Origin of the sequence: Pedobacter miscanthi, from assembly GCF_032678605.1 — a bacterium.
Lineage (GTDB): Bacteria > Bacteroidota > Bacteroidia > Sphingobacteriales > Sphingobacteriaceae > Pedobacter > Pedobacter miscanthi_A.
The window spans coordinates 1-57,671 of record NZ_JAVTSU010000020.1 but is presented as its reverse complement, the minus strand read 5'-3'; the positions used below and the strand labels follow the sequence as shown (position 1 = coordinate 57,671).

Below are 57,671 nucleotides of genomic sequence, written 5' to 3'. Positions count from 1 at the left end.
CTAAGATAACGAAATGGTTAGTTACTATCAAGAGGGTGAGATTGAAAAGTATTTGGCGATTTTTAACGGCAAAGGGCGCAAGGTAAAGAGGTAGTCCAAAGTCGGAAAGACCGGGGACCGAGGTTTGGTGTACTATAGCGAATCGCCCCTCATCGCGCCATTTCGACTTTAAATTTATTGTATAAAAATCGGTATTATTTACAGAACGTGTTTGTTTGATCACTATTTCAGCGCGATACGTCATTCCCAACTTGATTGGGAATCCTAATGCAATAAGCTAATCGCTTTAAGATCCCCGCCTGCGCGAGGATGACGAACTTTTTAATGTAAGTCTGTTGATAGTTATTAATCGCCCAATCCGTCATTGCGAGAAGGCTTTTTCAGCCGACGAAGCAATCTTACTACTATGGGTTATAGCGATCGTTGTAAGATTGCTTCGTCGTGCCTCCTCGCAATGACGACCGTTGTATGTAAGTCGCAAAAAGTAATTAATCCTATTCGTCATTGCGAACCGAAGGGCAGGGGCGGTGAGGTGGAGTGAAGCAATCTTTTTAATTAAGTTTCAATAACTAAATTGTAAGCACAAGTCTGACCGTTGCACGGGCTAAGGCTCGAAGATTTGCGCTAGAGATGGTTTGGCAAATAGATCTTTTATGTCTATTTTGATCGAAAAATAACTCTCATGAAAGGTTCAATATCAGTTAGTGCAATAAACTTTAAAAATGGAATAACGTTAAATCTTCAAGAAGATTCCATCGTATTATTTGTTGGTGCAAATAATTCTGGAAAAAGTTTGACCTTGAGAGAAATCCATACATCACTTACGGGCCCGTCTGACGCACATACTAAAAGTTCATAATCGATTCTAGTTTAACTTCTAAAAACGGCTCGATTAATGAAGTTTTAGACTTTCTTGAACCAAGAAAAACATCACAAGGTCAATATTCTACACATGGTGAAAATAATAACATAGTAACTAGTTTTTCAGCGGAGCAAATAGTTGTTAGTTGGGCCTCTCAATCAGAATCTAAAATGATAGATGGCAGACCTGTCCATCCTGTAAATCTTATTGGCTTATTTTTAAAGAAATTAGAAACTCAAGATCGTTTAAACCTAGTTAATCCATCACCAAATATTTCATTTGGACAAAGGGCAACCACACCGATTCAGCGTCTGAAACAAAATACTGATATCGAATTAAATTTTTCAAGATTATTTAGAAAGGCATTTAAGCATGATTTGATTGTCAATCATGATGGAGGACAGGTAATACCATTACACGTTGGGGATAGGCCAGAGAGTACTAAAGATAATGATAGAGTATCAAAAGAATATTCCGAAAAGATATACAAAATGGGGCAGTTGCAAACCCAGGGTGACGGAATGAAAAGCTTTGCTGGTGTCTTTTTAAGTTTATTTGCTGATAATTACTCAATAAACATTATTGACGAACCTGAAGCATTTCTGCATCCACCACAAGCAATGCTTTTGGGAGAAATGTTAGCGAAGAATCTTAATCAAGACAAACAGCTTTTCATATCTACTCACAGTGAACATTTTCTTAAAGGAATGCTGGCGTATGGTGGAAAAAGACTGATTGTTGTTAGGCTTCTACGCGAAGGAAATGATACGAAAACAACATTGTTAGATAATAAAGCTTTACAGAAAATATGGAAGGAACCAATACTAAAGCACTCTAATATACTTGATGGATTATTTCATGCAAAAGTTGTACTGTGTGAGAGTGAAGGCGACTCTCGTTTTTTTTCTGCTATATCATCTGCTTTAATCGATGACGCAAATATTAGTTCGCCAGATATACATTACGTTCAGTGCGGAGGAAAACATCAATTCCCAACTGCAATAAATGCACTTAAGAAACTGAACGTACCATTGATTGTCATTGGAGACTTTGATTTACTAAATAATCAAAAACCGTTGGAAGATGTTTTTGTTGGGCTTGGTGGGGTCTGGGATGATATTAAAGATGATTGGAAAATTGTAAAGAGTGACATTGACACTCAACGTCCAGAACTTAGTTCTGATGACATGAAAAAAAACATCATCGAAATTCTCGATAAAATTACTAATACTGTTGTGACGGATGACAATATAAAGGAACTTGAATCAACAATTAAGAAGGCATCAGCTTGGGGCGTAGCAAAACGGTTAGGGAAAAAGTGTATTAGGGCAGGCAATGCAACTCAATCGTACAACAGAATAAATGAAGCTTTTAAAAATCTAGGCTTAATTATTCTTGAGGTAGGTGAGATTGAATGTTTCGATCTTACTGTTGGTAATCATGGGCCAAAGTGGGTAAACAAAGTTTTGGAAAAAGATCTTTTGGAAAGCGATGATTTAAAAGAGGCGCGTGAATTTGTTAAAAAATATATATTAGAAGTATAATCGAAAACCTGTAAACCTATTTTAGGACGATACACGGCCTCAAGCGCTAAGACTTGCGCTAAGTTGGTTTTCTAAAGTCGAAAAAACAAATTGGTATCTTGTATTTGTAACCATTTAATATGCATGCATTATATTTATTACCTTTGCGGCTTTCTAACTAGCAGTTTATTCATGGCCAAAAACAGTATCGGCTCTACCATTACCTATTTCTTTTTAGGCGAGTACTTTTCTGATGCCCTGCGCACCACCATTACTGTGGTATTGCCCATTATTTTATTCTTTTATTTAGGTAACCCCGAGGCTGCAAAAGGAATAGGCGTGGGTGCTTTGCTAATCAGCTTAACCGATTTGCCCGATAACCGCCTGAATAAACTCAAAACTGCCTTATCCAGCATTATTGTGTTTTTCTGCGCTACCCTGGTGGTATCATCAGTATTGTACAATCCATACCTTACCGCGGTAATTGTGGTGTTGGCAGCTTTCAGTTGTTCCATGTTTGCCGTGTACGGACAGAAACTGTCGTTAATTGGTACCATGGCTTTAATTGTGTGCACCTTTGTAATGGGGCTACACCCGGCCAGGCCATTGTATTTTAGCAGTTATATATTGGTGGGTGGCGTTTGGTATTATATCATCAGCCTGATTCAGATTTTGATCCGGCCTTACCGGTCCCTGCACCATGCCATTTTTGAATGTTTAATGAGCAGTGCTGTATTTTTAAATGCCAAGGCTAAAAACTATGATGTGGATGTACCGCTCGATTTGCAACAGAAAGAAGCCATTAAACTACACATTAAAGTAAACCAGAAACATGAGCTGATCCGCAATTTGTTGCTTACCGATAAGTACGCCATGAATCCCGATAACCCCAAAGGCCAGCTGTTGCTGGAGCGGGCGAGGTTACTGATCGATTTATACGAACAGTTGAATGCTGTGCATTATGATTATGCTTTAGTACGCAGTACGCTAGCTACAGGTACGAGTTTAAAACTGATTGCCAACCTGATTGAGTTGCTTGCCAAAGAATTAGAAGAACTGGGTAGGCACGTTCGCTCTGCAAAGGCTTATAAGGGCGAGGTGGCCACCAATATAGAATATTACCAGAAACGTTTAATGCTGTTGCAGGAAATGGAATTACTGAACGAAACCCAGCGCAAAATAGTGCTGAAGGTGGTTTCGAACATGAACGATATTGTACGCATTATCGAAATGATCAGGGGGAATGAGCGCACACCAGAAAAACACCTGCAGGAACTGAGTGGTGCAATTTCTTATCCTTTATTTATTACCGGCGACCGTTTCTCGATTAAAGAACACCTTACCTTAAAATCGCCGATCTTCAGGTTTTCGCTGCGACTGGCTATTTGTTTCCTTTTTGGTTTTTTATTAATCTGGCAGTTGGAGCCAAGTAAATACAGTTACTGGTTATTTTTAACACTGGTGATTGTAGCCAGGCCCAAGTTCTCAATCACCTGGAAAAGGAATTTACAGCGTTTAAAAGGGAGCCTCGGTGGGGTTGTAATTGGTTTGGTCATGATTTATTTGGTAAAGAGTCCGGCTGTACTGCTTTCTTTTTCAGCGGTTTTCCTCCTCGGTTTTTATGCTTTTAACCGCCTAAATTATACCGTTAGTGTGCTCTTTATTACGCCTGCGGTAATTTTAACGCTGGGCAGTTACCAGGGGCATTTCGACCATATTGTGCACGACCGGATTTTGTTTACTTTGTTGGGTTGCGTGATTGCTATTTTCGCTACTTATCTTTTCCCAATTTGGGACAGCCGGCAGTTGAAAGAGAAAATTAATAAAGCCACACACAATAGCTTACAGTATTTAAAGGTAGCCATTGAGCGGAAGGAAAACCTGGGTGAAAATATTTCACGCATGGCACGGAAAAATGCTAATCTGAGTTTATCGGCACTGAGCGAAGCTATTGATTCGGCCAGTCAGGAGCCTATGCGCAAACACCTCGATTTTAATGCGTTGTATGGTGTACAATCAACCATTTACCAGATTAATGCGATTATTACGTCTATCTACCTTTCGCTAAACCATAAACCCGGGCAGGCAGATCCTGCAGTAGTAAACCAAATTGTGAACAACCTGAGCAATGAAGCTGTACCACCAGATACTGCCACGTTGAAACTTGATGAAATAGACCAGGAGAATGATCATTCTACCAAACAGAAACTGGTGCACATTGAAGCTTTATCTGTAGCGTTTAGCCATTTTAATGGTGCTTTTAGGAGAAAATCATCTTCATAATTTGCGAAATCAGCAGAAAATAGCCACGCATATTATTCTCCGCACATTTATGGTAATTAATATAGAACTAAAGTAGTTGGCCATATATCCGTAATAAATTTGATTGATTAACCTTAAAAACTGTTGATATTGATATATTGGGCGCTTTAAATCATATCCCTTATTTATATGAAAAAATCATTGTTAAGCCTTTTTCTGCTCTCTTTTTTAATCCTTACCGCTTATGCGCAAAAGAAACCTAATTTCTGGGACGATGTACAGACCATTAAAAAATACGACCAGATGTACAAACCACCCGTTCATCCGGTGCTGTTTGTAGGCAGTTCATCTATCCGTAAATGGGATGATTGTACACAGATTTTTGCTAAATACAATGCCTTAAACCGTGGCATAGGCGGTGCGGTTATTAATGATATTACGTATTATTTAAACGATGTGGTTTTTCCATATCAGCCGAAACAGATTGTACTTTATGTTGGCGAAAATGACTTGCCAAATGATATGGTAACACCCGACACCGTTTTAAATCGCACCATAAAACTATACCAGGCCATTAGGGCAAAGTTGCCAAACATACCTATTGTTTATATTTCGATCAAACCAAGCCCAAGCAGGGGTAAATTTAAGGAGAAAGCAGTGGCTTCTAATGCCCTCATCAAAAAGTTTTTAGCAGGAGAAGCCAACACCACTTTTGTAAATGTTTATTCTTTAATGTTAACCAAAGAAGGTAAACTCAGGCCGGAATTATTTGTAGCAGATATGCTGCACATGAATGCTACAGGTTATGCCATTTGGCGGAAGGCGGTAGAACCACATTTAATGAAGTAATTTTTAATGCAGTAACTATAAGCACTTAGGTGATCTCAGGTGCCTGAGTTGGTTTATAAAAAGCATAGTTATTTTAATCGTTTTACCACCTAAATCACCATAACGCACCTAAATTTTAATTTGCTGCCCAATCAACCATAGCCCCCGATTGAACGGATCCCGGTTTTCATCCTATTGTGTGAACACAAATATTAGATTAGTTTTATTTGCTCCTATGCCGCAAGGCATCAAACTTTTGCGGCATCAAAAGTATGCAAAAATGCTTTGTCAATCCAGCAAGGGGCCTTTTACACAATCCCCATACACATCAAAAAAACAGTGGCAATTGTTTTGTTTGTTAGGGCTGGGCGAAAAGTTTTTGCAAACATGAAACACAAAACCACTGCGTTTTAGGTTTGATAGTGCCATTTGTACTGCTGTACGCCTGTTTTTTTGATTTTCCTGGCCCTGGGGATTGACGGGCCTGCTTCGGTAAGCGCTGTGTTATTTCAAAGCAAGCTAGCATAGTGCCTAAAAGATGTGTCCACACGATAGGGTTTTCATCGGGAGCAGGAAAAGCGGGGCCGGAGCATAGCTAAGAACCACTGGCATTCCGCTCCAAATTAAGGCACTGATTTTTCCATCTTCTTTTCACCACCTAAGCCACCTTAGTAAGCCTTAGCACGTAATGTTTTATATTCAACCATAAATTGCTTACCTCTTTGTGTTGTAAGTAAGGTGGTAAGAATTAAAATTATATATTTATTATTGCGTTCCAATCATCCCTAACCTTATGTACAAATTTCTACTTGTTATTTTATCCCTTCTGATAGGTTACGATGCCTCTGCCCAGGATCTTTTAGGGATTCCGCAGATCGTGAATTACAATAATGAGCAATATAATGGCGGGATACAGAATTGGGAGGTAAAACAAGATAAAAATGGCATCCTGTATTTTGGCAATAACGAAGGCCTGCTCACTTTTAACGGCAGGTACTGGAACCTTTACCGCCTGCCAAATTATACCTCAGTGCGCTCCATCGGTATAGATTCTAAAAACAGGATTTATGTTGGCGGGCAGGATGAATTTGGCTACTATTATCCAAATGAACATGGGTTTTTAAAGTACACTTCCTTATTAAATTTAGTACCCGAAAACTTACGAAAGCTGGCTGATATCTGGGATATTGCCATTGTTCATGATGAGGTGTTCTTCCGATCGGTAAATGCCATTTTGCATTATAAGGATGGCGTAGTAAAAAGTTATAAAATAAATGCCACCTGGCAGTTTATGGGGATGGCCAACAACAAGGTTTTCTCGCAGAACCAAATTGGTGGCCTGATGGTGTTTGACCATGACATGTGGAAACCTTTTTGTACCGATACCATTTTAAAACGTTTTTCTGTTACCGCAGTTTTGCCCTATGGAGGCGATACTTTATTGGTTTCTACCCTAAAACGCGGATTCTTTTTAATCGTTGATCACAAGCTTATTTCATTAAAAACAAAACTTGATCCTGTTTTTTTTAACGACAGGGTTTATTTTGCCAACCAGATTAGCCAGAACCTGTATGGCGTGGGTACAACATCTGGCGGGGTTTACATCATGAATAAACGCGGAGAACTGGTACAGAAATATAATTACAGGGAAGGCCTGCAAAATAATAATGTAAGGAGTATTCTGCTCGACAGGGATAAAAATATGTGGCTGGCTTTAGATGACGGAATAGCCTATGTAGCCATTAACAGTGCCATTAAAAATATTTTTCCCGACCGCAATAAACAGATTACCAGTTATGCTTTCAGGAAGTTTAACCAATCCATCTATATCGGCACATCAAACGGTTTATATACCGCTAAACTAAATGCTGCCACACCTGATTTAAGTTATGCCACAGCAAATTTTGAGGAGGTAAAAAATACTAAAGGGCAGGTTTGGGGCCTGGATGAGTTTAACAGCCAGTTATTAATGGCACATGAGGATGGTACTTACCTGATCCATGAAAATAATGCAAAATTACTTTACAGTTTACCAGGTACCTGGATGTACCAAAGCCTCGATAATGTTTATCCCAGCAGTGAGGTAATTGCCGGTACTTATTGGGGCTTGCAAAAATTGACCTATAATGGCAATACATTTACCAATGGAGGAAAAATTGAAGGTTTAAGGGAAACCCTGCGCTTTATTGTGGCCGATAATAACAATCCCGATCAGATTTGGGCATCGCACCCTTACCACGGGGTATATAAAATTGAGCTAAAACCTGATCACAGGAGCATATTGCGCACCACCATGTTTACCGATAAAAACGGACTGCCGGATAAACTTTATAATTATGTTTACCATGTAAAAAACAGGGTGGTAATTGCTACCGTTGATGGAGTTTACGAGTACAATGCAGCAAAAAACAGGTTTATCCGTTTAAAGTTATTGGGTAATGCCCTTAACGGAGTATCGATTCAGTACTTGAAAGAGGATAATGATGGCAATATATGGTTTGTAACCAATAAAAAAGTTGGTGTAATCGATTTTAAAAAGCCTGCCGGAGGTAATGCCTTTACTATTTTTTACCTGCCTGAGCTTGATGGTAAAGTAGTTGGCGGTTTCGAATCTATTTATGCAATGGATAGCCAGAATATATTTATTGGCGCTAACAAAGGCGCTTATCATGTAAACTATGGTAAATACATTGAAAACATAACCAAACCAAATGTGGTGTTGGGAATGATTAAATTATTTGGGAAAAAGGATAGTGTGGTATTTGGCGGTTATTTTGTTAAAAAGGGTGTAATTGCACATAAACAGGATGAAAACGTTTTTCCCGAATATGCCAATAGCCTAAACTCCATTCATTTCGAATATGCATCAACCTTGTTTGAGCATGATAAAAATATCACATTCAGCTACCAGCTGGTGGGTTTCGATCGCGAATGGTCTGCATGGGGTACTAAAAGTGAAAAAGACTATACCAATTTGCCCGCCGGTAAATACACTTTTAATGTTAAAGCCCGCACCGATGTAGGTAACGAATCTGCACTGGTAGGTTATACTTTTGTTGTTTTGCCTGCCTGGTATAATACCATTTGGATGAAGATATTTTATTTCATGCTGATGATCATCCTGGTCAGGTTAATCATCAGGTGGCAAAAACAAAAACACCTAAAAGAGCAGGAGCGGATGAGTTACCTGCACCAGCTGGAACTAGACCGGAACGAAAAAGAAATAGTACGCTTGCAGAATGAAAAGCTGGAGGCTGATGTAAATTATAAAAATAAAGAGCTTTCTACCATGACGATGCACCTGGTGCAGCGTGGTAAAGTGCTCGCCAAAATTAAGGAAGTAATTTCTACAGTAATCAAAAACCACGATATCAGCGAAAGTTCGCCAAGCTTCAGGCATTTAATCAGGCTGATCAGAGATGTAGAAAAAAAAGACCAGGAACTGGATCATTTAAGCGTACACTTTAACCACGTAAATACCGAATTTTTTAATAAACTTAAAGACCTTTACCCCGATTTAAGTCAGAACGACCTGAAATTTTGTGCCTATTTATCCATGAATCTTTCCTCAAAAGAAATGGCACAGCTGATGAATGTAACCATAAAAGCCATCGAGGTAGGCCGTTACCGCCTGAGAAAGAAACTTCAATTGAAACCAGAAACAAATTTATATGAATTTCTGATCGAAATAGCCCGACAAAAAGCCCCTTAAATCAATGTTTTTGTTACAATTGTGACGAATGATGAGGTAATTGTTTAAGTGTCTGTTTTTCAGTTGTATTGCGGCTGCTGTGTAGGGCTAATGTAGGCCTGTATTTCGTATTTTTTCCTTAAATGAGGTCTTGTGTATGGTTTGTGTAGTAGCGCTAAATTGTGCTATTGTATGGCGCCTCCTATAGATTTGATTTTAATAACGGGCCACCAAAGCCCATGGTCATTAACTAACCAAATATTAACTTAAAACTAAATTCTATGAGAGGAAGATTTACACTCGTATTCTTCATGTTCTGTTTCCTGGTATTTCCGATGGCCCTATTGGCACAGGATATTCCCGTTACAGGAAAAGTAACAGAACAAAATGGTGATCCTTTACCGGGCGCAACAGTAAAGCTTGATGGAACAACCAAAGCCGCATCAACAGATGCCAATGGTGTTTTCGTTATTCAGGCACCGGTAGGTGGAAAATTAACCATCAGTTTAATTGGTATGGCTACCCAAACCGTAACTGTTCCAGCAGGCGGTCGCATTACCATTGCATTAAAAGCCGATTCGAAAGATTTAACCGAAGTGGTTGTGGTAGGTTATGGTACACAAAAGAAAAGTGTGGTAACCGGAGCAATCTCGAGCGTTAAAGCATCCGATCTCGAAAATCAACCGGTAGTACGTATCGAGCAATCGTTACAGGGTAGGACTTCGGGTTTAACCATTGCGGCTACTTCCGGTCAGCCAGGTTCGAGTTCAACTGTACGTTTAAGGGGTTTTACTTCTTTCGGTAACAGTAAAAACGATCCGCTTTGGGTAATCGATGGTGTGGTAATTGATGCCGGTGGTATCGGTTACTTAAATCAGGATGATATCGAATCGATCGAGGTATTAAAAGATGGTGCTTCTGCAGCTATTTATGGTACGCGTGCTGCTGCCGGTGTTATTTTGGTAACTACCAAAAAAGGTAAAGCAGGTACATTGAACATTAATTACAGCGGTTACTATGGTACACAGGCACCTGCTAAAAAACTCGATCTGCTAAATGCTACACAATACGCCACATTGCGTAACCGGGCTTATGATGCAGGTTTTATTCCAGGGCCAGGCAAAGTATATAAACTTCCATTTAGCGATCCATCATCTCTTGGTGAAGGTACAGACTGGCAAGATTTAATCTTTAATAACAGTGCACCAAAACAAAATCATGAGTTTAGTGTGTCTGGAGGAACAGATAAAGTATCTTATTTTACCTCATTTGGTTATACAGATATTACCGGTATCGTTGCTTCACCTGTTTCTAAATTTAACAGGGCAAATGTGCGTATCAATACTTCATTTAAACCGATTAAACAAATCACTTTTGGAGAAAACTTAGGTTATAGCCACGGTGTAAACAGCGGTATTGGAGAAACTAACCGCGAATTCGGTGGTATATTGAGTTCTGCAATCAATTTAGATCCGGTTACTCCTGCCGTTATTACAAACCCTACAGGTCAGACTGATTTTTATCCTGTATCAACCACCTCACCTCAATACATTGCTGCAACAAGAAATTCTGATGGTCAGTTGTTTGGTATTTCTCCTTATGTAGGTCAGGAAATGAAAAACCCACTTGCCCAGATACAGAATAGATTAGGTAATTACGGTTATGATCATAATATTGTAGGTAATGTTTTTGCAGATATTGAGCCGATTCCGGGTTTACACGTACGTTCATCTTTAGGTACAAAAATGGCTTTTTATGGTGCTAATTCTTTTAATCCGATAGCTTACTATAACTCATCAACCCCGATTAATCAATCTTCTTTAACAAGGGAAAATACTTATGTAATTAACTGGAATTTAGAGAATACAATCTCTTATAATAAGGTTATTGATAAGCATAACTTTACCATATTATTGGGTCATGGAGAGTATAAGGATGGTAACCAGCGTAGAGCAACAATTGTTTATAATAACATCCCTGCCAAAACTTTTGATGAAGCCTCTTTTAGGTTTAATTCGTTGCCAATAGACAGACAGAATAGTACCGGAGGTGATGGTACCGATCATAGAATCAACTCATTATTTTCAAGGATCCAGTATAACTACGGAGAGAAATACCTGTTTTCTGCTTTGATCAGACGTGATGGTTCGTCAAGGTTCGGAGGAAACAATAAATTCGGTTATTTCCCATCGGGATCTATCGGTTGGGTACCAACTTTAGAGAATTTCTTCCCTAAAAACGATGTACTTACTTTCCTTAAAATAAGGGCGAGTTATGGAGTAACCGGAAATGATGGTATTGGCGACTTTCCTTATATTCCAATCGTAGGTGCGGGTGCAGACCGTAACTATGTATTCGGTTCTACAAATGAAACAGTATATGTAGGCTATAGCCCCGGTGCGCCAGCCAACCCTGATCTGAAATGGGAAGAGACCAGCCAAGCAGATATAGGTATTGATGCAACCTTGTTCCAAAACTTAACCTTAACTGTTGATATCTACAAGAAGAAAACAACTGGTATCCTTCAAAATCCACCAATTCCTGGTTATGCAGGTTACGGAAGTTTCGCGCAGAACGTTGCCGATTTAGAAAACAAGGGTTTAGAGATTGAATTGGGTTACAGAAAAAAATTAGGACAGGTAGATTTCGGGGTTAATGGAAATATATCTTTCTATAAAAATAAAGCAACCAAGTTATTGCCGGGCAATTTATTTCAGGAAGATAATAGTGCTACTTTCCAGAATTTGGGAGGTATCACCAGAACAGGCTTGAATTTGCCATATCAACAATATTTTGGGTATAAAACCTTGGGAATTTTCCAAAGCCAGGCTGAAGTAGATAGTTATGTAGGTGCTGATGGTGTAACCAAATTACAACCAAATGCAAAGCCAGGCGATCTAAAATTTGCAAATCTAACTAACGATAACCTTATCAACCCTGATGATCGTACTTACTTAGGTAACCCCAACCCAACAGTTAGTTATGGTCTTACCATTAACTTGGGTTACAAAAACTTCGACTTTACTGTTTTCGGTAGTGGTTCTGGAGGTAATAAAATTTTTCAAGGCCTAAGAAGGCTCGATATTACCAATGCCAATTACCAAACTAAATATTTAGATGCTTGGACACCTACCAATACTGGGGCTAAACTTCCTAGAATTGCGGATGGCGATCCAAACAAAAACTATTCAAATTTTACAGATTTATATTTAGAAAGCGGCAACTTTTTTAGGTTAAGAACCATGCAGTTGGGTTACTCTTTACCGAAAGATATGATTAGTAAGTGGGGTATGAAGAGATTAAGAGTGTATGTGTTAGCTGAAAACTTATTTACTATTACAAAATACACCGGCTACGATCCTGAACTGGGCGTAACTGCAGATGCGGGTGGTGGTGCACAGTATGGTATTGATCGTGGTGCATATCCACAGGCAAGGGCATTTTTGTTTGGATTAAATGTTGGATTTTAATAGAAATTAAATCATGATGAAAAGGAATTTTTTATACGGTGCAGCAATTGTATTAACTGTAGCGTTGGGTGCCTGCAAAAAGGATTTGGAGGTTAACCCCCAGGAACGTATTACCCTAGAAAATTATTATAAAACACAGGCTGACGCCTTTACAGGTTTGGTTTCGATCTACGATAGGTTTGCATTCCAATCTGGAGGCTTGTATGATAAATCGGCCGTAATGGATGTTGCCGGTGATGACCAGTTGGCTGGCGGTGGTAGTGCAGGTGATATTAATGATTTGCAGGTAATGCAAAATTATAGCCTCAATGCAAACACTGGCCCTCACGGCTATCTTTGGAGCAGGGGATATAGTGGCATATTTAGAGCAAATGTGTTGTTGTCAAAAATTGATGCAATTCCTATGGATGCCACTTTGAAGGCAAGATATATTGCTGAAACAAAGACCATGCGTGCTGCCTTTTATTTTGATTTGGTTACTTTTTTCAAAAACGTACCATTAATTGAGGGCGTAGTTGATATTAAGGACCTGTATACCATTACGCAGGCGCCACCGGCTTCTATTTATGCTTATGTAGAAAAAGACCTAAACGATGCTATACCTAACTTACCAAATACGGTTCCGGCAGCTACAGAAGGCGGGCGATTAACCAAAGGTGCTGCACAGGCATTGTTAGGAAAAGTATTATTGTACGAGAAAAAATGGCAGGCTGCTGCCGATCAGTTTGCAGTGGTGAATGGTACAGCACCTGGTGTATCTCCTTCTGTTTATGGTTATAAATTATATCCCGTTTTTGGTGATTTATGGAAACCAGCTAATAAATTCAACTCCGAATCAATTATCGAATTTGTTCACAGTAATAAATCAAATGGAAACTGGTCTGCAGCTGGTAATAGTGAGGGTAATTTATTGTCAATTACTACTGGTCCAAGAAGTTATTCTAAAAAAGTATCTACCGCTCCTGATTATTTTAGTGGTTACAGTTTCTTAGTATTTACAAAAGCATTCTTTGATCTGATCCATTACGATCCTAGAAATGCAGCTACAGTTGCAAATTTAGATAGCTTATCTACTAATAATATCGCATCTTACAATCCAGGTTACAACAATACCGGATATTTCTTTGCGAAATATATGGGTTTAACTACCCAGGCGGCTGCAACTATTCCAGAATTAAATTTCGGTATTGATGAGTACGAGATTCGTTTAGCTGATACCTATTTAATGGAAGCTGAGGCATTATTGAATGCAACTCCGGGTGCTGTTGGTACAGGTAGTAGGGCTTATCAATTATTAAATGCTGTTAGGGCAAGGGTAGGGTTAAATCCAGTGGCAGTAACCCAGGCTAATATTGAAAAAGAAAGAAGATTGGAACTGGCAGGCGAAGGTCAGCGTTTCCCTGATTTGGTGCGTTGGGGCAAAGCTGCAGCAACATTGGCTTCTAAAGGCTTTATTGCCGGCCGTCACGAAGTTTTCCCAATTCCTCAAAGCGAATTGAATAACACCAAACTCGAACAGAATAAAGAGTGGGGCGGAACAAAATAAAATGCTCATCATCTAAATACGCTTAAAGTTTAATTGTCAACAGGGAGAAAGCTAAACCTTTCTTCCTGTTTTTTTAATCCGAAACATATTTTTTCTATGCCACCTACAAAAACCTTTCAACTTTTAGCTGCCTGTATGCTTACCTGCGCATCAATTCAGGCCATTGCACAAAACCAGGCTGATGTTTGGTTAACCAAAGCCGATCGTACTGTTTTATTTACCAGACAGGCAACAGGCTTAAAATTTTCAACTGTAAAAAACAATCAACCAACCATTACGATCAATGAAAAGGAAACTTTCCAGAGTATAGATGGATTTGGTTATGCCTTAACTGGTGGCAGTGCACAGCACATTGTTAAAATGTCGGCACCGGCCAGGGCTACATTATTAAAAGAATTGTTTGCAACCGATGGCAATAATATTGGCGTAAGCTATATCCGCCTTAGCATTGGCGCTTCTGATTTAAACGAAAAAGTATTTTCTTATAACGACCTTCCCGAAGGACAAACCGATTTAACACAAGCAAAATTTGATTTGGGCCCCGATAAAACGGATGTGATTCCGGTAATGAAGGAGATCCTTGCGATAAACCCAAAAATAAAAATTATGGGTTCGCCATGGTCTCCTCCCTTATGGATGAAAACCACTTACGATGCGCGTGGAGGAATGTTGAAACCCGAATACTACGAAGTTTATGCAAAGTATCTGGTACGCTATGTACAGGAAATGCAGAAACAGGGTATCGCTATTGATGCGATTACCGTTCAGAACGAGCCTTTACACCCGGGTAATAACCCTAGTTTGCTGATGGTTGCACCAGATCAGGCACTTTTTGTAAAGAAATTTTTGGGGCCGGCTTTCGAAAAAGCTAAACTCAAAACCAAAATTATCATATACGATCATAATGCCGACAGGCCCGATTATCCGATCACCATTTTAGATGATCCCCAGGCTAAAAAATATATCGATGGATCTGCTTTTCACCTCTACGGTGGTAAAATCGATGCCTTGAGTGATGTACACAATGCCCACCCTGATAAAAACATCTACTTTTCCGAACAGATGGTGGTAGAACAGCCAAACTCGGCCGGTATTAATATTGTAAACCCCGTTAAGCGATTAATTATTGGTGCTACCCGCAACTGGAGCAAAAATGTACTCGAATGGAACCTGGCTGCCGATCCTGAAAATAAACCTTATACCGATAGGGGAGGCTGCCCGATGTGCCAGGGAGCAGTAACTATTGATAAAGACAACTACAGCCGGAACCTTGCCTTTTTTTCTATTGCACATGCTTCTAAATTCGTGCGCCCGGGTTCGGTGCGTATTGCTTCAAACGATTTGGCCGACCTGCCAAACGTTGCATTTAAAACACCTGATGGAAAACATGTTTTAATTGTGGCCAACGGCGGCAAAAATGCTGCCGAATTTAACATCAGTATTAATGGTAAAACACTTGTTGCTGCGCTCGATAAAGGATCAGTAGCTACTTATATCTGGTAACGATCTAAAACCAAAGCTTATTTTTATGACTTTTACAAAATCAATCTCTTACATTTTTCTGCTCTCTCTCATTTCGTTTACTGGCTTTAGTCAGGGGGTTTTAAAGGCCGATGGCAAAAAGATCGTCAACGAAAAAGGCGAAAATGTGTTGCTTCGTGGCATTGGCTTAGGTGGCTGGATGTTACAGGAAGGTTACATGCTAAAAATTAACAAAGAATCGCAGCAATACCGGATCCGTGAGCGTATCGAGGAATTAATGGGACCGAAGCAAACCCAAGAGTTTTATGATGCCTGGTTAGCCAACCATACCCGTAAAATTGATGTCGATTCGATGAAACGCTGGGGTTTTAATTCCATCCGTTTACCTATGCACTACAATTTGTACACCCTGCCGGTTGATAAAGAACCTGTTGCCGGCCAAAATACCTGGCTGGAAAAAGGTTTCGCTTTAACCGATAGTTTATTGGCATGGTGTAAAGCGAATAAAATGTATTTGATTTTGGATTTACATGCTGCACCCGGTGGACAAGGGAATGATGTTAACATTGCCGACCGTGATCCATCGAAACCATACCTGTGGGATAACGAAGCCAACCAGGCAAAAACAATTGCGCTTTGGAAAAAACTGGCTGAACGTTATAAAAATGAACCTTATATTGGTGCTTACGACATTTTGAACGAACCAAACTATGGTTTCGAAAACCCAACCGAAGATAAAAACGGAACAAAAGAAAAAACGAATGCACCGTTAAGAAAATTAATGGTCGAAATTACGAAAGCTATCCGTGAGGTTGACCAAAAACACATCATCATTATCGAAGGCAATGGCTGGGGCAATAATTACAATGGTATTTTCCCCCTTTGGGATAAAAATATGGTATTGAGTTACCATAAATATTGGAATTATAACGATCAGAATTCAATTGCACACATTATTAAAGCCCGAGATGAGCAAAATGTGCCTGTTTGGTTGGGCGAAACGGGTGAAAACTCTAACGTTTGGTTTACTGATGCCATTCATCTTTTAGAGAAAAACAACATCGGCTGGTCGTGGTGGCCATTAAAGAAAATCGGTTCTAATAACCCAATGGAAATTAAATCGAACCCCAATTACGATGCTTTGGTGCGCTACATGAACAATGGAGGCAATAAACCAAAAGACAGCAATGTGTACAGCGGTTTAATGGAGCTGGCTATTTATTCGAAACTCGAAAACACGATTATCCACCGTGATGTAATCGATGCGATGATCCGCCAGCCATTTAGCAATGAAACCAAACCTTTTAAAACCAATTTAATTAAGGATAAAAGTATTGTTTATGCTGTAGATTACGATCTGGGTAAAAACGGATTTGCTTATTTTGATACCGATACTGCCGATTACCATGTTTCGACCGGAAAAAGAAGTGCCGGAAACCTTGGGCGGATTTACCGTAACGATGGCGTTGATATTGCAAAAGATTCTACCCAATACGAAAAGTATTATGTAAACCATATCGAAAACGGCGAGTGGTTACAATACACTGTAAATGTTGCTCAAAAAGGTACTTATACGTTAAAATTAAATGTTGCTGCAGATCATGCTAACGGCAAAATTTCAGTTTTGATTGATGGTAAAGCGGTAGCAAAGGATGTTGCAGTACCGAACACAGGGGATGTAAAGAAATTTGCCACTTTTGAAATCAAAAACATAACTTTAAAGGCAGGCAAACAAAAAATTAAATTATCCAGCACTACAGGAGGTTATAATTTTAGTTATATTCAGTTCGTAAAATAATCTAATCAAAACATACATCTTGAAAGGCACAAAACGAATCCTGTTTATTTTGGGGGCAATGGTTATTGTTATCGTCATTCTTTCAAGATGTATGAACGTTGCCGGTGAGTTACCAAAAGATATCAGGGGCGAAGCTTATACCGGAGCTGCCACTTGTATAAAATGCCATAAAGATTTATCTCAAAGTTATGCCCACAGTCCGCACGGCTTAACTTCTAAACCTGTGGCAGATGCAGCTTTGTTAAAGATTTTTGCCGCTGACTCGAACAATTTCCTTTTTGATGCCCATCAAAAGGTAACCGTCGAAAAAAGAGATAGCGGGATTTTTCAGGTAGCTTACCTCGATGGTAAAGCGGTGCGTGCTCAAAAGTTCGACATCCAGTTTGGTTCAGGCGAAAAAGCTTATACTTATGCCTATTGGCAAGGGAAAAAGTTATACGAACTTCCATTGTCATATTTCTCCGGCATCCGGAACTGGGCCATCAGTCCCGGTTTTCCACGTAATACCTTTTATTATGATCGGGGCATTACAAGCCGCTGCCTGGAGTGCCATGGTTCTTATGTAGAAAAAAAACTGACCCAAAAATCGGCCTTTGTGGTGGATGAAGAAATGGAACGCGGTTCGTTAATTTACGGTATCGATTGCGAACGCTGCCATGGTCCGGGCAAACAGCATGTGGTTTTTCACATGGAAAATCCTAAAGAAAAAAAAGCAAAATTTATTGCGGTTTATAAAACACTTTCGCGTAAGCAAAAGATGGATGCTTGTGGCGTTTGTCACTCTGGCAATACCCTGCTTTCACAGAAATCGGTATTTGGCTTTAAACCCGGCGATAACCTGGATGAATACTATCAGCGCGATTTTGTAGGTTTTGGAGGCGGTAATCCTGATGTGCATGGTAACCAAACCACCATGTTAACAGGGAGCAACTGTTACCGGAAAAGTGAAACCATGACCTGCCAATCGTGCCACAACACACATGAAAATATTAAAGGCAATTTAACCATCTATTCGCAGCGCTGTATCAGTTGTCATCAAACCACAAAACACAGCAAAGCAACTTTGGCTAAAGGATTACTTACCACCAATTGTATCGATTGCCATATGCCCAAAGAATCTTCGAAAATGATCACTTTTCAGCAGGCGGGTAAAAATGATTTAAGTGCTTATATGTTGCGCTCACACCATATTGCCATTTATCCCGTTAATAAGTAATAAAACCCAAACTTGTATTAACAAATTCTCCATCTTTCATAAAAAGAACTTGGATTTCGTACATTTGGTTACATCCTAAAATTATTTAGTAGCCGATATGCTCATAAAACACTACTTAGCTTTATTTCTCTTTCTTTTTTCCGGTACAGCCCTTTTTGCACAGAATAAATTTAACCTTAGTGGTACCATCCGTGATGCCAGCACCGGCGAAACTTTGATTGGTGCTACTGTAAAGATTTCTGGCTCCTCTGCTGCTGCAACGCTTACCAATAATTACGGCTATTTCGCGCTTACACAACCCGAAGGAACCTATACCGTAACGGTGAGTTATACAGGGTATGCATCAGTAGTTAAAACCATCAGCTTAACAAAAGATACCAAGTTAAACGAGGAATTAAGGAGTGCGAACGATCTGGCCGAGGTAACGGTAAATGCCAATAACCGCAAAAACGAAAACGTTAAAAGCGCACAAATGGGGCTGGAGAAGATTGATATGAAATTGCTTAATTCCATTCCGGTGTTACTGGGCGAAAAGGATATTTTAAAAACGATCCAGTTGTTGCCAGGCGTAAAATCGGGGGGGGAAGGAAATACCGGGTTTTATGTGCGTGGTGGTGCTGCCGATCAGAACCTGATCATTCTTGATGAGGCTGTGGTATATAATTCATCACACTTACTCGGCTTTTTCTCTACTTTTAATGCCGATGCAATAAAGGATGTAAGTTTATACAAAGGTGGTATGCCAGCGCAATATGGCGGTCGCTTATCATCTGTTCTGGATGTGAAAATGGATGACGGGAATAATAAGGAATTTAAGTTTCAGGGAGGAATTGGCTTAATTGCTTCGCGCTTAAAAGCAGAGGGACCAATTGTAAAGGATCGTGGATCATTTATGGTGAGTTTCAGGAGAACGTACATTGATCTGTTCCTGCGCTCTTCGCCAGATTCGACGGTAAATGGCAGTACCCTGAACTTTTATGATATTAACGCAAAAGCAAATTATAAAATCAACGACCGGAATACCATTTATATTTCTGGTTATTTTGGTAAAGATAATATTGGTGTTAAAGACCTGTTTGAGAATAACTGGGGTAATGTAACCACTACCATCCGTTTAAACCATATTTTTAGCGACCGTTTGTTTTCGAATACTTCATTAATTTACAATAACTATAATTATACGGTACGCCTGTTAAACGATGCCACAAATTTTAAAGCCACTTCGTTAGTGCGCGATTTTAACTTTAAAGAAGATTTTCAGTATTTTAGCAATAAACACATTCTTAGGTTTGGAGTAAACGCTACACAGCACCGCATTTCTCCGATCGATATTGATAGCGATGAGGCATCGCAGGTAAATTCACTTTCACAGGAAAGGCGTTACGGGATTGAATCAGCTGCTTATATTTCTGATGAATGGGCTGTTAATGAGCATTTAAACTTTTTATATGGTGTACGCCTGGCGGCTTTTTCTTTGATGGGGCCGGGCAATTTTAGCACTTACGATGCCAATGGCGATATTGCTTCGACAGCGAATGTAGCCAAAGGGAAATTTTATAAAAACTATTTCAACCTGGAGCCTCGTTTCTCGGTTAGTTATCTTTTTAACGAACAAAATTCGATCAAAGCTTCCTATAACCGCAATACTCAAAACGTACACATTTTAACTAATGCTACTTCAAGCTCGCCTACCGATCAATACGTATTGAGCAGCAATAACATTAAACCCGAAATTGCTGATCAGGTAGCGCTGGGGTATTTTAAAAACATTGAGGATAATAATTATGAACTCTCGGGAGAAATTTATTACAAATGGTTGCAGAACCAGATCGATTATAAAAATGCGGCAGAACTGCTGGCCAACTCCAATGTAGAATCTGAATTGTTATATGGAGTAGGCAGGGCTTACGGACTGGAACTGTTTTTTAAGAAAAAATTTGGCAAACTGAATGGTTGGGTGGGTTATACCTTATCGCGTACTGAACGCAAATTTACAGAACTTAATGATGGCAAGTATTTTCCGGCGAGGCAGGATCGTACACATGATATTTCAGTAGTAGGTATTTACAACATGACAAAGCGGTGGACATTCTCCTCGAGTTTTATTTACAGTACCGGTAACGCGGTAACTTATCCGGCAGGGAAATATAGCATTGGCGGACAAATGGCGTATTACTATACACAAAGAAATGCTGGCCGTATGCCTTACAGTATGCGATTGGATGTAAGTGCCACATTAGAAGGTAAACCTGGAAAGAAATATCAATCGAGCTGGAATTTTGGGGTGTATAATTTACTGGGAAGGAAAAATCCTTATTCCATTGAATTTATCACCGATCCGAACGACCCTACTAAAACAGCGGCTCAACAAACCTCTTTGTTTGGCCTTATCCCATCAATTACCTGGAACTTTAAATTTTAAAGCCATGAAAAAACTCATTATATACCTTTCGCTGCTCACTTTTTGTTTAACCGGGTGCAAGAAAATTATTTCGATAGATACCGAAAATGCAGATCCACAGATTGTAATTGAAGGAAAAATTAATGATCAATTGATTGATCAGCAGATTAAGATTAGTAAAACCATTGGTTATACAGAAGCCAATGTTTTTCCGAAGGTTTCGGGCGCAAGTGTAACGGTAACCGATAGCAGGGGCAATAGTTATGTTTTTAAAGAAAGTACAATACCCGGAACGTATACTAACAAAATGAAAGGTGTACCCGGTGTTACCTATAATTTAAACGTTACCGCCGAAGGACAAACTTATACAGCCAGTTCGAAAATGCCTAATGTGGTTAAAATAGATTCAATAGGCGTGATAAAAAACTTTTTCTTTGGCAGGGAGCGTAAAACCGCCGCTGTATTTTTAAAAGATCCGGTAAACGAAACCAATTTTTACCATTTTAACCTATATGTAAATGATGTTTTATCGGAGCGTTTTTATGTAAATAACGATCGTTTAACAAATGGTAACGATTTGAGGATCCAGTTGTTTTTTAAGCCCCCTACTAACGACCACGACAGCGACGAACTAAACTCTAACGATAAGATTAAAATAGAAATGGAATGCATTGATTCTAATATTTTCGATTATTGGTATGCTTTAAGTCAGCAATCTAACCGTGGGCCAAACCAGGGTACCACGCCGGCCAATCCAACATCCAATATTTCCAATCAGGCCCTGGGTTATTTTAGTGCCAATACTTACCAGGTATTATCTGCAACGGTTAAATAACATTTTAGGGCTAATTGAGAAGTTTTAAAACACCATTGAAGGTGTACTGTTAATAAAAGATGAAAGTATTTATAAGTGGCAACATTGCTCCGGTTGGGTTAAAAGAACTGAAGGAAAATAATATTTCGGTTAGCCAGTGGAAAGAAAACAGGCAGATTACGCCCGAAGAACTGATTAAGGCTTGCCAGGATCAGGATGGGTTAGTTAGTGTTGGTCCGAATAAAATTAACGCCGAATTTCTGAAAGCCTGTAGCCATTTAAAAGTGGTTGCGCTACACTCGGTAGGTTACGATAATGTTGATGTTGCCACCGCAAAAAAATTAAACATTCCGATTGGTAATACCCCCGGTGTTTTAAGTGCTGCAACTGCCGATACTGCTTTTTTATTGATGCTTGCCGTATCGCGAAAAGCCTTTTATTCGCACAAAAAGATCATTAAGGGCGAATGGAAAAACTACGAACCAACACCCGAACTAGGCATCGAAATACAGGGCAAAACCCTTGGTGTTTTCGGTTTAGGGAAAATTGGGTTGGAGATGGCCAAAAAATGTAGAGGAGCCTACGGTATGTCGGTAATTTACCATAACCGATCGCGTAACGAGGAAGCTGAAAAAGAAATTGGCGCCAGATATGTATCCTTCGAAGAACTTTTGATCCAGAGTGATGTACTTTCTGTGCATACCGCACTCACACCCGAAACGAAAGATAAATTTACCATCGAAGTGTTTAAACAGATGAAACCCAATTCGATTTTTATTAATACCGCAAGAGGCGGCATTCACAATGAAAAAGACCTGATTAAGGCTTTAGAGGAAAAACTGATCTGGGGTGCAGGTTTAGATGTTACCAATCCCGAACCGATGGATAAAGACAACCCTTTGTTATCAATGGAAAATGTAGCTGTTTTACCTCATATTGGCTCTGCTACCGAAGAAACCCGCGCTGCCATGGCGCAGATTATCGTAAAGAATATTGTAGCAGGACTGAATGGGGAGAAGCTACCTTTTGAGGTGATGTGAGATGTGAGATGTAAGATGTGAGATGGATGAGGGTCGAAAAGTCAATTCCATCATCCATTTTACCTCTTACATTTTCCATTTAGGCCATCTGCCGTCTTACTTAACCTGGTACTTCAACACCGATCGTCCTAAATTTCCGTTTGCATCAATACCTTCAATAATTACTTTATACTGGCCTTTACCATCTGCATTGTAATATTCGAAAGAGGCATTACCTGTAGCATCCGTTACTACTTTAGGATTCCAGTAAATGGTTGTTCTTAAATCATTACGGTTCATGTTTGCAGGTACATCGTATTTAGGCGAATAGAACTGTTTCTCTTTGTTATAACCCTGTGGCGAGAAAGTAAGTTCGTAATATTTAGGCAGCATATCCATTAACTGGGCCTTCGAAATTTTGGTGCCTTTAGGTGCTTTTTTCTGGTTAAACACAATTACGCCGTTTATATTATTTGCACGGTTTACCAGACCTAATTCGTCTCTTAAGAAAACCTCAACCGATTCAATCTGATTGGCATCCAATGTATTAATCTGGTTTACATCAACGTTCATTCCATTAATAAAAATACCCATCGGGATCTTTTTGCCCTGGTTATAATCCCTGCTCACGTAGAAGTTATTATCCACAAAAGTAACCCCGGCCAACATGCCTTGTAAACAGTTAATCAATAAACCACAACCCTTTAATCGATCGCCACTAACTTCATGATCGGCCATTTGGCTAAGTCCGGTTAATGCCGGGTAATCTTTGTGGCTCACTTTAGGAACCACAGCAGCTTTAATGGTTACATCTTTTAAGGTGTGTAGGTAAGCATATTGCCTTTTACTATTATCCAGGTAACTGGTTAAAGCGCTATCGATATTTAAAACCTCTTCTGCGGCGCTAAAGTTTCTGGTTAAAGAAGGAACTGGTGCTCCATTTAAGCTCAAGGTCATGTTTTTATAGTTTACATTGTACTTGGCTGTAACGGTAACTTTTGATGAATCGTTGAATACCAGGTTCGAGAATTTAAAGTTTCCAACCGGATCGGTAGTGCCTTCCAAATTAAAGCGTTTATCACGAATGTTCAATAATAAAGCACCTTTTCTAACCGGAATACCATTGTTCTGACGTAAAATGCCCGAAATTTCGATGCCTTGTTCTGGTAAGAAATCAATTTTTGGTAATTTATTGGCAATAATATCGCTGTATTTAAAGCTGCGGTAGCCTTGGGTAAGTAATAATACATCTAAATCGGCATTTTTCTTTGCATCTGGCACATTGAAGTAATAATTTGCCTTTTCGATATAACCTTTAACATCGCTGCTTAATAAAAGACCTGTTAAAATGGTGCTGGTGGCATCTTCGTTTGATGGGACTTTAGTTTCATCAACAACCGCAACGGAGAAACTACCTTCAACAGGGGCGCCATCTTTTTTGGCAGCCACGTTTATTTTTACTTTTTTCTTAACGCCATAAGCCGGGGCAGCTGTAGTTAAATTTACGACCATGGTGTTTTTTTGCTGAACAAAAACCAGTCTTTCGCTTAAAGGTTTACCAAATTCATTAAACAAGGTAAACTGGGCAATTCCGTTAGGAAATTTAGATTTAAGCACCGTAGTATTGTACTCTTTGTTGGATAATGCAGTTTGTGCGCCATAACAAATAACACCTTTGCTCTGTGCAATTAAATAAAGTTTTTTACCCTGATTCTGCTCAAAAAAAGCATCATTGGCAGAGATTTTTATCGCCACCTGGTCTGCATTACTGTTATCGATACTAACGGTTACGCCATTTGCGGCAACTGCAGGTAAATTGTAATTCTGGGTAGTGCCATCAGCATAAGTAACTGTGGCTTTGTAGGTTTTGCCGGTTTCTGCAGCTAAGTTAAAACTACCCATGCCCAAATGCTGAGCGGTAAAGGTAGCTACGGTTTTGCCATCGCTATCGGTAACAGTACCTTTTGAACTAATGCCCAAACCGTCGCTTTTAATGGCTTTAAAGGCAACTTTATTGGTTAAACCGGCAATTAAACTCCCACCTTCAGGAAAAAACTGAAAATCTTTGCTTAAAATGGCATTTTTTAACGAAAAGGTATTGGTAGCTAAATCTTTATCGGTGGTGTTGATACTGGTAATCAGCTGGCCTTTTTGCAATTGATATTCTGCTTTTTGTGCATTGCTCATGGCGATGGTTAAATAACCATTGGCATCAGTTGTACCCCTGCCTTTGGCAATTACGGTATAACTGGTAACCACCTGCCAGCTTACATTTTTATTGGCATAAGGTTTATTGCTGGCATCTTTAAACTGTACCCTGGCATCAATTTTCTCCAATTTATCTGTCGATGTATTTTTATAGGTGATGTGGGTTTTTACTTCTTTGTCTATCGCTTCGCCCACATAAAATGTTTTGTTAAAATATGCAGGATCTTCATTATTGAGCATCCATAACGTATAAGCCCTGATGTGATAATTACCCTGTTTATAATTTACCTGATCTAAAGGGAAATTGCCATAAGCAAAACCACCAGCAATGGGTAGTTTTAAGGTTTGAATGAGCGAATCGTTCTGGTTAATTACATCAACATAAATAATTTTGCTGATGCCCGATAAGAAATTCTGATTTTCGGTAACGTAAGCCTTAAACCAAACGGTATCGGCAACGGCATAATAAGGTTTATCGAAATGAAGGTAAATTTTTTCTGCCGGGTAATCGGTTAAAATCTTGTTGGTTTTGGTAATGATGGAGTTTATACTTATCGTATCGGTTTGGGCCGACGAAGAGAAACTGAGCGCTGATAAAAGAGAAAGTATAATAAAAGATAGTCTAAAAATCTTCATGGATTGGTTATTAAATGCTAAGCCCGTAAATATATCCAATTATAAAGAGAGCGCATAAATTGTGATGATGTTTAACATTTTTTTACAAAAAAACTCTGTACATCGTCATCCTGAACTTGTTTCAGGATCGAATCATTTGACTGTTTTATTGGGTAACTGCTTAATTCTTTAACTGTTGGCAAACTCCCCTAAGTCGTCATTGCGAGGAGGCTTTTTCAGCCGACGAAGCAATCTTTTTTATAGAGAAAGCCCATATGTAAAAGATTGCTTCACTCCAGCCCACAAGCAACGCTTCAGTTCGCAATGACGAATTAAAATAAACAAAACAAGCCGCAAATAGCGGCCCGTTTTGAATATAATGGTGTTTGCCTGTTATTTAAATTCGATTAAGAACTCCTCTTTAGGTGAACGTACTTTTTTAAGGTTTACCAACCAATCTCCCGCCTCGTCTCTATTTCCTAATGGTAATAAGGTTACACTTTTTAAACCTTTTTTATCTAAACCTAAAAGTTCATCTAAAGCCGGACCGTTAAAGCCTTCCATCGGGGTAGCATCTACCTTTAACAAAGCGGCTTCTGCAATGGCAATACCAAAACCAATATAAGCCTGACGTGCAGCATGGTTAAAGTTTTCATCTGCAGTTCTCGATAAGATCATGCCTTTTAACTGTGCTTTGTAAGCATCAGTAGCATCAGCAGGTAAGCCACGCTCAGCGTTCATTCTGTTAAAAACAGCGTCGATTCCTTCTTCAGAATAGTTTTCGTTTGCAGCAAAAATTAATAAGTGAGAAGAGTCGATTACCTGCGATTGATTAAAAGCAATAGGTGCAATTTTCTCTTTTAACTCCTGGTTGGTTACCACAATTACTTTAAAAGGCTGTAAACCCGATGAAGTTGGTGCTAAATGCGCAGCAGCAATAATTTTATCAACTTTTTCTTGTTCAACAGGCTTACCGTTCATTTTTTTAACGGCATAACGCCAGTTTAGGGCATCTATTAAGCTCATATTTTTGGAGATTTTTTTTAAATTTTATAAGGCAAAGATGCAGATAAGCTGCAAACCTTATGTTGATGTATGGTAAGAAAAAATAATTACTAGTAATTTGATCGTCATTGCGGACTTTGCATTACAATCGGATTTATAAACAAAGGTTTTTGCAGTCTGCAGCCTCGCAAATGAAATACTAATGTGGCCATCTAGCCCCGGTTGAAGCGTTACCCTGCAGCAACGAGGTACGAGGATCGAAGCGTAAAAGCGTAAAACGGGAAGAAATTTAGTGTTTTGTACAAGCTTTGCGCTCTAAATGAAATTGATAGTTTTTAATTAGGAAATGAGCGGGTTATGGTTCTTGGCAGTTTGTAGTCCCGCCATTCGCTATAGTCCCGATGAAGAATCGGGAACTGCCGCTACTGTCGGGTTTATAAACAAAAGTTTCTGCAGCCTCGCAAATGAAATACTAATGTGGCCATCTAGCCCCGGTTGAAGCGTTACCCTGCAACAACGAGGTACGAGGAGCGAAGCGTAAAACGGGAAGAAATTTAGCGTTTTGTACAAGCTTTGCGCTCCAAACAAATGGATTGGCCAATTTGGAACAAGTTTATTAAAGAAATTATGGTACAAACCTTAAATCGCTTCGCACCGGAAAATGATCTGATAATTTGGCCTGCGTAATTTTGTAGTTCAAAACCTCTAACTCTTTGGAAGTAGCAATGTAATCAATCTGGAAATTAGGGAATTTGCCGTTATAGGTTTTGCCAAAGCCGTTCCCCTTTTTAATAAAGCTGTTATTTAAACCTTCAGTAATTTGGGTAACCACATAAGAGGCAGGTGTATCATTAAAATCGCCGGCTATTAAGTAAGGCGTTTTACAGGTAGCCATTTCCTTTTTCATAATATCAACCTGACCGCTGCGTTTCAAAAAAGCACTTTTCAACATGCTTAAAATACGTTTAGAAGGCTTTAATTCAGTATTCATTTCCTTCACCTTATCCAGGTATTCGTAATCCTGTTTTTCAAACGAAATAGACTGAAAATGTACATTGTAAATCCTTAAGGTTTTCCCCTTAATGTTTAAATCTACATAAATGCTCATGTTGCCAGGGTAACCTGTAATAAAAGGAATTTTACCAGAATTTTTAATCGGAAATTTAGAAAATATAGCTAATCCGGTGGCTTCGTAGTCGTTTTTATTGGTTGGAACGAAATAGTAATATTTGGTATTCAATAACGCTTTTAAACTATCAACGGTATCGAACGCACCTTTGTAACGGGTAAAAAATTCCTGAAAGCAGATGATATCGGGATTTTGGTCTTTTACCACCTGCAGCATTTTTTCCTTTACCGATTCGGTATTGTTTTCGCCATAAAGTTTAAAACTATGCACGTTATATGTCATCATCCTAATGCTGTTATCAGCTTTCTCAGTACCACCTTCATTACCGCCGATGGCAAAAGTTGCCTTTAGCGTTTTACTTCCAATGGCAATAACAAAAACGGTAGCAATGGCGAAAATCCATTTTTTGCTTAAAAACCACCAAATCAGGAAAATAATATTACCAAATAAAACAAAAGGGTAGGCAAGACCAAAAAAGGCAATAAGCGCATGTTTACGTGGATCCATATTACCCGCAAGTACGCCCAACAGCAAAGCAATGGCCATACCAAGGGCAATGGGCAGGAGGAGTTTATCCAGAAAACTGTACTTCTTCTTTTTTGTGGCCATTAATCTTTACTTGCCTTAAATAGTTTTTCTTTTTCTACAGCGGTTAATTTATCGTATCCCGAAGTGGATATTTTATCTAAAATGGCATCTATTTCCTGTTGAGAAACACCACCTTTAAATTCGGGCTTTTTAACTGGTTTTTCGTTTCGTACTACCTTTAATTTAGGTTTACGCTGAAAGATTTTACTCCAGTCGTTTCCACTTTGCAGGCGTTTAATAAAAACGAAACCTAGTAAGCCCCCACCGATGTGGGCTAAACTACCCCCGGCATTTACCGAACCAATGGCCAAAAAATCGAGAACGAAATAAACAATCGCGATCCATTTGATTTTAACCTCACCAAATATGAAAAGCATAATGGTGTAATTAGGTACCAGTGTTGCAGCAGCAAAAATGATCGCCATTACTGCGGCAGATGCACCAACAATGGTTACGTTTGTTAAACCACCGGCATATAAGGGAAATATGTTTAAAATAGCAACAGCAAATAAACCGCCAAATAAACCACCGGCCAGGTATACAAAATGAAACTGCCTGCTTTTTAAGAAATTCATGAAAATATTTCCAAACCAGAACAATCCCAGCATATTAAACAGGATATGAAGAATCCCGTCATGAATAAACATGTAGGTAAATGCCGTATAAAAGCGTTCCGGTAATTTAGAAATGTTTGCCGGTAAACCTAAATAATCGCTTACGAAAAAACTAATAACATCACCATGGCCGCCTAGTTTACTAAACAGACCAACAATGGCGATGATGAGAAACAACATCACATTAATGCCAATGTAAAAAAATATTGGGTTGCCAGATTGAAAAACCTTGTATTTTAAATCTTTGAAAGTGTTATTCATAAAGCGTATAAAATGTATCTTTTTTATCTTTCCATAATTTAACCAGTATAAAGCCGATTAAAGCACCACCGAGGTGGGCATAATGGGCTACCGAATCGCCTTCGAACTGGGCAACACCCAAAGATAACTCTACCAAAATATAAAAGGGTATAATATATTTTGCTTTTACCGGAACAGGAATAAACATGATCATTAATTCGGCATTTGGGTACAGCATGCCAAAAGCAACCAATAAACCAAAAATGGCACCAGATGCGCCTAACATGCCGCCAAAATATATTCCAAATAAGGTTTTAATTTTAGCTGGCGAAGCCTCGGTAGCATTGTATAAATCACTTAGGTTTAACTTATTTTGTGCGGTAAAAGTTCCTAAAATTTGATGAACCTCAAAAGCTTGTACTGCCCATTGTAAAAATAGGGCGCCCAGGCCTGTTATAAAATAAAAGATAATAAATTTTTTACCACCCCAACGCGATTCTAAAATACTTCCGAACGAATAAAGCGCAAACATGTTGAAAAAAATGTGCGCTAAGTTGCCATGCATAAACATATAACTTATAGGCTGCCATATTTCGAATTTCGGCGAATCGAAGTAATATACCGCCAGGATATCATCAAGATGAAAGCTGGTTAACAAGTAAGTAGCTGCGAAAAATAAAATGTTAATAATCAGCAGGTTTTTTACTACTGGTGGAATATGTATGTTATTCATTTAATTTTAATATGGTTAATTGTCTCCAAACCTCCAACTCTGGACTAAAGACTCCCGACTTAGGACTCCAAACTCCCCGCTCCAAACTATCTAATTCTTCTCAAACTTTTTATCCAGTTCTGCCAAAGTAATGGTTTGGATAATTGGCTTTCCGCTCACACTAAAGTTAGGGGTTTTGCAGGCAAAAAGCTCATCAATAAGCGTATTCATTTCTTCCTGCCCAAGGCTTGTGCCAGCTTTAATGGCACTGTTTTTTGCTAAACTTCTGGCAAGGCTATCGCGTTTACTTAGTTTTAGTTCTTGCTGTGAATTTTTAAAACCTTCAATCAACTGTTCAAATAACTGTGTTTCGTTAATATTGCTGCTACCCAGATCAACCGGAACACCTTCTACTACCAACGTATTTTTTCCGAATTCACGTACATCAAAGCCCAAACTTTTTATATCATCCAGTAAACTTTTTGCCAGTTCGAAATCGTTGGCGTTAAGCGTAATGGTTTGTGGAAATAAACTCTGCTGTGATGCACCTTTGCGGTCATCCAGATGTACGAGAAAACGCTCGTAAAGGATTCGCTCATGTGCCATTTGCTGGTCGATAACCATTAATCCCGACTTAATTTGCGAAACAATATAACGGTTATGCAATTGCATATATTGCTTTTGTTTAGTCTCTAAAACCGTTTCATCCTCATAAAAAGAGGTTTGTTCCACAACAGGCTGTTCGGTGATATCGTAAAGCGAACCCCAGTTTTTGGCACTTGGTTTTGCATCATAATTTCTTGGCGATGAGGCATAACCCGATGTAGAACTTTTATCGGTGGCAAAAGGATTAAAATCAGGGTTGAAATTAATGCTCGGTGGCACAATATCTTCAACAGCTTTTTGCGTAATCATGTTGCTAAAGCCTGTTTCCTGATCAAAATCTAAAGTTGGAGCAATATTATAACGGCCAATTGAACGTTTTACCGCCGATTTCATAATTGCATAGATGGATTTTTCATCCAGGTACTTAATCTCTGTTTTAGTCGGGTGAACGTTTACGTCAATTTTTGAAGGATCAATCTCGATAAACAGTACGTAGAGCGGGTAACTGTCATCAGGTAATAATTCCTCAAAAGCTGAGCTTACCGCATGGTTTAAATATGGATCTTTAATAAAACGGTTGTTTACAAAAAAGAACTGTTCGCCCCTGGTTTTCTTGGCAAAAGCAGGCTTACCGATATAACCTTTAAGGTTAATGATGGTGGTTTCTTCCTCAACAGGAACCAAACGCTCATTGTAATTATTACCAAAAAGGTGGACAATACGTTGTTTTAAATTACCTTTTGGCAGGTTAAAAATCTCCACCCCATCATGGTGCAAACTAAAAAACACACCCGGATGTGCCAGGGCTACCCGTTGAAATTCATCCAGAATATGGCGCATTTCTACCGGATTGCTCTTCAGGAAATTCCTTCTCGCCGGAGTGTTGAAAAACAGGTTTTTAATCGAAATCTGCGTTCCCGCTGCCGTAGCTACAGGTTCCTGATTGGTTACCTGCGCACCTTCGATAGAAATGCAGGTTCCGATTTCATCCTCATGCCTGCGGGTTTTCATTTCCACCTGTGCAATTGCCGCGATAGAAGCCATGGCCTCGCCACGGAAACCCATGGTACGGATGGCAAACAAATCTTCCGCTTTCTTTACTTTCGAAGTGGCATGCCGTTCGAAACACATTCTTGCATCCGTAACACTCATTCCACAACCGTTATCAATGATCTGAATCAATGCTTTACCGGCATCTTTTACCACCAGTTGAATTTTATCTGCACCCGCATCAATCGAATTTTCGAGCAATTCCTTAACCGCAGAGGCAGGTCGTTGTACAACTTCTCCGGCAGCAATCTGATTGGCAACAGCGTCAGGCAATAAGTGAATAATATCAGTCATGTATTATGGCAAAGTGAATTCGCTAAATTATGCAAAATAAGCTTAATGAACCCGATTTGTTTAAAACTCAACACGTAAATGACTGTAGATAAATAGAATTAATTGCCTAGTAAGGTTGTTTCTGGTTGGCTGTCATTCTGAACGTAGCGAAGAATTTATGTAGGGAAGAATGAATTGCTAATGTTTCAATTTCTTATTTTCTTTTTTTGAAAAGCAGGGCCTGGTGTCAATCGGTTCCGATAGTCCTGCTGTACACTAATTCCGATGAAGGATCGGAACCGTTCCCATCAGGTTTATTTTTCCTTGGCTTATCATGCTAAACGCCAGGAAAATTAATTGGTAATTAATCCCCTACGTCATTGCGAACAGAAGGGCAGGGATAGCGAGGCAGCGTGAAGCAATCTTTTTAATCGGCTTTCTAATCCGTAATAATCCGCGTCTCCGTGGCAAAAAAATAATTACTGGTCTGTGGAGATACAGACCATTGAGTAATTAAACCATCTGTAAAGCTGAATTTACAAAAGCAAATGCTTTCAATTTTCTATCTTTATCGATATGAAATCCATCCTATATAGCCTTTTTCTGGCTTTGCTGATTGCTTCTTGCACTAAAAAAGAAGCAGTCGATGTAATTGTTTATCATGCTAAAGTGTATACGGTTAACCTTAAATTCGATACCGTTGAAGCTTTCGCTGTAAAGAATGGTAAAATCCTGGCCTTGGGGAAAACAGATGAGATTAAAGGGAAATATACGGGTAAAGAAGAAATTAATGCCGAAGGTAAAGCCGTTTATCCCGGTTTTATTGACGCCCATGCCCATTTTTTTGGCTACGGACAAAGCTTGCAAACAGCAGATTTAAGGGAAACCAAATCATGGAACGAAGTGCTTACCCGTTTAACTGCTTTTGCTAAAACCCATCCCGATGGCTGGCTGATTGGTAATGGCTGGGACCAAAATGACTGGGCGGATAAAAACTTCCCAACCAATGAAAAACTAACCATGCTTTTCCCAAATCGTCCTGTATTTTTAAAACGTATTGACGGTCATGCCGCCATTGCCAACCAAAAAGCGTTTGATGATGCCGGAATTAAAGGCGAACAGAAACTGGTTGGGGGCGATATGCTTACCCAAAATGGAAAATTAACCGGTGTTTTAATTGATAATGCGGTAAAGTTGGTTGGAGAAAAAATCCCTTCACCTGATGCTAAACTGGCTGAAAAAATATTTACAGATGCGCAGAAAAACTGCTTCGCGGCTGGCTTAACAACCATTGATGATTGCGGATTAAGTTATTTAGCGGTAGAATTTATCGAAAAACTACAGAAAGAGAAAAAGCTTAAAATGAGGCTTTATGTAATGCTTTCTGATGATCCGGATAATTATAAATATTTATTTAGTCGTGGGCCAATAAAAACCGACAGGTTAAATGTAAGATCTTTTAAGGTTTATGCCGATGGTGCTTTAGGCTCGCGTGGCGCCTGTTTGTTGCATCCTTACAGTGATATGCCCGGTAAAACCGGATTTCTGTTAAGCGATCAGAAACATTTTGAAGAAGTGGCTAAAAAAATAGCGGCCAACCATTTTCAGATGTGTACCCATGCCATTGGTGATTCAGCAAACCGCGTAATCCTGAATATCTACAATAAAATTTTAAAAGGCAAAAACGATCAGCGCTGGCGCATCGAACATGCGCAAGTGCTTAATCCTAAAGATTTTGACCTGTTTGGAAAAGCAAGTATTATTCCTTCTGTACAACCTACTCATGCCACTTCTGATATGTACTGGGCTGGACAACGTTTGGGGGGCGAAAGGTTAAAAAGTGCCTACGCTTATAAACAATTATTAAAGCAGAATGGTTGGATTCCATTGGGAACTGATTTTCCGGTTGAAAACATTAATCCATTATTAACGTTTTATGCTGCAACAGTGAGAGCAGATGCAAAAGGTTTCCCGAAAGGAGGCTTCCAGATGGAAAATGCCTTAACACCCGAAGAAGCTTTACGCGGAATGACCATTTGGGCCGCAAAAGCCAATTTTGAGGAAGAAGAGAAAGGAAGTTTGGAAAGAGGCAAATTAGCCGATTTTGTCATCCTCGATCACGACATTTTGAAATCAACACCACAAAACATATTAAAAACCAAAGTTTTAAAAACCTATCTGAACGGAGAAAAAGTATATGAAGCGAAATAGATTGTATATCCTGGCTTCGGCGAGTTTTTTTAATGTTTTATGCTTAATGGCCTGTGCGCAGGAGCATACTACAAACGAAAAAAAACTTTCCATTGCCAACGCCATTTCAAACACGACCATATTGTTAAATAATCAGGATGGCCTTATACCCCTCAAATCGCTTGAAAAGAAAAATATCGCCTCTGTTAGCCTGAGTTTTGCTTACAGTAACGTATTTGATAGTTTAGCCAATAAATACGATAAAATTACTTCCTTTTCTGCCGATTCATACAAAGACAGCGTAAACCTGAACAATCTGGAAGACGATCTTAAATATTTTAATACCATTTTAATCAGCATCGACGATCAGCATGTAGATCAGGCCAAATACATTAATTTTATCAACAGCATCAGCAAAAATAAACAGGTCATCATTTCTTTTTTTGGTAATGGCCCAGGCTTAAAATCATTCGATTTGTTGCAGTCGCCGCTTATATGGACAGCCCAAAACAATGCCGATGCTGCAGCCATTGTTCCGCAGTATATTTTTGGGGGAATTGCGGCCATAAATAAATTAACCACGGCTTTTTCTGCCCGTTATACCATGGGATCGGGTTTTGTTACCACAGCCACACGTTTAAAATATACCGTACCCGAAGATGCCGGCTTAAATTCCAATAACTTAAAAGAAATTGATGCCATTGCTGCCGAGGCCATCAGTCAGAAAGCTACGCCGGGTTTGGTCGTTTTAGTGGCCAAAGATGGTAAGGTGATTTTTAATAAGGCTTACGGAAAGCATACTTACGATACCAATGTGCCCGATAAAGTAACCGATATTTTTGATCTGGCTTCGGTAACTAAAGTAACGGCAACCACACCAGCTGTAATGCGTTTATTTGAAGAAGGGAAATTAAAACTCGATACCAATATCGGGGCATATATTCCAAAAGTACGTACCACACCGATGAATAATATCCAGGTGCGCGAGGTAATGTTGCACCAGGCCGGTTTTATTCCATACATCCCTTTTCACGACTATGTAAAAACCGGCGATTACAGCAGGGATTCTTCTGCCGCTTATCCTACTAAAGTGGCCGATAATTATTACATTAAAAAAGGCTTTTTTAAAGATTTTATGTGGCCTAAAATGCTTAATTCGCCAATAAAAACACGTGGTAAATATGTATATAGCGATATCAGCATGTATGTAATGAAAGATATTGTAGAACACATTAGCGAAGAACCTCTAAACCAATACACCTACGACAATTTTTATAAACCGCTTGGTATGCAGACTGCAGGTTTTTTACCACGCAACCGTTTTAAACCTGAACAAATTATCCCGACAGAAGATGATAAATATTTCAGGAAAACTTTATTGGTGGGCTACGTGCACGATCAGGGGGCGGCTTTGGCTGGTGGCGTTTCAGGCCATGCAGGTTTATTTGCCAATGCTAACGATCTGGCTATTATTTACCAGATGCTGTTAAACCGTGGTACTTACGGTGGGGTAGAATATTTCAAAAATTCAACTGTTGATATGTTTACTGCTAAACAATCAAATGTAAGCCGTAGAGGATTAGGTTTCGATCGTTGGGATCCGGATACGACCAAACATTATCCTTCAGAACTCGCTTCACCTCAAACTTATGGCCATACCGGTTATACCGGAACCTGTGTATGGGTTGATCCTTCGAGAGGATTGGTTTATGTGTTCCTGTCTAACCGCGTTAATCCTACAGTTACCGATAAACTTTCTAACCTTAAAATCAGGGGCAGGATCCAGGATGTAGTGAATAAAGCTATAGACGATTCGAAAAAATAGGATTATCAATTCAAATTATTTATACGTAACTTCAAAATAAACCCGATAAATACATTTATTTATGAAATGGATTAAAACACTTGTCTTTTTATTGCCTTTTTTAGCGGTAGTTTCCGTTTCGGACGCACAGCAGATTAAAGATGGGGAAACCGTAAACGTAAACGGAATTGCGGTAACCTATTCTGTTACGAACAAAGAAAAGTTAACGATAAAAGATCAGAATTTCGACCGCTATAAAGTTTTGGCGTCTGTAAAAAACAATACCGGAAAATCTTTTAACCTCCGTTTAACCAATTCAATGGATCTTTCGGGAATAAGTAACTCGAAAATAATCGAATTAGATTGTATCAATGCAACAGGGGCAAGGTTAACTTCAAAAAAAATCCAGGTAAGCATGAAAAGCCACATGATCAATGTTACCTACCCAACAAAAGATAAGGATGGAAAATCCATTACGGCCGTTCTTCCTGTTGTTGCCGGGTATTACTTTGATCAGGGGCAGGTGATTGAAAACGATGCAATTTTTATTGTGCCTGCAGGAGAAGTACCTCAGGTTACGGTGAGAAGTTTGTTGAAAAATTAAAATCGTCAGAAGTCCGGGGACGGGAGACCGATGATTAAAGCCTAAAGCTTAGGTGTTCTCAGGTGGTCAAATAATAAAGCGATTGGTTTTAATGTTTGACCATTAAGAAGTGAAGAATATTAAGGTGAAATTTGTATTTTGGTTTAAGAATCGCCTTGATTTTGGATAATTTAAAATGATTCACCTTAAAGCATTTTAATACTCATCTTCCAATAAACTGACACAATTTTCTGCGTTCTTTTTTAGCCTGTCATCAAGCGAAGCAATTGCTGCATTATCTTTAAGGCTGCGGTATAAATTGGTAATAATGGTTTTGGTTTCTTCATCAGGATCGCAGGCCTGCGATTTTTCCAGATAAGGTATCGCTTTAAGCGCAGTTACCTTGTATTTGGCATAAAGTTCGTTGTAAGCTTTAAGGTCTTTCGATTTTCCTGCTTCGTTCATTTTAGAGCCAAATGCATTACATTTTTTAACGAAAATAAAGCCCAAAGCGCGGTATGGAACATAATACCCCAGCGTAATTTTTATGGCTTCTTCATAATGTGGAATTGCCTTTTCTGCTTGTCCTGTCTCTTCATAAAGTCTTCCTAAATGATAACTTACATTACCTAATTGGGTTTTGGTAAGTTCTGAAGATCTTTTGATCAGTTCTTCTGCCATTTGGATTACTTTTGGCTTTTCGGTATCCGTCATTCTAATTTGAGAATAATCCCAATAGAGGTCTTTAACGCTTTTCTCCTGCGAGAAACAGGTTTGTGTAACCGCTAACGCAAATAAGAGTGTTAATAAGTGTTTGTACATTGATCGTTAAGTTTTTTTTCTAAGATAAGTGAAATTAAATTTTTAGTTGAGTTTTGTAAAAATATATATCATAAACGGTTAAACTTAGCTGTTCTCAGGTGGCTTAGGTGGTCAAATAATGGTGTTATGGTTTAATTATTGACCATTAAGAAATTAAGGACATTAAGGTGGGCTTGCCTCAATTGATTAATTCCAAATGCCATTTTCTCTTTGTTTCTTCAAAATGTTGATCATCACCTCTCTAAAATATTGAGGTTCATTTTCTAAAATTTCTTTAAGCAAAGGGTTTTTATCTTTTAATGAGTTAAGGTATCTGCTAACGGCATCGTGCTGTCTTGAATTACTGCATAATGACCATTTTGCCGTTGCGCCAGCCAGAAATAAATTTACATCAGTCCGGTTTTCCGAATACGGTATATGCGATATGATATTATCAAGATATTTTGTGTTTCCTGTTGCGAAAAATGAAGACCAGTTCATGTCATTTAATGATGCTGATATGTTGGTTTGTGAATAAAGGGTATCAGTATTTAATGAGAAAAGAAAAACAAATAATTGCTTAAATTCTGTTTTCTGTACCCGATTGATGTTCGATGTGAAATCTTTTTTTAGTACTCCATCATTAAGAAATGCTGCACCGAAGAAGCCTGTTATAATAGGACTTAATTTGTTATATTCCATTGGAGTATTGTTTACGAAATCAATGGCTTTAGCAACAACATCTTTGTCCTTATATAAATAATAGGCTTGTAATATCTGCCCAAAATCTCTGTCTATATTTTGTGCGAACGAAATTTTAGACCATAATAATGCTATTGCCACAAAGAAAATAGTTAGTACGTTTTTCATGTTTGTTTTGAGTAGGGTTTAATATGGTATTTAATTTGAAGAACGATTAACGTTTATGTACATCTTTAAAGCTGATCATGTCCAATAGTCGTTGTTCCTTTTCATTGTCGAAGCCGCACGAACTTTTAAATTCTTTAGGATTCTGGTATGTGCCGAATAACATGTCCCACCAAACAATATCTCCATAATTGCTACTATGTTTTTCGTATTCGTGGTGGATGCGGTGCATCTCTGGCCGCTGAAAAATATAACCGATCCATTGCGGGGTTTTCACATTGGTATGATAGAAAAATTCCCCTAGTGCTGTACATAACGTATAAATAGCTCCGGCCTCTGGATTTAAACCTAATAACGTATAAACTAAAAGGCTTCCGATAATTGAATTTACAGTCATTTCCAACGGGTGTTTATAAAATGAAGTAATCACCTCTAATCGTTGAGGGCTATGGTGGATCTGATGAAAACCAAGCCATAAAAAATCTATAGTATGTCTCCAGCGATGCCACCAGTAAAAAATAAACGTTGCAATGAAGTATGCAATAATTCCACCAAGCCAATTGGATGTATAATTTGAAAGGTGTAATAATGAAATTGAAGAAAGCCATTTTTCCCAGGTAAAACCTGCCAATACAACAATGCTAAGTTGTATGAAATTAAAGACTAAAACCCTGATAGTCCATGTGGATACGTTTGGTAATTTCCAGCCTGGTTTAATTCTTTCAATCAGAAAACAGCATCCGAATACGACAAAGATAACAACTAACATAGATTTGAGATTTATTTATGAATCAAATTTAGTTACAGGTATTTTGCTGGCTTTTGATAAATGTCAAAAAAAACAGTTGATGAGAGATCATCAACTGTTGGGCTATAAATATGAAATTCACTGAGTTTAATACTGCTCGGGTAAACCCTCTTTCTTTCTGTTTTCTAAAATTTGTTCTTCAGAAATATAAGGAAGCATAAACCTTTTATAATGAACAGCCCACTCATGCCATTCCCAAAATCGCCAGGGTTTTAAGTTGAAAGTTCTATATAGTTGTTTGTCCTTAATATTTGGATCACTTTTAATTCTTTCATCGAAGCTTTCAGCGTAGATGTTAAAATTTGTTCCTTTCATTAGGTTTTCTTGATATTGAATTACTCCATTATAGGAAGAATAGGTATAGTCTTCAGTAATTATTTTGCAAAACCAGGATATTGGTGGAATATTTATTAGTATCAAAATTGCAAGGCAAATTATTAGTGTTTTTTTCATGATTTCTAATTTATTTACAAGATCCTTTTCCTAAAGGAGCTTTTCCAGGATTTGTCTTAATTCTATTGTCTCCATTATTTTTTAAAGTGCGCATCGATTGGGCTAAGCCAGCAGGCGTCATAACTCGAACCAAATTTAAGGGATCCATAAACCCAGCCATGTTTGACCACGCACTAGGTAATACTATATTACCTTTTTTACAGGCTTCGTTTATAAAATAAGTACAATTTATCCCCATTAATTCATAAGTTTTAGGCGGATTAGAAATATAGTTTAATATTGAATTAAACTTCTCATTATTTGCACCTAGATCAAAATTCATTTGAATAGTAAAATTTATGGGGTCATTAGTTGCATTGTCCACGATTTTCGATGGACCCTCAAATTTATTGCCTGCAGGATAAAAAACAATAGTTTTTTGGGTAATGCTTTCTCCATTGCTTCCTATTTTTGTTAAGGTTATTGCAGTATGTCCTACGCCATTTTTTCCATAATTCCAATCAGAGTTTTCAAAAGGCTCCTGTACTTGTACCGATATTTTATAAGTTGCTCCAACATCAGGTATATTTTCAAAGCATTTTACATAATCTTTTGGGTTTATAGCAACATGATCTTGCCCTGGCATATATGGATCATTAGGTATCATATTTGAACCTAAACCCGTCGAGGTTACTCCACCACCTCCCCCTCCACCAGAATTACCGCCGCAATCAACCTGCTTGCGATAAAGTGTAACACCTTCACCATCAAGGCTAAAATATCCTACCTCTGCTAAATTTACCCAACAGTTTCCATCAATATCCTGATACCGTACATTTAAAATTGCATAAACTGGTAGACTCGTAACTAATGTATCTGCAGGTGGGGTAATTCCTGTAGTATCTATTGTATCTGTGTTATTATCTTTATTTATTATATTACCTAATGATGCTTTTTGAGACATATTAACCCAATTACTTCCCGCTTTTGTAAACATTTGGTTTTTATTTTGGATTACTTTTTCAACTTTTTGGTGTTCCGTATTTTTTCCGTACAGGTAGTCTTTTTCAAAATTGCCATCCCAATCTTGCTCAACAATATGGCCTGTAAAACCCAGTGCGTTGTCGGGTATTTTAGTTATTCAGCTGGCATGCAATTTACCCATGCCATCTTTTCTAATCAGTAAATAATTTAAATTTTCAAAACTTATTTTAGTATTAGGGCCTAGTATAAGATAGTTTTTATACAAAAATTTGATTGGTATTGCTAAAGCTACACCATCATCAACCTTTTCTTCGTAGGCTTTATCCCAGAATGGTTCTTTATACAAGAGATGATTTATTTTAGAAAGATCGGGCTTACTTATACTCTTTGCTTTTAAGGTTAAGGGGCTATTTGGTAAAATTCGATTAGAGAAAAAATCTTTTGCCTCTTCTACTGATAATGTTCCCTGAGGACTCGCAATTGAGAAGTCCTTTTTACAGGAGTACAAGAAAAAAAATGATGCTACAAATAATAAGTATAAAATTTTGTGTGATTTTGAAAATAATTTGTTCTTCATAAGTTTAAATGGTTTAAGTGTACCCAAACTTATAAACTATTTAATATCACATTTTTGACAAATGTCAAAAACAAACTACTTTCTAATTCTACTCAACGTTTCCTGCGAGATGCCCAGATACGAAGCAATATGCCCCAAAGAAACCCTTTGAAAAAGTTGCGGACTTCTTTTAATTAACTGTTCATAACGTTCTTTGGCGCTCAGCATGCGTAACTCATTGGCTTGTGTTTCATTACGGATATAATAATACTCTGTCAGTTTCCGGCCAATAAAATTAAACTCCATATACCGGAGGTACATTTCATCAAGTTTTTCACGCTTTACAGCAATTAAAACAGAATCTTGAAGTGTTTGGATGTAATCAAAACTTGGCTGACCTGTAAAAAAGCCATAAACTGAAATCAGAAGCTCATTTTCAAATAAAAACCAGGTATTGGTTTCTTTACCATCCTTATCCAGATAGTACACCCTTGCGCCACCAGATACAATAAAATAAATGGTATTGCTGCTTTCGCCCGCATTTAAAAGTGTAGTTTTTCTTTTGATGTTAACGATATGGCTATTATTAATGATGGCGGTTTTGAGTTCATCGCTTAATGGATGAATGGCATTAAAAACGGCAAATAAATTTTGATAACCTTCAGGATAATCCTCTTTTAGCATAATTCTTTTTTTAATAGGATGCTATCATTAAATCAGGGATTATTTCAAATATAGGTTAATGTGTTAAAAAACCAGTTGGTAAATAAAAGAATTTTAATGTTAACTGTTATTTAAATTAATAATTTAAAACCAACTGATATACCGTTGTTTTAAGTTCGTCTGTATCACGGTCTTCGCATAAAAGAAATGTTGTAGTACGTTCACTTTGATGAAGCAATGTAATGCCTTCGAATTTATGCTTGCCAGAAATTTTATTGCTAAAAGTTAATTTTAGGTTTTGCAGGTTAATGCTACCCAAAAAGCTGCCCAAAATTTCTCCATCAGCATAAGTAGATTTGGTATCTTCTGCTGTTGCAATAAAAAATATTTCATTTTTAACCACAGTAGCATCTGTAAAGGATGATTCTATATGATCAATATTGGGAAGTTTAAAACTGTTGAAAGTAACCTGACCCAAATTAGCCAAGTCTGCACCTTCAATTTTAAAAATACCACTTTTGGCATCAATCCCGTTGCCCCGGTTAAAAAGCAACCATGCTTTGCCAGTGAAAACTGCACCTTCAAGATTAAAATTTTGATCGTCAATTTTAGCAACTGATCTCAGTTTACCATAAGTTTCAGTTAAATCTTTCTGAACAATTTTTTGCGTGATCAGGTTAAATTCAATCATCAGGTTTCTTTTGGATGTAGAACCCGAACCTAAGATGTAGAGCTTATCCTCGTACTGACAAAGAATTTCGAAATCAGGTTTTAATGCTTTAGGGATATTCTCTAATGGACTAAACTCATTGCCAAATAAAATCCGGATCTTTTGAAGTTGTTTGGTTTTGATGTGATATACATTCAGGTAGCCGCTGTTATCGCCAATGATATATAATAAATCTCCTGAAAGGAATAATCCCGAAGCAGAGCCTATACCTTCAATTTCAGCAAAAACTTCTAATTGTGTAGAATGCATATCTCAAAATAACAAAAAAGCACCGGTTTTAGCCGATGCTTCTAATTAATTTTATACGATTTATAAGAGACTCCAGACTAAGGACTCCCGACTATGGACTATTTCTTCAATCCAATTTCTCTCAAACGCTCATCTAAATACTCCCCGGCCGTCATATCGCTATAAGCTTTAGGATGTTCCGCATCAATGGTTGATGGTAAACTGGTTAAATCCATATCGCTGCGTGGGTGCAAGAAAAACGGAACAGAGAAACGTGAGGTTTTCATGAGTTCGCGCGGTGGGTTTACCACGCGGTGAGTGGTCGATTTTAATTTATTATTGGTTAAACGTTGTAACATATCGCCAACATTTACCACGATATCCGTATGGTGTGCTTTAATTGGCAACCACTCATTGCTACGGGTTAATACTTCCAAGCCATCAGCACTGGCACCAATTAATAAGGTAATCAGGTTAATATCTTCGTGGGCACCTGCACGTACCGCATCATCAGGGATGGTTTCCGGGTTTTCGATCGGGAAGTAATGGATACCCCTCAAAATTGAATTTCCATTGTGCACATGTTTATCGAAATAATTGATCGGTAACTCCAGATAAGTTGCAATGGCACGTAATAAATGCGTTCCGTTTTCTTCCAGTTTTTCATAAATATCGCCTGTTACTTTATTAAATTCAGGTAATTCTTCTAAAACTTCATTGTCAGGATATTCATTTTTAACCGGATCTCCATCGGTAACTTCCTGACCAATCTGCCAAAATTCTTTCAAGTCTGGCGTTTTAGCACCTTTAGCCGTTTCTTTACCCGCACTGGTGTAACCACGTTGACCAGCTAATTCTGGTTTTTCGTATTTTCTTTTGGTTTCAACAGGTAAAGAAAAAGCCGCTTTAATATTTTCATAAAGCTTATCAATCAGTTCCTGGCTTAAACCATGGTTAGTAATCGTAACAAAACCCGAATCGTTAAAAGCCCTGCCCAATTCATCAGAAAACTTTTTACGGTCTTCTTCAGAACCATTGACGTAAGAGCCTAAATCCAGGCAAGGAATATACGGTGTAGACATAATTTTAAATTTTAATGTTATACGAATTTAAAAAAGAATTGTTAATAAGTGTGTTTTGCGGATTGATTTGTGGTCTAAAAATTTATATATCAATATTTTAAGTTATTAACATAAACACCCGAATTAACAAATTGTTGCGATTGTCATGCAAAATCCATTATAATTTTAAAGCAAACTACAGCCTGTTTTTTTGCGTATAATTAGATGTAAATACTTCAATAAATGCTGTAAGGTTTACAGATAATTTGCGACTAATAAAATAAACACACACATGAAAAAAATAATTTTAATCCTATTAGCGGTATTGGCCTTAAACCAGGCAAATGCACAAGGGAAAAAAACAGAGAAGGCTACATTTGGAATGGGGTGTTTCTGGTGTACTGAAGCAATATTTCAACGTTTAAAAGGCGTTGTTTCGGTTAAATCAGGATACGAAGGAGGCACATTAACCAATCCAACTTACGAAGAAGTTTGCACCGGTGCTACCGGACATGCAGAGGTTTTGGAGATTACCTATAACCCCATGGTGATTTCTTACGATGATTTATTGGAGGTTTTTTGGAAAAGCCACGATCCAACAACTTTAAACCGTCAGGGTGCCGATAGTGGTACACAATACCGTTCGGTGGTTTTTTACCATACACCTGAACAAAAACAACTGGCAGAAAAATACAAGGCCGAATTGAATAAAACCAATGCTTATGGCAAAAAAGTGGTCACTGCTATTGAGGCTGCCAAACCGTTTTATGTGGCCGAAAACTACCACCAGAATTATTTTAATAAAAACGGAAGCGAGCCTTATTGCAGATTGGTGATCCAGCCAAAAATAGATAAACTGGAAAAAATATTTAAAGCGAAGCTTAAAAATTAAATATTTATTTTGCTGGGCCCTGCAATAAACATTGCAGGGCTTTTTCTTATTTAAGCATTTTAACCATGTTATGGTAAAAAGAATTGTACTCAATATCGATACCCGAAAAATTGCCGATGCGGCCAGTTTTTATATAGATATCCTTGGCCTCGAGCTGATGATGGATCACGGTTGGATTGCCACTTATGGAGCCACTGATCAAAAATGGATGTGCAAATCAGTTTTGCATCTGAAGGCGGATCGGGTACACCAACACCTGATTTATCCATCGAGGTTGAGGATGTTGATGTGGTATTCGAAAAAGTGAAAGCTGCCGGATTTCCTATTGAATATGGCCCTGCAAACGAACCTTGGGGAGTACGCAGATTTTACACCAGGGATCCCTTTGGAAAGTTGATTAATATTTTAAGCCATATTGAAGATTAATTTATGTTTAAAGATCAATATAAATGACAGAAGCTTTTAATGCAATAGATGGCTGCGGGGAGTCGTCATTGCGAAGAGGCTTTTTCAGCCGAGGAAGCAATCTTACCACGATCGCTACGTGCCTCGCAATGACGGCTTTTCTTTATAAAACCTGTTGGAGATGTCGGGCTCGATTAATCAATCCAACCATCCTTTTGCTTTTTCTAACAGCTCACTGCCTTTTTTGCCAATCTCTTTTTTCCCTTTTTCTATGGTCGAAGGTTGGGTATATTGACTTACCGAATTGGAAAGCGCTTTAAACTTATTGATGCCCGCAAACACTTCCCCGGTATAAGGAACACCTTGTTCCTTCATCAGTTTTTCCCAATTTACCTTAGCCAATAGGGCAATCATATATTTAGTGGCAATTTTGCCGATAAATGCTTTATCGTACACACCAGTTAAAGCTTTATCAGATTTGCGCTCTTTTACATAAACCATGCTTTGTTGCAAAGCTTCGCGTTCTGAATTGGAAAATAATGCACTTCGACTCAATTTTTCCAGTGCAGGAAGCGATTTTTCAGGCTTTTCTTTTTTTAAATTCAGATAAGCAGTAATTCCCCAAACCAGTTCATTCTGGATGCCAAGTTTATTCATATCGGTTAAAAAAGCCTCAAAATCTTCAAGCGATCGTTCTTCATCTATTTTACGTTCCATCCTCATCCGATCAAAACCCCTGAAAATGTAATTCATTCCATGAAAAGCTAAGTGTGTTTGCTCATCATTTAAATTTCCCCAGCCAAAAAAGGATTTCGTGTAGGGCAATGGAATTTTCTCATTTTTATCGAGCCACTTAATGTTCCTCGAAAGGCCATCTTCTGAAAGGTAAAACAGGCTGTTACTAAAAAACAGAAAACCGCGGACAAATTCGAGCAGGGTTTTGATTTCGCAATCATCAAGCAGTTCGGGTTGGGTTTTGGAGCATTCGTAAAGGGCAAAAGGTTGGCCCAAATCCCTGGTGGCCAATACGGCCATGCTTAAAATGGCATGTTCTATATTCTGATAATAAGCCTTATCCGAATCTTTGAAAAAAGGATTTGGTGTTTTTGTCCCCGAGTTCATGGTAATGAAACCCTCCGTTAAGAGTGGAAAAACATCTTCATCGGTTTCTTTTACAAACTGTTTCACCGAGCGGTATTCCTTATACACCCTGAGTGCATCAATCACAGAGATCCTGTCGTTACCATGGCCGTTAATGCTATTTAAAGTTTTAACCACACTTTGTGCCTGTTTACTGAATTTCTGGTATTCAGGCTGGGTGGTATCCTGTACAGCAGTTGAGCGCACGGCTATTTTTGCAAACTTATAAAAAATGATTTTATCGTAATTAATGTTTTCTGAGAGTTTCTTTTTATCGAGTTCGAGCAGGAGCTGATCGGTTTTCTCTCCGGAACATGATATAAAAAATAGTATAACGCAGCACAAGAATAAATTTTTCATGAGGTAATTCGCTTTATAAATAGATGTATAAAACTAAGTTTTTCGCTGTTAAAAAAGATGCGAAATAAGATTTTGCCAGCATTTATGTTGTTTTTTAGGTTTAATTTTATGTTTTATTAAGAAACTATTAAAAATGAAGTCTTTTTTGCTGCAGACTCGTAAAATATATTACTTAATCGATATGGTTTTTAGGAGATTGATAACGCGCTTCTAATGTTGTTTTAATGTCTTTTTTAAATTTAAAGATTAAGCTTTTAAATTTTGGACTAAACTTTGATAAATGCCTATTAGAAAAGGTGATATTTCTAATTTTTAGGCAATTTTTTTAAGAATTAATGCCTTAAAATTCGTGGGATGTTTAAAATCATTCTAAATTTGTAAATCCTTTAAAATAAGATGACAAAAAAGAAAAAGACAGTTGGTAAAACTGACGCTGATGTAATTTTAATAGGGGCAGGCATCATGAGTGCAACCCTTGGTGTTTTGTTAAAACAATTAGAGCCCAATTTAAGTATCGAAATCTACGAACGTTTGGATATTGCTGCAGCAGAAAGTTCTGATGCATGGAATAATGCCGGAACGGGGCACTCTGCTTTTTGCGAATTAAACTATACCCCCGAGAAGAAGGACGGTACGGTTGAAATTAAAAAGGCGGTTCAGATTGCGGAGCATTTTGAGGTATCTAAGCAGTTTTGGTCTTATTTGGTAAATAAAGGACTGGTTTCTGACCCTTGCAATTTTATCCGCAATATTCCCCATATGAGTTTTGTTTGGGGTAAAAAGAATGTAGATTATCTTAAAAAACGCTATGATGCATTAACACAATGCGATTTGTTTAGCGATATGCAGTTTACCGAAGATGCGGAACAGGTAAAAAACTGGGCCCCATTGATTATGGATGGTCGCAAGAAAAACGAAAAAGTTGCTGCAACCAAAATGGATTTAGGAACCGATGTTAACTTCGGTACTTTAACCCGCGATATGTTTAACAACTTAAAGGAGCAAAGTAATGTGAATATCCATTTTAACCACGAAATCCGCGACCTGAAAAAGAACAAGGATGGCAACTGGATTGTAAAGGTGAAAGATCTTGAAAGTGGAGATAAGCGTAAACGTATAGCTAAATTTGTATTTATCGGTGCTGGTGGAGGTTCATTACCCTTGTTGGAAAAATCATACATTCCTGAAGGAAAAGGTTTTGGTGGTTTCCCGGTAAGCGGGCAATGGCTGAAATGTACCAATGAGGAAATTATTAAGAAACACCATGCCAAGGTTTACGGAAAAGCAGCGGTTGGTGCGCCACCAATGTCGGTACCGCATTTGGATACCAGGATGATTAATGGCAAACAAGCCTTGTTATTTGGTCCGTATGCTGGGTTTTCGACCAAATTCCTTAAAAATGGTTCATTTTTAGATTTGCCGAAATCGATTAAATTCAATAATATCCGTCCGATGATTTCTGCCGGATTGCACAACCTTGATTTAACCAAATATTTGATTGAGCAGGTAAGGCAGTCGCCAGAGGATAGGTTAGAGGCATTAAAAGAATATTTACCAACGGCCGAGCTTAAAGACTGGGAGTTGGAATATGCCGGACAACGTGTTCAGGTAATTAAAAAAGACGAAAAACAAGGTGGTATTTTAGAGTTTGGTACCGAAGTGGTTAGTGCAGCCGATGGTTCTATTGCAGCTTTATTAGGGGCATCTCCGGGAGCTTCAACAGCGGTATCGATTATGCTCGATTTATTAAACCGTTGTTTTGCTGAAGATTTAGCTACTGAGGAATGGCAAGCTAAAATTAAAGAGATGATTCCTACTTATGGAAAATCGCTTGCCCAGGATGCTGAGCTTTGTAAAGCAACCAGAAATAAAACTTCGAAAATTTTGAAGATAGAAAATGTTGTAGTGGCTTAGGCCATAACAATAATAAATTTTTGAAAGGTCCTGATGTAAATCGGGACCTTTTTTATTTGTGCTACCTATGAATCGTCCCGTGGGGACATGCCCACCAATTAATACTCATTCGATGCACCGTGCCGGCGGGATGTATAATTGGTAATATAAACAAAAGGTTTTTTCGTTGCGTAGGAAGGTTTTGTGTTTCTCTTCACAGGCCTTATGATAATAAACCTGATGGGAACGGCAGCTTCCGGTTTTTTCAATCGGAACTATAGTGTACAGCAGGACTGGTGGGGCCGATAGCAAACCGGACCTTGCTTTTCTAAAAAAAAAGCCCACTTCCAAATAAAAAGGGTATCCAATTGCTTGAATACCCTTTTGCTGAAATCTTTTTATCGTTATGCAGCAATCACTTCTGCAACTTCGTCGGCAGAAATATCGCTGTGTGATGCTTCCAGTACGCAATCGCCATCTTTTATTACTAAAATTTGTGGCGATTGATGAGCTACCTGAAATATCTCTGCAATTTTGTTCGAAATATCGCGGTAACTGATCAGGTCTAAAAAGTAAAGTGTTGTATCTGCCGGAATCACGTCCCAATCAAATTCGAAATTCTTTTTAGCCATTAAACTGATAGAACAACGTGTACTGTGTTTAAAAATAAGGCTAAAACCGCTTGTGTTTTTGATTTCATCAAGCTGTTCTATTGAAGTTAAGTTAACCCAAGTCATGATATTATATTATTGTTTACAGGATAACAGTTGCAGTTGAATAAAGTTCTGCAAATGACCTGAATATGAAGATTGTTGATTGGAAGCTTAGTTTCTTCTGCGTTTTCCTTCAGGATAAGATCCGTAAGCAGGACAAAGTTTAGAAGAACAAGATTCTAAAATGGTAATGGTGCAAAACACCGCCAATAATAAGATGGCTACTTTTTTCATCCGTATAAGTTATTTTCAATGGTGAAGAAGCAATCGCGGTATCCGCAATATTTTCATCGATCTGATAAATTTTAAACTTCTAAGTTACAAATAATTATTAAAACACAAGTTTAAATCTGTGCAGAAAAATCGGCCATTTTAATGGCAGTAATTGCAGCCTCATCGCCTTTGTTGCCGTGTTTACCACCTGCACGATCTTGTGCCTGCTCTAAATTATTAGTGGTTAAAACCCCAAAAATAACGGGTTTACTATATTTAATGCCCACATTTGTTACACCCTGTGCTACAGCATCGCAAATAAAATCGAAATGTTTGGTATCGCCCTGTATTACACAGCCTAAACAAACTACGGCATCGATATCACTTCTTTTGCTCAACAAAATTTCTGCTCCTCCGGTTAGTTCAAAACTTCCTGGTACTGGTAAAGAAACAATATTCTCTTCAGCAACGCCATTTGCTAACAAGGTTTTTAATGCACCATTATATAAAGCGCCGGTAATTTCGGCATTCCACTCGGCTACAATAATCCCAAATTTATAGTTTACACCACTAGGAACAGTGGTATGAGAGAAATCAGATAGATTTTTTAATTGTGTTGACATGGGGACAAAGATAATGTTATGCCTCGAATGTTAAAAACCTTAATGTTTGCTGGTTGTAACATTTATTGCTTTAATACTTAGATTCGTATCACAATCAGATAAATTTTAACCGCTTATGGAATTTAGGCGTTAAATCCATCTTTAATTAAAATGCAAATCTACCTTATGAACTTATCGCTACGCTTTTCCGCTTTATTTCTTTTTATCTTTTTGCTATCGTTTAATGCCTTTGCTCAGCAGAAATATACGCTAAACGATTTTGATAAGGTCGATTCTATTGCCAACCTGCCCCAACCTAAAGATGCGCTGGCACTGGTTGAAAAAATAAGCGAACATGCTCATCAAACACACAATGCCCCTTTATTAATTAAGTCGGTTATTTACCGGATGATGTTTCAAAGTTACCTGGAAGAAAATGCTTTTGATAAGATTTTGATTGATTTACGTAAAGATATCAGTAATGCAAAACAACCCGAAAAAAGTATTTTGCAATCACTTTTAGCCGAAACCTATTGGAATTACCTGCAACAAAACCACTGGCAAATTAACCAGCGCACACAGGTGCAAGGCTACATTGGCGATGATATTAAAACCTGGAGCATCAAAAAACTGAACGATGAAACGGTTAAATACTACCTGCTATCTTTAAAAGAAAGCCAACTTTTACAACAGATAAAAGTAGATACCCTTGATGCCGTTTTGGCCGGCGATAAAAAATACAGAAGTTTTCGGCCTAGTTTGTACGATTTGCTGGCCCACCGCGCCATCGATGTTTTTAGCAATACCCAGATTGGCCTTACACAATATGATGATGAATTAATTGACATGGGAGATGTAGGTTTATTTGGGAAGAGACAAACATTTTTGGCTATTGCGATTCCAGCCGACAGCACTTCATTTACGCCGCAGGCTTTGCAGTTATTTAAAAACCTGATTAAATTTCATCAGAATAGTAATAATTTTTCTGCTCTGGCTGATGTAGATTTAAAACGGTTAAAATTTGTACAACAGCATTTTACCGGCGATAGTGAGGGGTTGTATTACAGTGCTTTAAACCAACTGGCCGAACAAAGCACTCAAACCGAAGTTTACGCTGATATTTTGTATGAGCAGGCCCTTATACATAAAAACCTGCAGCTGCCGGTTGATAGCAACAAGCAGAACCTGGTTAAAGCGCTTGCTTTAGCCGAAAAAGCGATAGTTGCTTTTCCTAAAAGTATTGGTGCGGAGAATGCAGGGAAGTTGATTAAAGAGATAAAAAGCAGCGATTTGTCTGTTAAAATAAAACAATATATACAGCCTGATAAACCCGCCCAGTTGTACCTGTCGTACAAAAATGCAGATACCATACATTTACGGTTGTACCATTCGCCTCAATTTAAAAACGAATATGAACAGTTTAACAACAAGGCCGAGTTTTCAGCTTTTTTAAGCAAAAATAAGGTGGTTAAACAGTGGAATATAACCGTACCGGAAACAAGCGATTACCAAACACATTCGTTGATTGATAAATTGGATGCTTTGCCTTTTGGGAGTTATACATTGATTGTACAAACCTTTAACCGCAAACAGAACGATACGCTATACAGTAGCGTCAATTTTAAGGTTACTAAAATGGCGGTAATCAATAGGCGTAATCTTAATAAACATGAATATTTTGTTAGCGATCTTGGTAGTGGTGCGCCTTTAAAACAGGTAAATATCAGGCAACGGAGATATGATTATAATACCCGTAAATATGTTGATGGTACTTTATTAACCACTAACGATGACGGTTATGCCAGTACTGATGAAATTCAGGCGAATAGGAGTGCTGCACTGGTAACCTTGGGTAAAGATGAATTACAGATCAGCATCAACAATTACAATAGCTACTACGGGGATGACGAAGACGAGGATAAAGAGCGTGTAATTCTATTTACCGACAGACCGATTTACCGCCCCGGACAAACCATTTATTACAAAGGATTATGTTTAAAACTTCAAAAAGGGAAGAATAAAATAGAAGTAAACAAAGCGCTCGATGTCTCTTTTAAAGATGCAAACAGAAAAGAAATTACCACCACTAAGGTGATGAGTAATGATTACGGAACTTTTCAGGGATCTTTTACCATTCCAATGGGGAAATTAAATGGCCAAATGGGAATCGAAACCACTTATGGCAGTATTTATGTACAGGTTGAGGAGTATAAACGACCTACTTTTGAGCTGGTTTTTGATAAGCGCAACCAGCATTACAAATTAAATGACAGCATTAAAGTTTCGGGTACGGCCAGTGCTTTCTCTGGATATTCAGTAAGCAATGCAAAGGTAAATTATAAGGTTTTTAGTAAGGTAATAGATAATTATAGCTTAAGCTACGCACAACGTAATGCCATTTACGGCTCAAGAATGTATGCCGAAAGGAAACAAATTGCCATTGGTAAAACAAATACCAAAGCAGGCGGTAAATTCGAGATTGCTTTTTTAGCAAAAGCCAGCGATACCCGGCTAAACTATAGTTATGAAATTGAAGCGGAAGTAACAGATTTGAACGGCGAAACCCGTACTAAAACCACCAGTTTAAATGTTGGAAAAAAGGATATTACACTTAATATCAGTGCCGAACAAATTGTTTACGTGAGCAATAAAACTGATAGCATTTCATTTTCGGTAACCAATTTAAACAACGAACCCATCAAAGCCGGCATTAAAGCAGAATGGAGCTTATTACAGGCCCCATCTAGATTGATGAACAAAAGTCCTTTTTATGCCGAAAATTACGCAATGGCTAAGGAAGTGTTTATAAAAAACTTTCCGGATGATGATTATAACAATGAGCTTGAAGTAGCTAAATGGCCGGTAAAATCGGTCGGATTTAGGCAAAATCCTGGGGTTAAAAACGGTCGCGGCAACCTAACCTTTAGCCAAAAAGACCTGAAACCAGGTTATTACAAAATCAGTTTATCAGCTGTAAATGAACAGAACGATACCCTTAAAATGGATAAATACGTTATCATTTACAATGAAAAGCCTGCAGAAATACAAAGTAACTGGGAGTGGGTTATAGCAGAAAAAACCAACATTAAACCTACCGAAAGCGCTATATTTCGTTTGGCAGGCTTAACTAAAAATGCTAAAGCATATTACGAGGTTTATTATCGAGACAGCATAGCCGAAAAAGTTTGGATTGATGTTTCGCCGATGCAAAAAATCATTAAAATAAAACCAAAAGCTTATTATGAAGATGGATTTGCCGTACAGTTTACCATGGTACATCAAGGCACTACCTATAATTCGCCAATGTTTGTTAAAATCATCGATCCTGATAAAACACTTGATATTAAATTTTTAACCTTTCGGGATAAATTACAGCCCGGTGAAAAGGAGAGCTGGAAATTGCAGATCAGTAATCGTAACGGCGAAAAACAAATGGCAGAAATGGTAGCCACATTATACGATGCAAGCCTGGATGACCTGAAACAAATGTATTGGAATACCAGTTTACAAACCAATTTTAACTACGGTTTTTATAACTGGAACTATAATGTAAATAATATTGCAAACCCGGGTTACCTGTGGTTTTTAAGGTCAGATCATAGTTATAGTGCAATAACACGCGGTTACGAAAACCTGAACTTGTTTGGATACAAATATTACGGAGGATATAATTATGGTTACCGCAACTATATGGATAATTTACGGCGACCTAAAAGAAAAGGACTGTTGCCGGAGGGATTGAAAAAACTGGCTGAATTAGAAAACGGTAAATTAGTTTACGGGGTGGTATTCGATAGCCAGGGCGAAACATTACCAGGTGTGCAGGTAAAATGGGGTAAAATTATAACAAGTACCGATGTTTTTGGCATTTACACCATTGATGCCAAAGCAGGAGAAAAATTAAATTTCACTTATATCGGATATAAATCGTATTCGATAAAAATAGGGAATAAAAAGCGTGTAGATGTTGTACTGAAAGATGATGGTACGGCTTTACGTGAGGTGGTGGTTACAGGTTATGGATCTCAGAAAAAAACAAGTTATGCTGCTTCGAGTGCACAAATTACGGCAGCAGCTCCTTTGCAAGGTAAAGCTGCAGGCTTAGCGACTGATGCAATTTATGGCAGTAGATCTGCAGATACACTGGCTTTTGCAACGGAAGTTAAAAGCAAGTCAGAAACACTACGTGAGGAAATAGAATCCCTTAAAATCAAAAATATAACCCCCCGTACTAATTTTAATGAGCTTGCCTTTTTTTATCCGCAGTTGTTAACTGATGCCAAAGGCGAGATCAAAATCGAATTTACCATTCCACAAAGTTTAACCCGTTATAAAATGATGGGTTTTGCACATACCAAAGATTTAAAAACAGCGTATATCACTAATGAACTGGTTACCCAAAAACAATTGGCCATTGCAATCAATGCTCCGCGTTTTTTTCGCGAAGGGGATACGATTTTGTTGAGCGCCAAGCTCAATAACCTGGCGGGTAAAAAACTTACAGGCAATGCCAGTTTAACACTTGCAGATGCCCTAACAGCTAAACCGATCCGGATTTTTGCAGCAAATGAAAAAACTGAAAAAACTTTTGAAATCGACGATGAAGGCAATACTGTTCTAAAATGGGCCCTGATTATCCCATCGGGCATTAGTGCCATTACCTACAAAGTTTTGGCCCAGAGTGGCAAATTTAGCGATGGTGAGGAAAATACCATTCCGGTTTTAGCAAATGCCATGTTGGTAACCGAAAGTATGCCGATAAATGTGCGCGGCAATACCAGCAAAACGTTCGATTTCGAAAAGCTCGAAAAATCGCGTAGTTCCAAAACTTTACGCAACCAGCGTTTAACTTTTGAGTTTACCTCAAACCCGGTATGGTATGCGGTACAGGCTTTGCCTTATTTAATGGAATATCCTTACGAGTGTGCAGAGCAAACGTTCAGCCGTTTTTATGCCAATAGTTTTGCAACAGGAATTATTAATTCATCGCCAAAAATTAAAACAGTTTTTGATCAATGGAAAAACACCAATAATGGGGAAGCGCTTTTATCCAACCTGGAAAAAAACCAGGAACTCAAATCTATTTTATTGGAAGAAACACCCTGGGTACGCAACGCGGATAATGAAACTGAACGCAAAAAACGTTTAGCTGTGCTTTTCGATTTAAACCGGATGACTTATGAGTTGAAAAACAATTTTGAGAAATTAGAGAAAATGCAGTTCAATAACGGTGCTTTCCCGTGGTTTAACGGTATGGGAGAAGACAGGTACATTACGCAACACATCGTTTTAGGAATGGGGCAGTTAAAAAAACTGAAACTGATTGACGAAAAAGCCTATCCAAACTTTAATAAAATGCTCAGTAAAGCTATTGTTTATCTGGATGCAGCTTTAGTTAAAGATTATAATGATGAAGTGAAGGGAAAACGTTTTGCTTACTTGCCACTTCACTACCTGTTTGCCCGAAGTTATACCGATCAAAAAAACACCAGTACCGATTTTGTAAAAGCCAAAGAATTTTACCTTAAAAAACTAACAGCCAACTGGAAAAACTTTGATGCCTATCAATTAGCACAAACAGCCTTAGTGCTCAACAGGAATGGTAACAGCTTGGAAGCGAAAAAAATTATTACACTGCTAAATCAAACTGCACAACAAAACGATGAACTGGGCATGTATTGGGCTACAAACAAAGCAGGTTGGTGGTGGTATCAAAGTCCGGTTGAAACTCAAGCTTTGTTAATTGAAGTATTCGATGAGGTAGCAAATGATGCCAAAGCGGTTGAAGAAATGAAAATCTGGCTACTTAAAAATAAACAAACCAACGATTGGAAAACCACTAAAGCTACTACAGCGGCATGTTATGCACTATTAATGAAAGGTACCGATTTATTAACCGAAAGTAAGGAGCCTGAAATTACCATTGGCGGTGAGAAACTGGAAGATCTGCAGCAACCAAATGCCACAAAAGAAGCCGGAACGGGTTACCAGAAATTAACCATTGCCGGTGTAAATGTAAAACCTGAAATGGGTAAGGTAGCCGTTAAAAATAATAACAAAACCATAGCCTGGGGTGCATTTTACTGGCAATATTTTGAGCAGCTGGATAAAATAACATCGGCAAATACAGGAATTAAAATTAAAAAGCAATTATTTATTCAGAAAGCCAGCAATAAAGGTGATATACTTACGCCGCTTACTGCAGCCAATATATTGGCACCGGGAGATTTATTAAAGGTACGTATAGAAATTTATTGCGACAGGGATATGGAATACATCCACTTGAAAGATATGCGTTCATCAGGTTTTGAACCTGTAAATGTAATCTCCCAATATAAATATCAGGATGGCCTGGGTTATTACGAAAGTACAAAAGATGCTTCAACCAATTTCTTTATCAGTTATATGCCTAAAGGAACTTATGTATTCGAATACCCGTTACGGGTTACCCATGCCGGAAACTTTTCGAATGGGATTACCAGTTTGCAAAGCATGTATGCGCCTGAGTTTACTACACACTCAGCCGGTATAAGGGTTAATGTCAAATAAATGGGTTACAAACCTAGCAGGTTTTTAAAACCTGCTAGGTTTAAAATACATCGATCGTCCTCCCGACTGAATTGCAACGGAGTGGAGAGATCTATCAGTAGATTTAATTTAACTGGATTCCTCCATATGTGGCTCCTATGGGAATAGTTTTTTTCCCGATCCAAATTTGGCTGCGGTCAAATTTGGATATTTTGTTTTTGGCAACAATAAAAGCCCGGTGGCAACGGATAAAATCTGCTTTTGGCAATAGTTCAGCCAGATCATTAATGGTAATGCGAGAGCTTAACAATTTATCTTGAAGCTGGATTTGTGTGTAATTTCCAGAAGCTTCCACATAGAGGATTTCTGTCAATTCCACCTTAATTTGTTCATAACCGTCTTTTATAAAAATGTATTCCGATTTGGCCTCCTGTTTCTGGTTTCGCAAGTTAAAGAGTTCCTGGGCCTTATTGCAGGCCTTTAAAAAACGTGAAAGGGAAAAAGGTTTTAACAAATAATCAACAGCATCAAGTTCAAAACTTTGTACGGCGTGCTCGGTATAAGCGGTAGTGAAAATCACCATTGGGGGTTTGCTCAAACTCTTTAAAAAATCAATGCCACTAATGTCGGGCATTTTGATATCCAGAAAAAGCAGATCAACTTTGTTGTGTTGAAGATAACTGATCGCAGCGAAAGCATCGGTAAAAGTTTGTTGCAAATCTACAAACGGAACTTTTGATGCATGAGATTTTATAATATCAAGTGCAATCGGTTCATCATCTATAGCTATGGCAATCATGTTTTTATTTGTTCTTTGTGTTTTTTTTCCCTGTCATGCTGATGAAGGAAGCCTATGATTTGGTAAAATTCGTATGGCTAGTAATATTTTTACAAATGGATAGTTCTTTAAGTTTATCCCAATTATCGTTTATAATAGCCTCTTTCTTTTTTCTCGACCAGCCTTTAATCTGTTTTTCAAAACTTATTGCTTCGTTAATGTCTTTAAAGTGCTCGCAAAATACTAAAACTAGCGGTCTTTTGGTTGAGGTGTAGCAAGTTGGATTTATAGCATTATGGTGTTCGTATAGGCGCCTATCAATATCATCGGTAACACCTGTATAATAGGAGTGATCAGCACATTTTAAAATATAGACCGTATAAGTTTCCATTTAATTTTTGCGCTTCGACTCAGGTCATTATAGAGGGTGTCATCCTGAGCGGAGTAGAAGGACATTTTAAATATAGTAAAATCAAGATAAATCTAAC

At 38.2% G+C, this 57,671-nt stretch carries 40 protein-coding genes; 19 read left to right on the top strand and 21 right to left on the bottom strand.

The window, feature by feature from the left end:
* Positions 1-1,032: 1,032 nt before the first annotated feature.
* The 12 genes from R2R28_RS23910 to R2R28_RS23855 all read left to right on the top strand — a co-directional run bounded on the left by R2R28_RS23910 (position 1,033) and on the right by R2R28_RS23855 (position 22,933).
* A complete protein-coding gene (locus R2R28_RS23910) occupies positions 1,033-2,406 on the top strand; it encodes an ATP-dependent nuclease (protein WP_316828176.1) in 1,374 nt (457 codons plus the stop codon).
* 171 nt (positions 2,407-2,577) lie between these two features.
* Positions 2,578-4,668 carry an FUSC family protein gene (locus R2R28_RS23905; protein ID WP_316828175.1) on the top strand — a complete coding sequence of 697 codons (2,091 nt, stop codon included), beginning with the start codon at positions 2,578-2,580 and terminating at the stop codon, positions 4,666-4,668.
* Between the two features lie 168 nt (positions 4,669-4,836).
* Entirely contained in the window at positions 4,837-5,496 is a 660-nt protein-coding gene (locus R2R28_RS23900) for a GDSL-type esterase/lipase family protein (protein ID WP_316828174.1), read from the top strand.
* Positions 5,497-6,268: 772 nt separating this feature from the next.
* Entirely contained in the window at positions 6,269-9,187 is a 2,919-nt protein-coding gene (locus tag R2R28_RS23895) for a triple tyrosine motif-containing protein (protein WP_316828173.1), read from the top strand.
* A gap of 260 nt (positions 9,188-9,447) precedes the next feature.
* Positions 9,448-12,636, top strand: coding sequence for a TonB-dependent receptor (locus R2R28_RS23890; RefSeq protein ID WP_316828172.1), 3,189 nt, complete (start codon positions 9,448-9,450; stop codon positions 12,634-12,636).
* Positions 12,637-12,649: 13 nt separating this feature from the next.
* Positions 12,650-14,182 carry a RagB/SusD family nutrient uptake outer membrane protein gene (locus R2R28_RS23885; RefSeq protein WP_316828171.1) on the top strand — a complete coding sequence of 511 codons (1,533 nt, stop codon included), beginning with the start codon at positions 12,650-12,652 and terminating at the stop codon, positions 14,180-14,182.
* A gap of 96 nt (positions 14,183-14,278) precedes the next feature.
* Complete coding sequence (locus R2R28_RS23880; RefSeq protein WP_316828170.1) at positions 14,279-15,685, top strand: glycoside hydrolase family 30 protein; 1,407 nt, start codon at positions 14,279-14,281, stop codon at positions 15,683-15,685.
* A gap of 25 nt (positions 15,686-15,710) precedes the next feature.
* Entirely contained in the window at positions 15,711-17,462 is a 1,752-nt protein-coding gene (locus tag R2R28_RS23875; protein WP_316828169.1) for a cellulase family glycosylhydrolase, read from the top strand.
* A gap of 19 nt (positions 17,463-17,481) precedes the next feature.
* Entirely contained in the window at positions 17,482-18,678 is a 1,197-nt protein-coding gene (locus tag R2R28_RS23870) for a hypothetical protein (protein WP_316828168.1), read from the top strand.
* Positions 18,679-18,775: 97 nt separating this feature from the next.
* Entirely contained in the window at positions 18,776-21,100 is a 2,325-nt protein-coding gene (locus tag R2R28_RS23865) for a TonB-dependent receptor (protein ID WP_316828167.1), read from the top strand.
* Between the two features lie 4 nt (positions 21,101-21,104).
* A complete protein-coding gene (locus R2R28_RS23860) occupies positions 21,105-21,914 on the top strand; it encodes a DUF4249 domain-containing protein (protein ID WP_316828166.1) in 810 nt (269 codons plus the stop codon).
* 59 nt (positions 21,915-21,973) lie between these two features.
* Positions 21,974-22,933, top strand: coding sequence for a D-glycerate dehydrogenase (locus R2R28_RS23855; RefSeq protein ID WP_316828165.1), 960 nt, complete (start codon positions 21,974-21,976; stop codon positions 22,931-22,933).
* A gap of 96 nt (positions 22,934-23,029) precedes the next feature.
* Here R2R28_RS23855 and R2R28_RS23850 read toward each other — a convergent pair whose 3' ends face one another.
* The 6 genes from R2R28_RS23850 to mutL all read right to left on the bottom strand — a co-directional run bounded on the left by R2R28_RS23850 (position 23,030) and on the right by mutL (position 31,973).
* Positions 23,030-25,756, bottom strand: coding sequence for a carboxypeptidase regulatory-like domain-containing protein (locus R2R28_RS23850; protein ID WP_316828164.1), 2,727 nt, complete (start codon positions 25,754-25,756; stop codon positions 23,030-23,032).
* Positions 25,757-26,128: 372 nt separating this feature from the next.
* A complete protein-coding gene (locus R2R28_RS23845; protein WP_316828163.1) occupies positions 26,129-26,761 on the bottom strand; it encodes a nitroreductase family protein in 633 nt (210 codons plus the stop codon).
* A gap of 604 nt (positions 26,762-27,365) precedes the next feature.
* On the bottom strand, positions 27,366-28,478 hold the full coding sequence (locus tag R2R28_RS23840; protein ID WP_316828162.1) for an endonuclease/exonuclease/phosphatase family protein: 1,113 nt from the start codon (positions 28,476-28,478) through the stop codon (positions 27,366-27,368).
* Positions 28,478-29,332: a rhomboid family intramembrane serine protease gene (locus R2R28_RS23835; RefSeq protein ID WP_316828161.1), complete on the bottom strand. Its 855-nt coding sequence runs from the start codon at positions 29,330-29,332 to the stop codon at positions 28,478-28,480. The genes R2R28_RS23840 and R2R28_RS23835 overlap by 1 nt, the downstream gene beginning before the upstream one ends.
* Complete coding sequence (locus R2R28_RS23830; protein WP_316828160.1) at positions 29,325-30,044, bottom strand: rhomboid family intramembrane serine protease; 720 nt, start codon at positions 30,042-30,044, stop codon at positions 29,325-29,327. Before R2R28_RS23830 ends, R2R28_RS23835 begins: the two co-directional genes overlap by 8 nt.
* Positions 30,045-30,134: 90 nt before the next feature.
* Positions 30,135-31,973, bottom strand: coding sequence for a DNA mismatch repair endonuclease MutL (gene mutL, locus R2R28_RS23825; RefSeq protein ID WP_316828159.1), 1,839 nt, complete (start codon positions 31,971-31,973; stop codon positions 30,135-30,137).
* Between the two features lie 555 nt (positions 31,974-32,528).
* Here mutL and R2R28_RS23820 point away from each other — a divergent pair.
* The 3 genes from R2R28_RS23820 (at position 32,529) to R2R28_RS23810 (ending at position 36,550) form a co-directional block, all read left to right on the top strand.
* Complete coding sequence (locus R2R28_RS23820) at positions 32,529-34,163, top strand: amidohydrolase (protein WP_316828158.1); 1,635 nt, start codon at positions 32,529-32,531, stop codon at positions 34,161-34,163.
* Positions 34,150-35,967, top strand: a complete 1,818-nt coding sequence (locus R2R28_RS23815; RefSeq protein ID WP_316828157.1) for a serine hydrolase domain-containing protein — start codon at positions 34,150-34,152, stop codon at positions 35,965-35,967. Before R2R28_RS23820 ends, R2R28_RS23815 begins: the two co-directional genes overlap by 14 nt.
* Positions 35,968-36,028: 61 nt before the next feature.
* Positions 36,029-36,550 (top strand): hypothetical protein, encoded by a 522-nt coding sequence (locus tag R2R28_RS23810; RefSeq protein ID WP_316828156.1) that lies wholly within the window; start codon positions 36,029-36,031, stop codon positions 36,548-36,550.
* Between the two features lie 195 nt (positions 36,551-36,745).
* Here R2R28_RS23810 and R2R28_RS23805 read toward each other — a convergent pair whose 3' ends face one another.
* From R2R28_RS23805 to R2R28_RS23765, 9 genes are all read right to left on the bottom strand, one after another.
* Complete coding sequence (locus R2R28_RS23805; protein ID WP_316828155.1) at positions 36,746-37,351, bottom strand: hypothetical protein; 606 nt, start codon at positions 37,349-37,351, stop codon at positions 36,746-36,748.
* A 186-nt stretch (positions 37,352-37,537) separates the two neighbouring features.
* Complete coding sequence (locus R2R28_RS23800) at positions 37,538-38,200, bottom strand: hypothetical protein (RefSeq protein WP_316828154.1); 663 nt, start codon at positions 38,198-38,200, stop codon at positions 37,538-37,540.
* A 46-nt stretch (positions 38,201-38,246) separates the two neighbouring features.
* Positions 38,247-38,966 carry a sterol desaturase family protein gene (locus R2R28_RS23795; RefSeq protein ID WP_316828153.1) on the bottom strand — a complete coding sequence of 240 codons (720 nt, stop codon included), beginning with the start codon at positions 38,964-38,966 and terminating at the stop codon, positions 38,247-38,249.
* 126 nt (positions 38,967-39,092) lie between these two features.
* On the bottom strand, positions 39,093-39,458 hold the full coding sequence (locus tag R2R28_RS23790) for a hypothetical protein (protein ID WP_316828152.1): 366 nt from the start codon (positions 39,456-39,458) through the stop codon (positions 39,093-39,095).
* 10 nt (positions 39,459-39,468) lie between these two features.
* Positions 39,469-40,434, bottom strand: coding sequence for a hypothetical protein (locus tag R2R28_RS23785; RefSeq protein ID WP_316828151.1), 966 nt, complete (start codon positions 40,432-40,434; stop codon positions 39,469-39,471).
* A gap of 144 nt (positions 40,435-40,578) precedes the next feature.
* On the bottom strand, positions 40,579-40,998 hold the full coding sequence (locus tag R2R28_RS23780; RefSeq protein WP_316828150.1) for a hypothetical protein: 420 nt from the start codon (positions 40,996-40,998) through the stop codon (positions 40,579-40,581).
* 75 nt (positions 40,999-41,073) lie between these two features.
* Positions 41,074-41,661 carry a Crp/Fnr family transcriptional regulator gene (locus tag R2R28_RS23775; RefSeq protein ID WP_316828149.1) on the bottom strand — a complete coding sequence of 196 codons (588 nt, stop codon included), beginning with the start codon at positions 41,659-41,661 and terminating at the stop codon, positions 41,074-41,076.
* Between the two features lie 115 nt (positions 41,662-41,776).
* Positions 41,777-42,619 carry a DUF6929 family protein gene (locus R2R28_RS23770; protein ID WP_316828148.1) on the bottom strand — a complete coding sequence of 281 codons (843 nt, stop codon included), beginning with the start codon at positions 42,617-42,619 and terminating at the stop codon, positions 41,777-41,779.
* Between the two features lie 98 nt (positions 42,620-42,717).
* The gene (locus tag R2R28_RS23765) at positions 42,718-43,680 is read right to left on the bottom strand and encodes an isopenicillin N synthase family dioxygenase (protein WP_316828147.1); all 963 of its coding nucleotides are present in this window, start codon (positions 43,678-43,680) and stop codon (positions 42,718-42,720) included.
* 271 nt (positions 43,681-43,951) lie between these two features.
* Between R2R28_RS23765 and msrA the strand changes: the two genes are divergently transcribed.
* Positions 43,952-44,551, top strand: a complete 600-nt coding sequence (msrA, locus tag R2R28_RS23760) for a peptide-methionine (S)-S-oxide reductase MsrA (protein WP_316828146.1) — start codon at positions 43,952-43,954, stop codon at positions 44,549-44,551.
* Positions 44,552-44,755: 204 nt separating this feature from the next.
* The gene (locus R2R28_RS23755; protein ID WP_316828145.1) at positions 44,756-44,977 is read left to right on the top strand and encodes a VOC family protein; all 222 of its coding nucleotides are present in this window, start codon (positions 44,756-44,758) and stop codon (positions 44,975-44,977) included.
* A gap of 177 nt (positions 44,978-45,154) precedes the next feature.
* Here the strand turns inward: R2R28_RS23755 and R2R28_RS23750 are convergent, their stop codons facing one another.
* Complete coding sequence (locus R2R28_RS23750; protein WP_316828144.1) at positions 45,155-46,456, bottom strand: hypothetical protein; 1,302 nt, start codon at positions 46,454-46,456, stop codon at positions 45,155-45,157.
* 396 nt (positions 46,457-46,852) lie between these two features.
* On the opposite strand from R2R28_RS23750, the gene R2R28_RS23745 reads away from it, so the two are divergent.
* Entirely contained in the window at positions 46,853-48,370 is a 1,518-nt protein-coding gene (locus R2R28_RS23745) for a malate:quinone oxidoreductase (RefSeq protein ID WP_316828143.1), read from the top strand.
* Between the two features lie 383 nt (positions 48,371-48,753).
* Here R2R28_RS23745 and ytxJ read toward each other — a convergent pair whose 3' ends face one another.
* The 3 genes from ytxJ to ribH form a co-directional block, all read right to left on the bottom strand.
* A complete protein-coding gene (ytxJ, locus tag R2R28_RS23740) occupies positions 48,754-49,086 on the bottom strand; it encodes a bacillithiol system redox-active protein YtxJ (protein WP_316828142.1) in 333 nt (110 codons plus the stop codon).
* A gap of 87 nt (positions 49,087-49,173) precedes the next feature.
* Positions 49,174-49,296, bottom strand: a complete 123-nt coding sequence (locus R2R28_RS23735; protein WP_255420130.1) for a hypothetical protein — start codon at positions 49,294-49,296, stop codon at positions 49,174-49,176.
* Between the two features lie 110 nt (positions 49,297-49,406).
* On the bottom strand, positions 49,407-49,898 hold the full coding sequence (gene ribH, locus R2R28_RS23730; RefSeq protein WP_316828141.1) for a 6,7-dimethyl-8-ribityllumazine synthase: 492 nt from the start codon (positions 49,896-49,898) through the stop codon (positions 49,407-49,409).
* A 165-nt stretch (positions 49,899-50,063) separates the two neighbouring features.
* Here ribH and R2R28_RS23725 point away from each other — a divergent pair, with 165 nt between their 5' ends.
* Positions 50,064-56,426 (top strand): alpha-2-macroglobulin family protein, encoded by a 6,363-nt coding sequence (locus R2R28_RS23725; protein ID WP_316828140.1) that lies wholly within the window; start codon positions 50,064-50,066, stop codon positions 56,424-56,426.
* A 103-nt stretch (positions 56,427-56,529) separates the two neighbouring features.
* On the opposite strand, the gene R2R28_RS23720 is transcribed toward R2R28_RS23725, so the two are convergent.
* A complete protein-coding gene (locus tag R2R28_RS23720; protein WP_316828139.1) occupies positions 56,530-57,204 on the bottom strand; it encodes a LytTR family DNA-binding domain-containing protein in 675 nt (224 codons plus the stop codon).
* A 52-nt stretch (positions 57,205-57,256) separates the two neighbouring features.
* On the bottom strand, positions 57,257-57,574 hold the full coding sequence (locus R2R28_RS23715; protein WP_316828138.1) for a GIY-YIG nuclease family protein: 318 nt from the start codon (positions 57,572-57,574) through the stop codon (positions 57,257-57,259).
* Between the last annotated feature and the right edge of the window lie 97 nt (positions 57,575-57,671).

What these genes read in the sequence shown, in the direction of transcription:
- R2R28_RS23910 (WP_316828176.1), top strand. Translation starts at nt 1,033, where the DNA reads ATGATAGATGGCAGACCTGTCCATCCTGTAAATCTTATTGGCTTATTT.
- R2R28_RS23905 (WP_316828175.1), top strand. Translation starts at nt 2,578, where the DNA reads ATGGCCAAAAACAGTATCGGCTCTACCATTACCTATTTCTTTTTAGGC.
- R2R28_RS23900 (WP_316828174.1), top strand. Translation starts at nt 4,837, where the DNA reads ATGAAAAAATCATTGTTAAGCCTTTTTCTGCTCTCTTTTTTAATCCTT.
- R2R28_RS23895 (WP_316828173.1), top strand. Translation starts at nt 6,269, where the DNA reads ATGTACAAATTTCTACTTGTTATTTTATCCCTTCTGATAGGTTACGAT.
- R2R28_RS23890 (WP_316828172.1), top strand. Translation starts at nt 9,448, where the DNA reads ATGAGAGGAAGATTTACACTCGTATTCTTCATGTTCTGTTTCCTGGTA.
- R2R28_RS23885 (WP_316828171.1), top strand. Translation starts at nt 12,650, where the DNA reads ATGATGAAAAGGAATTTTTTATACGGTGCAGCAATTGTATTAACTGTA.
- R2R28_RS23880 (WP_316828170.1), top strand. Translation starts at nt 14,279, where the DNA reads ATGCCACCTACAAAAACCTTTCAACTTTTAGCTGCCTGTATGCTTACC.
- R2R28_RS23875 (WP_316828169.1), top strand. Translation starts at nt 15,711, where the DNA reads ATGACTTTTACAAAATCAATCTCTTACATTTTTCTGCTCTCTCTCATT.
- R2R28_RS23865 (WP_316828167.1), top strand. Translation starts at nt 18,776, where the DNA reads ATGCTCATAAAACACTACTTAGCTTTATTTCTCTTTCTTTTTTCCGGT.
- R2R28_RS23860 (WP_316828166.1), top strand. Translation starts at nt 21,105, where the DNA reads ATGAAAAAACTCATTATATACCTTTCGCTGCTCACTTTTTGTTTAACC.
- R2R28_RS23855 (WP_316828165.1), top strand. Translation starts at nt 21,974, where the DNA reads ATGAAAGTATTTATAAGTGGCAACATTGCTCCGGTTGGGTTAAAAGAA.
- R2R28_RS23850 (WP_316828164.1), bottom strand. Translation starts at nt 25,756, where the DNA reads ATGAAGATTTTTAGACTATCTTTTATTATACTTTCTCTTTTATCAGCG.
- R2R28_RS23845 (WP_316828163.1), bottom strand. Translation starts at nt 26,761, where the DNA reads ATGAGCTTAATAGATGCCCTAAACTGGCGTTATGCCGTTAAAAAAATG.
- R2R28_RS23840 (WP_316828162.1), bottom strand. Translation starts at nt 28,478, where the DNA reads ATGGCCACAAAAAAGAAGAAGTACAGTTTTCTGGATAAACTCCTCCTG.
- R2R28_RS23835 (WP_316828161.1), bottom strand. Translation starts at nt 29,332, where the DNA reads ATGAATAACACTTTCAAAGATTTAAAATACAAGGTTTTTCAATCTGGC.
- R2R28_RS23830 (WP_316828160.1), bottom strand. Translation starts at nt 30,044, where the DNA reads ATGAATAACATACATATTCCACCAGTAGTAAAAAACCTGCTGATTATT.
- mutL (WP_316828159.1), bottom strand. Translation starts at nt 31,973, where the DNA reads ATGACTGATATTATTCACTTATTGCCTGACGCTGTTGCCAATCAGATT.
- R2R28_RS23820 (WP_316828158.1), top strand. Translation starts at nt 32,529, where the DNA reads ATGAAATCCATCCTATATAGCCTTTTTCTGGCTTTGCTGATTGCTTCT.
- R2R28_RS23815 (WP_316828157.1), top strand. Translation starts at nt 34,150, where the DNA reads ATGAAGCGAAATAGATTGTATATCCTGGCTTCGGCGAGTTTTTTTAAT.
- R2R28_RS23810 (WP_316828156.1), top strand. Translation starts at nt 36,029, where the DNA reads ATGAAATGGATTAAAACACTTGTCTTTTTATTGCCTTTTTTAGCGGTA.
- R2R28_RS23805 (WP_316828155.1), bottom strand. Translation starts at nt 37,351, where the DNA reads ATGTACAAACACTTATTAACACTCTTATTTGCGTTAGCGGTTACACAA.
- R2R28_RS23800 (WP_316828154.1), bottom strand. Translation starts at nt 38,200, where the DNA reads ATGAAAAACGTACTAACTATTTTCTTTGTGGCAATAGCATTATTATGG.
- R2R28_RS23795 (WP_316828153.1), bottom strand. Translation starts at nt 38,966, where the DNA reads ATGTTAGTTGTTATCTTTGTCGTATTCGGATGCTGTTTTCTGATTGAA.
- R2R28_RS23790 (WP_316828152.1), bottom strand. Translation starts at nt 39,458, where the DNA reads ATGAAAAAAACACTAATAATTTGCCTTGCAATTTTGATACTAATAAAT.
- R2R28_RS23785 (WP_316828151.1), bottom strand. Translation starts at nt 40,434, where the DNA reads ATGTTTACAAAAGCGGGAAGTAATTGGGTTAATATGTCTCAAAAAGCA.
- R2R28_RS23780 (WP_316828150.1), bottom strand. Translation starts at nt 40,998, where the DNA reads ATGAAGAACAAATTATTTTCAAAATCACACAAAATTTTATACTTATTA.
- R2R28_RS23775 (WP_316828149.1), bottom strand. Translation starts at nt 41,661, where the DNA reads ATGCTAAAAGAGGATTATCCTGAAGGTTATCAAAATTTATTTGCCGTT.
- R2R28_RS23770 (WP_316828148.1), bottom strand. Translation starts at nt 42,619, where the DNA reads ATGCATTCTACACAATTAGAAGTTTTTGCTGAAATTGAAGGTATAGGC.
- R2R28_RS23765 (WP_316828147.1), bottom strand. Translation starts at nt 43,680, where the DNA reads ATGTCTACACCGTATATTCCTTGCCTGGATTTAGGCTCTTACGTCAAT.
- msrA (WP_316828146.1), top strand. Translation starts at nt 43,952, where the DNA reads ATGAAAAAAATAATTTTAATCCTATTAGCGGTATTGGCCTTAAACCAG.
- R2R28_RS23755 (WP_316828145.1), top strand. Translation starts at nt 44,756, where the DNA reads ATGGATGTGCAAATCAGTTTTGCATCTGAAGGCGGATCGGGTACACCA.
- R2R28_RS23750 (WP_316828144.1), bottom strand. Translation starts at nt 46,456, where the DNA reads ATGAAAAATTTATTCTTGTGCTGCGTTATACTATTTTTTATATCATGT.
- R2R28_RS23745 (WP_316828143.1), top strand. Translation starts at nt 46,853, where the DNA reads ATGACAAAAAAGAAAAAGACAGTTGGTAAAACTGACGCTGATGTAATT.
- ytxJ (WP_316828142.1), bottom strand. Translation starts at nt 49,086, where the DNA reads ATGACTTGGGTTAACTTAACTTCAATAGAACAGCTTGATGAAATCAAA.
- R2R28_RS23735 (WP_255420130.1), bottom strand. Translation starts at nt 49,296, where the DNA reads ATGAAAAAAGTAGCCATCTTATTATTGGCGGTGTTTTGCACCATTACC.
- ribH (WP_316828141.1), bottom strand. Translation starts at nt 49,898, where the DNA reads ATGTCAACACAATTAAAAAATCTATCTGATTTCTCTCATACCACTGTT.
- R2R28_RS23725 (WP_316828140.1), top strand. Translation starts at nt 50,064, where the DNA reads ATGAACTTATCGCTACGCTTTTCCGCTTTATTTCTTTTTATCTTTTTG.
- R2R28_RS23720 (WP_316828139.1), bottom strand. Translation starts at nt 57,204, where the DNA reads ATGATTGCCATAGCTATAGATGATGAACCGATTGCACTTGATATTATA.
- R2R28_RS23715 (WP_316828138.1), bottom strand. Translation starts at nt 57,574, where the DNA reads ATGGAAACTTATACGGTCTATATTTTAAAATGTGCTGATCACTCCTAT.